The 55,582-nt window shown below is 64.1% G+C and carries 55 protein-coding genes (1 of these 55 cut by a window edge); 30 read left to right on the top strand and 25 right to left on the bottom strand.

The genetic code is table 11. From position 1 onward, the window contains the following. The 5 genes in view from ACIQTZ_RS20110 to ACIQTZ_RS20090 are tightly spaced (each overlapping or abutting the next) and all read right to left on the bottom strand, a layout consistent with a single transcriptional unit that may run on beyond the window. Window positions 1-849 carry the 5' portion of an amidohydrolase family protein gene (locus ACIQTZ_RS20110; RefSeq protein WP_402983290.1) on the bottom strand. The gene continues 12 nt to the left of window position 1, outside the view, so the window shows 849 of its 861 coding nt (coding positions 1-849); it begins with the start codon at window positions 847-849; its stop codon lies off the left edge, out of view. Then, a complete protein-coding gene (locus ACIQTZ_RS20105; protein ID WP_402983287.1) occupies window positions 842-1,795 on the bottom strand; it encodes an aldo/keto reductase in 954 nt (317 codons plus the stop codon). The genes ACIQTZ_RS20110 and ACIQTZ_RS20105 overlap by 8 nt, the downstream gene beginning before the upstream one ends. Further along, window positions 1,792-2,106, bottom strand: a complete 315-nt coding sequence (locus tag ACIQTZ_RS20100; RefSeq protein WP_402983284.1) for an L-rhamnose mutarotase — start codon at window positions 2,104-2,106, stop codon at window positions 1,792-1,794. Before ACIQTZ_RS20100 ends, ACIQTZ_RS20105 begins: the two co-directional genes overlap by 4 nt. Further along, the gene (locus ACIQTZ_RS20095) at window positions 2,099-3,385 is read right to left on the bottom strand and encodes an alpha-L-fucosidase (RefSeq protein ID WP_402983281.1); all 1,287 of its coding nucleotides are present in this window, start codon (window positions 3,383-3,385) and stop codon (window positions 2,099-2,101) included. Before ACIQTZ_RS20095 ends, ACIQTZ_RS20100 begins: the two co-directional genes overlap by 8 nt. Then, window positions 3,382-4,686 carry an enolase C-terminal domain-like protein gene (locus ACIQTZ_RS20090; RefSeq protein ID WP_402983278.1) on the bottom strand — a complete coding sequence of 435 codons (1,305 nt, stop codon included), beginning with the start codon at window positions 4,684-4,686 and terminating at the stop codon, window positions 3,382-3,384. Before ACIQTZ_RS20090 ends, ACIQTZ_RS20095 begins: the two co-directional genes overlap by 4 nt. Before the next feature lie 142 nt (window positions 4,687-4,828). Here ACIQTZ_RS20090 and ACIQTZ_RS20085 point away from each other — a divergent pair, with 142 nt between their 5' ends. The 4 genes from ACIQTZ_RS20085 (at window position 4,829) to ACIQTZ_RS20070 (ending at window position 9,267) form a co-directional block, all read left to right on the top strand. Next, the gene (locus ACIQTZ_RS20085) at window positions 4,829-5,740 is read left to right on the top strand and encodes a fumarylacetoacetate hydrolase family protein (RefSeq protein ID WP_402983276.1); all 912 of its coding nucleotides are present in this window, start codon (window positions 4,829-4,831) and stop codon (window positions 5,738-5,740) included. Between the two features lie 3 nt (window positions 5,741-5,743). Next, window positions 5,744-6,505 carry an SDR family NAD(P)-dependent oxidoreductase gene (locus tag ACIQTZ_RS20080; protein ID WP_400333595.1) on the top strand — a complete coding sequence of 254 codons (762 nt, stop codon included), beginning with the start codon at window positions 5,744-5,746 and terminating at the stop codon, window positions 6,503-6,505. 107 nt (window positions 6,506-6,612) lie between these two features. Next, the gene (locus ACIQTZ_RS20075; RefSeq protein WP_402983273.1) at window positions 6,613-7,905 is read left to right on the top strand and encodes an ATP-binding protein; all 1,293 of its coding nucleotides are present in this window, start codon (window positions 6,613-6,615) and stop codon (window positions 7,903-7,905) included. A gap of 117 nt (window positions 7,906-8,022) precedes the next feature. Further along, window positions 8,023-9,267 carry a low temperature requirement protein A gene (locus ACIQTZ_RS20070; protein WP_402983271.1) on the top strand — a complete coding sequence of 415 codons (1,245 nt, stop codon included), beginning with the start codon at window positions 8,023-8,025 and terminating at the stop codon, window positions 9,265-9,267. A gap of 4 nt (window positions 9,268-9,271) precedes the next feature. On the opposite strand, the gene ACIQTZ_RS20065 is transcribed toward ACIQTZ_RS20070, so the two are convergent. The 3 genes from ACIQTZ_RS20065 to ACIQTZ_RS20055 all read right to left on the bottom strand — a co-directional run bounded on the left by ACIQTZ_RS20065 (window position 9,272) and on the right by ACIQTZ_RS20055 (window position 11,530). After that, window positions 9,272-10,066: a hypothetical protein gene (locus ACIQTZ_RS20065; RefSeq protein WP_402983270.1), complete on the bottom strand. Its 795-nt coding sequence runs from the start codon at window positions 10,064-10,066 to the stop codon at window positions 9,272-9,274. Continuing rightward, window positions 10,063-10,629, bottom strand: coding sequence for an RNA polymerase sigma factor (locus ACIQTZ_RS20060; protein WP_402950216.1), 567 nt, complete (start codon window positions 10,627-10,629; stop codon window positions 10,063-10,065). The genes ACIQTZ_RS20065 and ACIQTZ_RS20060 overlap by 4 nt, the downstream gene beginning before the upstream one ends. Window positions 10,630-10,741: 112 nt before the next feature. Further along, window positions 10,742-11,530 (bottom strand): SDR family NAD(P)-dependent oxidoreductase, encoded by a 789-nt coding sequence (locus ACIQTZ_RS20055; protein ID WP_402983267.1) that lies wholly within the window; start codon window positions 11,528-11,530, stop codon window positions 10,742-10,744. Between the two features lie 121 nt (window positions 11,531-11,651). Here ACIQTZ_RS20055 and ACIQTZ_RS20050 point away from each other — a divergent pair, with 121 nt between their 5' ends. Continuing rightward, window positions 11,652-12,278 carry a TetR/AcrR family transcriptional regulator gene (locus ACIQTZ_RS20050; RefSeq protein ID WP_402983264.1) on the top strand — a complete coding sequence of 209 codons (627 nt, stop codon included), beginning with the start codon at window positions 11,652-11,654 and terminating at the stop codon, window positions 12,276-12,278. 18 nt (window positions 12,279-12,296) lie between these two features. Here the strand turns inward: ACIQTZ_RS20050 and ACIQTZ_RS20045 are convergent, their stop codons facing one another. Then, the gene (locus ACIQTZ_RS20045) at window positions 12,297-13,427 is read right to left on the bottom strand and encodes a serine hydrolase domain-containing protein (protein WP_402983261.1); all 1,131 of its coding nucleotides are present in this window, start codon (window positions 13,425-13,427) and stop codon (window positions 12,297-12,299) included. A 9-nt stretch (window positions 13,428-13,436) separates the two neighbouring features. Beyond that, window positions 13,437-14,339: a tRNA glutamyl-Q(34) synthetase GluQRS gene (gene gluQRS, locus ACIQTZ_RS20040; RefSeq protein WP_402983258.1), complete on the bottom strand. Its 903-nt coding sequence runs from the start codon at window positions 14,337-14,339 to the stop codon at window positions 13,437-13,439. A 346-nt stretch (window positions 14,340-14,685) separates the two neighbouring features. Between gluQRS and ACIQTZ_RS20035 the strand changes: the two genes are divergently transcribed. The 3 genes from ACIQTZ_RS20035 to ACIQTZ_RS20025 all read left to right on the top strand — a co-directional run bounded on the left by ACIQTZ_RS20035 (window position 14,686) and on the right by ACIQTZ_RS20025 (window position 17,397). Then, entirely contained in the window at window positions 14,686-15,153 is a 468-nt protein-coding gene (locus ACIQTZ_RS20035) for an Lrp/AsnC family transcriptional regulator (protein ID WP_397326320.1), read from the top strand. A gap of 97 nt (window positions 15,154-15,250) precedes the next feature. After that, window positions 15,251-16,735 carry a WXG100 family type VII secretion target gene (locus tag ACIQTZ_RS20030; protein ID WP_402983255.1) on the top strand — a complete coding sequence of 495 codons (1,485 nt, stop codon included), beginning with the start codon at window positions 15,251-15,253 and terminating at the stop codon, window positions 16,733-16,735. A gap of 149 nt (window positions 16,736-16,884) precedes the next feature. Continuing rightward, complete coding sequence (locus ACIQTZ_RS20025; RefSeq protein ID WP_402983252.1) at window positions 16,885-17,397, top strand: hypothetical protein; 513 nt, start codon at window positions 16,885-16,887, stop codon at window positions 17,395-17,397. 48 nt (window positions 17,398-17,445) lie between these two features. Here ACIQTZ_RS20025 and ACIQTZ_RS20020 read toward each other — a convergent pair whose 3' ends face one another. Continuing rightward, a complete protein-coding gene (locus tag ACIQTZ_RS20020; RefSeq protein WP_400333570.1) occupies window positions 17,446-17,901 on the bottom strand; it encodes an Lrp/AsnC family transcriptional regulator in 456 nt (151 codons plus the stop codon). Between the two features lie 105 nt (window positions 17,902-18,006). Between ACIQTZ_RS20020 and ACIQTZ_RS20015 the strand changes: the two genes are divergently transcribed. Continuing rightward, on the top strand, window positions 18,007-18,654 hold the full coding sequence (locus tag ACIQTZ_RS20015; protein ID WP_402983249.1) for a LysE family translocator: 648 nt from the start codon (window positions 18,007-18,009) through the stop codon (window positions 18,652-18,654). Here the strand turns inward: ACIQTZ_RS20015 and ACIQTZ_RS20010 are convergent. The 3 genes from ACIQTZ_RS20010 to ACIQTZ_RS20000 form a co-directional block, all read right to left on the bottom strand. Next, window positions 18,651-19,118 (bottom strand): SRPBCC family protein, encoded by a 468-nt coding sequence (locus tag ACIQTZ_RS20010; RefSeq protein ID WP_402950236.1) that lies wholly within the window; start codon window positions 19,116-19,118, stop codon window positions 18,651-18,653. The genes ACIQTZ_RS20015 and ACIQTZ_RS20010 overlap by 4 nt on opposite strands. Window position 19,119: 1 nt before the next feature. Then, on the bottom strand, window positions 19,120-19,485 hold the full coding sequence (locus tag ACIQTZ_RS20005; RefSeq protein WP_400333563.1) for an ArsR/SmtB family transcription factor: 366 nt from the start codon (window positions 19,483-19,485) through the stop codon (window positions 19,120-19,122). A 92-nt stretch (window positions 19,486-19,577) separates the two neighbouring features. Beyond that, window positions 19,578-20,549 (bottom strand): hypothetical protein, encoded by a 972-nt coding sequence (locus ACIQTZ_RS20000; protein ID WP_400333561.1) that lies wholly within the window; start codon window positions 20,547-20,549, stop codon window positions 19,578-19,580. Window positions 20,550-20,704: 155 nt separating this feature from the next. On the opposite strand from ACIQTZ_RS20000, the gene ACIQTZ_RS19995 reads away from it, so the two are divergent. Further along, window positions 20,705-21,178, top strand: coding sequence for a DUF4383 domain-containing protein (locus ACIQTZ_RS19995; protein WP_400333559.1), 474 nt, complete (start codon window positions 20,705-20,707; stop codon window positions 21,176-21,178). Between the two features lie 80 nt (window positions 21,179-21,258). Here the strand turns inward: ACIQTZ_RS19995 and ACIQTZ_RS19990 are convergent, their stop codons facing one another. From ACIQTZ_RS19990 to ACIQTZ_RS19960, 7 genes are all read right to left on the bottom strand, one after another. Next, the gene (locus ACIQTZ_RS19990) at window positions 21,259-23,319 is read right to left on the bottom strand and encodes a glycosyl hydrolase family 28 protein (RefSeq protein WP_402983246.1); all 2,061 of its coding nucleotides are present in this window, start codon (window positions 23,317-23,319) and stop codon (window positions 21,259-21,261) included. Window positions 23,320-23,523: 204 nt separating this feature from the next. Continuing rightward, window positions 23,524-24,204: a response regulator gene (locus ACIQTZ_RS19985; protein WP_402983244.1), complete on the bottom strand. Its 681-nt coding sequence runs from the start codon at window positions 24,202-24,204 to the stop codon at window positions 23,524-23,526. Continuing rightward, the gene (locus tag ACIQTZ_RS19980; RefSeq protein ID WP_402983241.1) at window positions 24,197-25,534 is read right to left on the bottom strand and encodes a sensor histidine kinase; all 1,338 of its coding nucleotides are present in this window, start codon (window positions 25,532-25,534) and stop codon (window positions 24,197-24,199) included. Before ACIQTZ_RS19980 ends, ACIQTZ_RS19985 begins: the two co-directional genes overlap by 8 nt. A gap of 123 nt (window positions 25,535-25,657) precedes the next feature. Beyond that, on the bottom strand, window positions 25,658-26,473 hold the full coding sequence (locus tag ACIQTZ_RS19975; RefSeq protein ID WP_402983238.1) for an IclR family transcriptional regulator: 816 nt from the start codon (window positions 26,471-26,473) through the stop codon (window positions 25,658-25,660). Window positions 26,474-26,560: 87 nt separating this feature from the next. Then, the gene (locus tag ACIQTZ_RS19970) at window positions 26,561-27,817 is read right to left on the bottom strand and encodes an aminopeptidase P family protein (RefSeq protein ID WP_402983235.1); all 1,257 of its coding nucleotides are present in this window, start codon (window positions 27,815-27,817) and stop codon (window positions 26,561-26,563) included. Between the two features lie 31 nt (window positions 27,818-27,848). Next, a complete protein-coding gene (locus ACIQTZ_RS19965) occupies window positions 27,849-29,195 on the bottom strand; it encodes an MFS transporter (protein ID WP_402983232.1) in 1,347 nt (448 codons plus the stop codon). 774 nt (window positions 29,196-29,969) lie between these two features. Continuing rightward, entirely contained in the window at window positions 29,970-30,641 is a 672-nt protein-coding gene (locus tag ACIQTZ_RS19960; protein ID WP_400333547.1) for a GntR family transcriptional regulator, read from the bottom strand. A 151-nt stretch (window positions 30,642-30,792) separates the two neighbouring features. On the opposite strand from ACIQTZ_RS19960, the gene glyA reads away from it, so the two are divergent. The 7 genes from glyA to purU are packed head-to-tail and all read left to right on the top strand — an operon-like array spanning window position 30,793 to window position 39,592. Further along, window positions 30,793-32,142: a serine hydroxymethyltransferase gene (gene glyA, locus ACIQTZ_RS19955; RefSeq protein WP_402983229.1), complete on the top strand. Its 1,350-nt coding sequence runs from the start codon at window positions 30,793-30,795 to the stop codon at window positions 32,140-32,142. After that, entirely contained in the window at window positions 32,139-33,359 is a 1,221-nt protein-coding gene (locus ACIQTZ_RS19950) for a sarcosine oxidase subunit beta family protein (protein WP_402983226.1), read from the top strand. Before glyA ends, ACIQTZ_RS19950 begins: the two co-directional genes overlap by 4 nt. Before the next feature lie 13 nt (window positions 33,360-33,372). After that, entirely contained in the window at window positions 33,373-33,738 is a 366-nt protein-coding gene (locus ACIQTZ_RS19945; RefSeq protein WP_402983223.1) for a sarcosine oxidase subunit delta, read from the top strand. Beyond that, window positions 33,735-36,680, top strand: coding sequence for a 2Fe-2S iron-sulfur cluster-binding protein (locus ACIQTZ_RS19940; protein WP_402983221.1), 2,946 nt, complete (start codon window positions 33,735-33,737; stop codon window positions 36,678-36,680). Before ACIQTZ_RS19945 ends, ACIQTZ_RS19940 begins: the two co-directional genes overlap by 4 nt. Then, a complete protein-coding gene (locus tag ACIQTZ_RS19935; protein ID WP_402983219.1) occupies window positions 36,673-37,311 on the top strand; it encodes a sarcosine oxidase subunit gamma in 639 nt (212 codons plus the stop codon). The genes ACIQTZ_RS19940 and ACIQTZ_RS19935 overlap by 8 nt, the downstream gene beginning before the upstream one ends. Beyond that, window positions 37,311-38,690, top strand: a complete 1,380-nt coding sequence (locus tag ACIQTZ_RS19930) for an L-serine ammonia-lyase (protein ID WP_402983216.1) — start codon at window positions 37,311-37,313, stop codon at window positions 38,688-38,690. Before ACIQTZ_RS19935 ends, ACIQTZ_RS19930 begins: the two co-directional genes overlap by 1 nt. Window positions 38,691-38,692: 2 nt before the next feature. Beyond that, window positions 38,693-39,592 carry a formyltetrahydrofolate deformylase gene (gene purU, locus ACIQTZ_RS19925; protein ID WP_400333533.1) on the top strand — a complete coding sequence of 300 codons (900 nt, stop codon included), beginning with the start codon at window positions 38,693-38,695 and terminating at the stop codon, window positions 39,590-39,592. Between the two features lie 118 nt (window positions 39,593-39,710). On the opposite strand, the gene ACIQTZ_RS19920 is transcribed toward purU, so the two are convergent. Then, the gene (locus tag ACIQTZ_RS19920; protein WP_402983213.1) at window positions 39,711-40,400 is read right to left on the bottom strand and encodes a type 1 glutamine amidotransferase domain-containing protein; all 690 of its coding nucleotides are present in this window, start codon (window positions 40,398-40,400) and stop codon (window positions 39,711-39,713) included. A 20-nt stretch (window positions 40,401-40,420) separates the two neighbouring features. Continuing rightward, window positions 40,421-40,810, bottom strand: a complete 390-nt coding sequence (locus ACIQTZ_RS19915) for a nuclear transport factor 2 family protein (protein WP_402983210.1) — start codon at window positions 40,808-40,810, stop codon at window positions 40,421-40,423. Between the two features lie 199 nt (window positions 40,811-41,009). Between ACIQTZ_RS19915 and ACIQTZ_RS19910 the strand changes: the two genes are divergently transcribed. Then, on the top strand, window positions 41,010-41,954 hold the full coding sequence (locus tag ACIQTZ_RS19910) for an AraC family transcriptional regulator N-terminal domain-containing protein (RefSeq protein ID WP_402983208.1): 945 nt from the start codon (window positions 41,010-41,012) through the stop codon (window positions 41,952-41,954). A 35-nt stretch (window positions 41,955-41,989) separates the two neighbouring features. On the opposite strand, the gene ACIQTZ_RS19905 is transcribed toward ACIQTZ_RS19910, so the two are convergent. Then, on the bottom strand, window positions 41,990-44,404 hold the full coding sequence (locus tag ACIQTZ_RS19905) for a LuxR C-terminal-related transcriptional regulator (protein ID WP_402983205.1): 2,415 nt from the start codon (window positions 44,402-44,404) through the stop codon (window positions 41,990-41,992). A 127-nt stretch (window positions 44,405-44,531) separates the two neighbouring features. On the opposite strand from ACIQTZ_RS19905, the gene ACIQTZ_RS19900 reads away from it, so the two are divergent. The 11 genes from ACIQTZ_RS19900 to ACIQTZ_RS19850 all read left to right on the top strand — a co-directional run bounded on the left by ACIQTZ_RS19900 (window position 44,532) and on the right by ACIQTZ_RS19850 (window position 52,310). Continuing rightward, window positions 44,532-44,738, top strand: a complete 207-nt coding sequence (locus tag ACIQTZ_RS19900; protein WP_402983202.1) for a hypothetical protein — start codon at window positions 44,532-44,534, stop codon at window positions 44,736-44,738. A 73-nt stretch (window positions 44,739-44,811) separates the two neighbouring features. Then, entirely contained in the window at window positions 44,812-45,831 is a 1,020-nt protein-coding gene (locus tag ACIQTZ_RS19895; RefSeq protein WP_402950282.1) for a DJ-1/PfpI family protein, read from the top strand. A 29-nt stretch (window positions 45,832-45,860) separates the two neighbouring features. Beyond that, window positions 45,861-46,328, top strand: coding sequence for a nuclear transport factor 2 family protein (locus ACIQTZ_RS19890; RefSeq protein ID WP_402983199.1), 468 nt, complete (start codon window positions 45,861-45,863; stop codon window positions 46,326-46,328). Continuing rightward, window positions 46,328-46,828 carry a nuclear transport factor 2 family protein gene (locus ACIQTZ_RS19885; protein WP_402983196.1) on the top strand — a complete coding sequence of 167 codons (501 nt, stop codon included), beginning with the start codon at window positions 46,328-46,330 and terminating at the stop codon, window positions 46,826-46,828. The genes ACIQTZ_RS19890 and ACIQTZ_RS19885 overlap by 1 nt, the downstream gene beginning before the upstream one ends. 19 nt (window positions 46,829-46,847) lie before the next feature. After that, complete coding sequence (locus ACIQTZ_RS19880) at window positions 46,848-48,365, top strand: toluene monooxygenase (RefSeq protein WP_402983193.1); 1,518 nt, start codon at window positions 46,848-46,850, stop codon at window positions 48,363-48,365. Between the two features lie 2 nt (window positions 48,366-48,367). Beyond that, window positions 48,368-48,673 (top strand): toluene-4-monooxygenase system B family protein, encoded by a 306-nt coding sequence (locus ACIQTZ_RS19875; protein ID WP_400333515.1) that lies wholly within the window; start codon window positions 48,368-48,370, stop codon window positions 48,671-48,673. Then, a complete protein-coding gene (locus ACIQTZ_RS19870) occupies window positions 48,670-48,981 on the top strand; it encodes an MmoB/DmpM family protein (protein WP_400333513.1) in 312 nt (103 codons plus the stop codon). Before ACIQTZ_RS19875 ends, ACIQTZ_RS19870 begins: the two co-directional genes overlap by 4 nt. Then, complete coding sequence (locus tag ACIQTZ_RS19865; protein ID WP_400333511.1) at window positions 48,981-49,991, top strand: hypothetical protein; 1,011 nt, start codon at window positions 48,981-48,983, stop codon at window positions 49,989-49,991. The genes ACIQTZ_RS19870 and ACIQTZ_RS19865 overlap by 1 nt, the downstream gene beginning before the upstream one ends. A 5-nt stretch (window positions 49,992-49,996) precedes the next feature. Beyond that, window positions 49,997-50,326, top strand: coding sequence for a Rieske 2Fe-2S domain-containing protein (locus ACIQTZ_RS19860; protein WP_400270240.1), 330 nt, complete (start codon window positions 49,997-49,999; stop codon window positions 50,324-50,326). Then, window positions 50,323-51,561, top strand: coding sequence for an NAD(P)/FAD-dependent oxidoreductase (locus tag ACIQTZ_RS19855; RefSeq protein WP_402983189.1), 1,239 nt, complete (start codon window positions 50,323-50,325; stop codon window positions 51,559-51,561). The genes ACIQTZ_RS19860 and ACIQTZ_RS19855 overlap by 4 nt, the downstream gene beginning before the upstream one ends. Further along, window positions 51,558-52,310: an iron-sulfur cluster assembly protein gene (locus ACIQTZ_RS19850; RefSeq protein ID WP_402983186.1), complete on the top strand. Its 753-nt coding sequence runs from the start codon at window positions 51,558-51,560 to the stop codon at window positions 52,308-52,310. Before ACIQTZ_RS19855 ends, ACIQTZ_RS19850 begins: the two co-directional genes overlap by 4 nt. On the opposite strand, the gene ACIQTZ_RS19845 is transcribed toward ACIQTZ_RS19850, so the two are convergent. After that, the gene (locus ACIQTZ_RS19845) at window positions 52,307-53,701 is read right to left on the bottom strand and encodes a GntR family transcriptional regulator (RefSeq protein WP_402983183.1); all 1,395 of its coding nucleotides are present in this window, start codon (window positions 53,699-53,701) and stop codon (window positions 52,307-52,309) included. The genes ACIQTZ_RS19850 and ACIQTZ_RS19845 overlap by 4 nt on opposite strands. 161 nt (window positions 53,702-53,862) lie before the next feature. On the opposite strand from ACIQTZ_RS19845, the gene ACIQTZ_RS19840 reads away from it, so the two are divergent. Then, complete coding sequence (locus ACIQTZ_RS19840) at window positions 53,863-55,212, top strand: flavin monoamine oxidase family protein (RefSeq protein ID WP_402983180.1); 1,350 nt, start codon at window positions 53,863-53,865, stop codon at window positions 55,210-55,212. The last annotated feature ends 370 nt before the right edge of the window (window positions 55,213-55,582 follow it).

The following is a 55,582-nucleotide window of genomic DNA, read 5'->3' as shown; positions in this document are numbered from 1 at the left end:
GGCGTCCAGACCGTAGGCGCGGATCGCCGTCCCCTCAAGGATTGCCGTTTGCTCCGCCGGGCTCAGGGTTGAGACAAGCTCCAAAAGCACCTCGAGTGTCCTGCCATACGGCGCCCCCAATGTGCTCACCGGCCAATCACTGCCGATCATCAGGCGGTCGGCGCCGAAGCACTCCAGCGCAAACCCGAAGAGCCAACGCAACGAATCCGCCGAGTACTCAACGCCGGGCAAGTGCAACCCTGACAGCTTGGCCACGGCATTTCCTGTGCTTCCCAGGGCACTGAACTCCGTCCGCCACAGCTCCATGCCGTCGGGGTCACCGAGAGGTGGTTTCCCCAAGTGATCCAGGACCACGGTCAGCCCGGGCAACTCCTGTGCCAGCCTGACGGTTGCTCCGAGATGACGGGGGAAAGCGTCGGGAACGTCAAAGGCAAGCCCTCGCCCAGCCAGCAAACCAAGGGATTCCCGCACAGGCGCCAGATCCAGGAAATCGTCACGCGGATCATCGTGCACCAGATGCCGTACTCCCCGGAACACGGGATTCGCTGCAAAACGGTCCAGTTGGTTAGCTGCCTCGCCGGGTGAATCCAGCCGGATCCAGCCCACCACGCCCAAAACCCACGGCTGCCGCCCTGCGACGGCCAACATGCTCTCTGTGTCAGCCACCGTGTCATCGGCCTGCACCAACACCGCGCCCCGCATACCTGCAGCAGCAAGGACCTCGCCGGCCTCGTCCTCACCGAAGCTCCGGAACAATGCGCCATGCTGCGGCCCGAGCCACGAGTAGGGCCGGACCCCTCCAGTGACGAAAGAGTCAAGGCTCCACAAGTGCAGATGCGCATCAATCACGCGGCACGGCCTCCAACGCTGCCCACAGCTCCTCGGGTGCGGATTCCTCCATGCGGGCGGCGTTCTCCACCACCTGCTCCGGAGCGCTGGCCCCCACTGTCACGTTGACGACGGCCGGATGCCTCAGCGGAAACTGGAGTGCCGCCGTCGGGAGTTCCACGCCGAAATCCCGGCAGACAGCCGCGAGCGCCCGGGCACGCTCCACCAAGGCGCGCGGCGCTCGATCGTAGTTGTAGTGGGCATCGTCGGGCACTTCGGGGCGGGCCAGCAGCCCGGAGTTGAAGACGCCGACGTTCACGACGCCGGTGCGGCGCTCCACACAGCGGTCGAGCAGCGGGACGCTGGGCTGCTCAAGCAGCGTGTAGCGTCCGGCGAGCATCACGAGGTCAAGGTCCGCGGCTTCGACGCATTCGAGGGCGGCTTCGGCGGAATTGAGCCCCACGCCGATCGCTTTGACCACGCCCTCGGAACGCAGTTTTTCCAACACCGAAAGGCCCTGGGAGATCCCCAACTGCAGGTCATGAACGTCGGCGTCGTGGAGGTAGGCGATGTCCACGTGGTCCAGGCCCAGCCGCTCCAGTGAATCGTCGAGGCTGCGGCGGATGCCGGACTCGGAGAAGTCCCACACACGCCTCTTGTCCGCGGGGACGTCAAAGCCCTCTGGGTCCCGGCCACCGTCCGGGGAGGGTTCCAGCACGCGGCCAACCTTGGTGGAAATGACGAACTCGTTCCGCGGCTTGTCCCGGAGGACTGCGCCCAGACGCTGTTCGGACAGACCGAGGCCATAGTGCGGGGCGGTGTCGAAGTACCGGATACCGGCGTCCCACGCTGCGAGCACGGTGGCAAGCGCTTCACCGTCAGGGATGGCACGGTAGAGGTTCCCGATCCCGGCCCCACCAAAGCCGAGTCTCCCGAGCTTGGGGATTTCAGCGGATTGAGTGTTCATGGCAATTCCCATACCTTCTGGATACCCGAATCGTCACCGGAGTAATCATCCTGGACCTCAAGAAGTTCAGCCATCCGGGCTTGCCAGGGCACATTGGCGGGGTGGTCGGCGAGCGCGCGGCGCATTGCCTGATAATCGTCCACGTCCACCACATGGAAGAGGTCCTGGCCGCTGCGCCAAATCCGCCAGTTTCGGACACCCGCGTCCTTGAGCGCCTGAACCAAGGAGGGCGGGATGTTCGCGTGGGCTTCGGCGTACTCCGCTTCGACTCCGGGCTTAAGGCGGGTGTGGAGTGCGATCGACTCACCCATCGACGGTCTCCGGTGCAAGGAAAAGCTCCAGCACGGGCACTGCCACATCGGGCCGCTGCACAGGGAGTTTGATGGTCAGGGTCCCCGCTGGCTGGCCGCCCGGGGTCATGTTCATGGCTTGCTGTTCGGGGTCCACCTCGCGGAGGAAGACCTCCGAGGCGTCGTTGAGGAGTTGGGCGTACTCCACTTTTCCGGCCAAACCCGGGAGGTGGACGTATTCGAAAGGCCACGCGAAGAGGTGCACATAGAGCCTGTCTCCGCGCTGCGTGTAGCGGGCATCCGGCGGCGCGGTCCAAGCAGAGGGACCGGCACCGTAAATGGCGCGGGAATGCAGCTTCATCCATTCGCCGATCCCTTCCAAGGATGCCAAGGCCCTTGGGTCTAGATTCCCTCTGCCTGTGGGGCCGACATTGAGCAGCAGGTTGCCACCCTTGGATACCCCGTCCACGAGCATGCGGATGAGCAGGTCAACAGACTTGTAGTCCAGGTTGTCCCTGTCGTAGCCCCAACTGCCGTTCAACGTCTGGCAAGCCTCCCAGGTGACCGGGACGCCGTCGAGCATCATCGGCGCGGCCGGCTGGTACTGCTCGGGCGTGACGAAGTCTCCCGGAATGTCCAGCCTGTCATTGACGATGATCCCGGGCTGCAGTTCCCGAACCATGGCGAGCAAGGCTTCGGAGTCCCAGTCCTTGCTGCCTTTGCCGCCCCAAAAGTCAGGATGGCCGGCGTAGGAGAAGTCGAAGAACAGGTAGTCGATGGTGCCGTAGTTGCTGAGGAGCTCACGCACCTGGCCGTGCAGGTACTCGCGGTAGCGGGCCATGTCGCGTCCGCTGTTGAGATGTTCCACGTCGGCAGCGTTGCGTTGGGGGTGCACGCCGTCGATGGTGAAATCCGGATGGTGCCAGTCGATGAGCGAATGGTAGAAGCCCACTTTGAGCCCCTCGGCCCGGAGCGCCTCGACGTAAAGCTGGATGAGGTCCCTGCCTGCGGGCGTGTTCGTGGCTTTGTAGTCCGTCAGCGCGGAGTCCCAGAGGCAGAAGCCGTCGTGGTGTTTGGTGGTCAGGACGACATACTTCATCCCGGCGTTGCGTGCGGCCTGGGCCCACTCGCGTGGATCGTAGAGGTCAGGATCAAAGCGCCGGAAATACTGTTCGTAGGCTTCGACGCCGATCTCTTCCCGGTTCATGACCCACTCGTGCCGGGCCGGGAGCGCGTACAGCCCCCAGTGCACGAACATGCCAAACCGGGCTTCTTCGAACCATGGTGCGTGCTTGATCAATGCTTGTCCTTCCAGACCGGGCCGTCGGGGAAGCTGTATTGGGCCAGTGTTTCACGGAGCATCTCATTCCCGGCGCCGGGCTTGGCGGGCGGCCAGTAGGCTCCGGCGTGGACGTCGACGGGGTCTACGAAGTGTTCGTGCAGGTGGTCCACGAACTCGATCATCCGGTCTTCCTTGGTCCCGGAAACCGCCACGTAGTCGAACATGGACAGGTGCTGCACGGCCTCGCACAAGCCCACTCCGCCGGCATGTGGACACACCCGCACGCCGAACTTAGCCGCGAGCAGCAGGATGGCGATGTTCTCATTGACTCCGGCCACTCGCGCGGCGTCGATCTGCAACACTTCCAGGGCCTGGGCCTGCAGCAACTGCTTGAACACCACCCGGTTCTGGACGTGCTCCCCTGTGGCCACGGGAATCGGAGCCACGCCGCGGGCAATGGCCGCGGCGCCCAGGATGTCGTCCGGGCTGGTGGGTTCCTCGATCCACGCGATGTCGTAAGGCGCCAAGTGTGCCATCCAGTCGATGGCGTCCTGCACATCCCATCGCTGGTTGGCGTCCACAGCAATCCGGATGTCCGGACCCACGGCGGCCCTGGCAGCCCGGACACGCCGGACGTCGTCCTCCAGTGACGCCCCGACTTTGAGCTTGATCTGCTTGAATCCGTCGGCCACGGCTTCCTTGGCCAGCAGGATCAGTTTCTCGTCACTGTAACCCAGCCAGCCCGGCGTCGTGGTGTACGCGGGGTAGCCCTCAGCGAGCAGTCGCGAGCGGCGTGCGTCCCGTCCCGGCTCGGCGGCCCGGAGGATGTCGAGGGCCTCTTCCGGGGTCAAAGCGTCCGTCAGATAACGGAAGTCCACCAGGGCAACGAGCTCCTCCGGGCTCATGTCCGAAAGCATCTCCCACAGTGGCAACCCGGCACGTTTGGCCTTCAAGTCCCACAGGGCATTGACCACCGCACCGATCGCCATGTGAATCACGCCCTTCTCCGGGCCAAGCCAGCGGAGCTGGGAGTCGTGGGCCAAGAGTTTCCAGGTGGCGCCCATGTCAGCAAGGAGTTCCTCGACGTTGCGGCCCAGGACGTGATCCCTCAGCGCGTCGATCGCAGCCTGTTCAACCTCATTGCCGCGACCGATCGTGAACACGAAACCGTGGCCCTCGTGCCCGTCTGCCGCGTCAGTGTGAAGAATCAGGTAAGCGGCCGAGTAGTCAGGGTCCGGGTTCATGGCGTCCGAGCCGTCGAGTTCCAGCGAGGTGGGGAAGCGGATATCAAAGGTATCCAGTGCGGTGACGATGCTCATGCGGCTCCTGGCTGCGCGTTAGAGGAATTGTCACGAGCCTAAACATCCGATGTCTTAGTTGTCAACGGGTCACATTTCCGTATTATGGACGAGAACAGCACACTAGAGCTCGGATGTTAGTCCCGAACGCACGGAGGAAGCCATGACCTTGAAATTCGCCAGGCTGGGTACGGCCGGAAACGAACAACCGGCCGTCATCGCCCAGGACGCCCGCGGCACGGAGAAGTACTTCAGCCTCTTGTCACTGACCAACGACATCGACGGCGGCTTCCTCGCCGCCGATGGCATCGAACGGGCCCGCAAAGCGCTGGAATCCGGGGAACTGGAAGAAATCTCCGCCGAAGGCCTGCGCATCGGAGCGCCGGTTTCGCGTCCGGGATCCGTCATCGCCATCGGCCTCAACTACACCGCCCACGCTGCCGAATCAGGCGCCACCCCGCCTGAGGTTCCAGTGGTGTTCCTCAAGCCGAGCAACACCATCAGTGGCCCGTTCGATCCGGCGCCCATCCCGCCGTCGTCCGAAAAGTACGACTGGGAAGTTGAACTGGCCATCGTGATCGGCAAGGAAGCGTCATACCTTTCGTCCATATCCGAGGCCGGCGAATGCATTGCCGGGTACGCCGTGGCCAACGACCTCTCCGAACGCGACTACCAGATTCCTGGCGCTGCCGGGCAGTGGACCAAGGGCAAGTCCCTCCCTGGCTCCACCCCGCTGGGCCCCTGGCTGGTACCGGCCGCCGACGTCGAACCCGGCAACCTGCGTCTGCGGACCCTGGTCAACGGTGAAATCCGCCAGGACTCCAACACCTCGGACATGATCTTCGATGCCGCCACGATCGTCCACCACCTCAGCCAGTACATGGTGCTGGAACCGGGCGATGTGATCATCACAGGAACCCCCGAGGGCGTCGCATTGTCCGGACGATTCCCGTTCATCAAGCCCGGCGACGTGATCGAACTGGAAATCGATGGCCTGGGACGCCAGCGGCAGGAGTACTACCGAGCCGTGGCAGGTGCGGCACAGCCCGTTTCCTTCGTGAGCTCCAACGCCTAGGCCGTGGCAACCACTGTGGGCAACGACTTTGAAGGCCTCGCGGCACTCGTGACCGGAGGCGCTTCGGGCATCGGGGCGGCCATCGCGGACCGCCTCGCCGCCGGGGGCGCCCAGGTGGCCGTCCTGGACCTGAACCCGGAAGCCAGCCCGCACTTCGGCGTGGAATGCAACGTGGCCGACGACGCCTCGGTGCGTTCCGCCGTCGAACGTGTAGCCCAGCAGTTCGGTCGGCTGGACGTCGTGATCAACAACGCCGGGATTGGCGCCCAAGGCGACATCGCCACGAACGACGACGACGAGTGGCTCCGGGTGCTCAACATCAACGTCGTCGGCATCGCGCGTGTCAGCCGGGCCGCCCTGCCGTACTTGCGCGAGTCGCCGGCCGCCACGATCGTGAATACCTGCTCGATCGCGGCGACGGCGGGGCTCCCGCAGCGTGCGCTGTACTCGGCGTCGAAGGGTGCGGTCCTTTCCCTCACGCTCGCCATGGCGGCCGACCACGTGCGTGAAGGGATCCGCGTCAACTGCGTGAACCCGGGCACGGTAGACACGCCGTGGGTTGGACGGTTGCTGGATGCCGCTGCGGATCCTGCTGCCGAACGTGCAGCACTGAACGCACGCCAACCTCACGGGCGGATGGTGGATCCCGCCGAGGTGGCCGGGGCCGTGGCCTACCTCGCGAGTCCGCTTTCAGGTTCGACGTCGGGAACTTCGCTGGCGGTCGACGGCGGCATGCAGGGTTTGCGGCTGCGTCCGGTCCAGTAGTGTCCGCGTAACGCAACGGTCCCGCAACCTCCTGTTGGCGCGGTTCGCCTATGCTCAACTCCAAGGCATCAACGGCGATCCACTTTGACCATTCAGGAGACATGGCCATGACCAACTGGCGTATCAGGGACTTCCACTCATCCGATCTGGACGGCATCCTGCATCTGTGGGAGTCGTTGAAGGCCGATGGCGTGGAGCCGGTGTACGCGTTGTCCGAGGTCCTTGCGTCGTGCGAGAAAGACCACGCAGTCGTGGCGGTGCAGGGCGACCAAGTGGTGGGCGCCGCCGTCGGACGTGCCGCGCACGACCAGGGCTGGGTGGTTTTCCTCGCGACGCTGACCGAGTTCCGCGGCCGTGGGATCGGCACTTCGCTGCTGTCCGCCGTCGAAAACCGCATGGCCCCGCACGGGCTGAACAAGCTCTCCGCGCTCATGCCGGAAACCGAAACCCGGGTGGAGGCCTTCCTTGGCCGCGGCTTCGTGGTGAAGAAGAACCTGCGCTACTTCGAACGGACCATCCCCGTTCAACGGCAGGAATTGGAACCGCTCAGTTTGCTCGGCGGTCGGATCCTGGCCCGCGACCTGTGGGAGAACGTCGCGGGCATGAAGCGGGAGAAGGAACTCCTGGAACGCAGGCTGGTGCTGCCCTTGGCCGAGGCCGATCTCGCCGATGAATTCGGCGTAGTCCCGCCGCGGGCCGTGGTCCTGTTCGGCCCTCCCGGCACGGGCAAGACCACGTTCGCCAAGGCCATCGCGTCCCGGCTGGAGTGGCCGTTCGTGGAAGTCTTCCCCTCGCGTTTGGCGTCCGACCCCAAGGGCCTCGCCGGAGCACTCCGGGAGACGTTCCTGGAAATCGCCGAGCTGGAACACGCGGTGGTGTTCATCGACGAGGTGGAAGAGATCGCCTCCCAACGTGCCGGCGACCCACCCTCTCCCCTGCAGGGCGTCACCAACGAACTGCTCAAGATCATCCCGGCCTTCCGCGAACAACCCGGCCGTTTGCTGGTCTGCGCCACCAACTTCATCCGTGCCCTGGACACGGCGTTCCTCCGCCACGGCCGCTTCGATTACGTCATCCCCATCGGCCTGCCGGACATCCACGCCCGCGAAGCCATGTGGCAGCGCTTCATCCCGGCAACGGTGGTGGATTCTGTGGACGTCTCCCTCCTGGTGGACCGGACCGAAGGCTTCTCGCCCGCTGACATCGAGTTCGCCGCCCGCAGCGCCTCCCAGCGCGCCCTCGAAAAAGCCGTGTACGACGACGGTGCTGCCGCCACCAACGGCCGAAAGGGACCGGTCACGCAGGACTACCTCGACGCGATCGCGGACACCCGCACCACCGTCAGCGACGAGGTCTACCAGGAGTTCCTCGAAGACATCGACGTCCTGGGCCGGGTGTAGGCAGGAGCTCCGGCGGGTTCGCGGGAAGCCTGCTTGTTCCTCCGGAAGTTTCCGGGGGTTTCGACGCATTTCCGCGACCCCGGCGCCAGCCACTTCTCCGGCGGTAACCTTTGAGCTATGTCCACGAATCCCCTTCGCCATGCCCTGGCACGTATGGGCGGACGCGATCCGCATGAAAAGCACCGCACCGCCACGCCCCTGGAGCTGTTCTTCGACCTGACCTTCGTCATCGCCTTCAGCGTGGCGGCGGGCCAGTTGGCGCACAACGTGGCCGATGCCCACTTCGGCGCCGGCCTGCTCGGATTTTGCTATGCCATGTTCGCGGTGATCTGGGCATGGGTGAACTTCACCTGGTTCGCGAGTGCCTACGACACCGATGACTGGGTGTTCCGCGTAGTCACCATGGTCCAGATGATCGGCGTACTGATCCTCGCGATGGGCATCGAGCCGATGTTCCATTCGCTGCTGGAGGGCGACCACGTGAACAACGTGGCCATCCTCATCGGCTACATCGTGATGCGCTTGGCCCTGGTGTTTCAGTGGTTGCGGGCAGCCAAACAGGACCCGGAACGCCGCGAGACGTGCCTCCGCTACGCCAAGTACCTGGCCCTGGTGCAGCTTGGCTGGGTGGCCGCGTTGGTCATCGAGACAGACGTCCTCACAACCTTCCTCCTTGCCGCACCGCTGTTCATCCTGGAAATGTCCGTCCCCGGGCTCGCAGAGCGGAAGATGCGTACCCCCTGGCACGCCCACCACATTGCCGAGCGCTACGGCTTGTTGGCGATCATTGCCTTGGGTGAATGCCTGATTGGTGCCATTGAGACCCTCCGAGCGATCGTTGCCTTGCACGGTTGGTCCCTGGAGGCAGCCGTGGTGGGGATCGGTGGAACGGGGCTGGCCTTCGGGATGTGGTGGATCTACTTCATCCTTCCCTCCGGCAAGTCACTCCACCTTCAGCGCCACCGCTCGTTCCTCTTCGGCTACGGCCACATGATCGTCTTCGCATCCATCGCCGCAACCGGCGCAGGGCTCCACGTTGCGGCCTACTTCATCGACCACGAAGCCCATATCAGCGCGGCGGCCGCCGTAGCCTGGATCGCAGTTCCCGTGGCAATCTTCAAGGTCTCGCTGACCACTCTCTATACCGCCATGCTGGGCGTGGACAAGCACGTACTGTGGAGCACTGCCATGGTGGTAGCCGTCCTTGCCGGAAGCATCGCACTGGCCGCAGCCGGAGCCTCGGTACCCGTGTGCATGCTGGTCATGGTCGCAGCCCTTGGCATCTCCATCACCCTCGACGAACGCTTGGGCCACAAGGGCCGCGCAGCAGCACTCCGACGCCTGGAGGCGGCAGCGGGCTGACCGCTCATTCCTCGAAGGAAAGCGTCCGCACCCCGGTAGTGCCGTCGTCGTACGTCACCATAACGTCCATGCCCGCAGACGAGGCGTCCCGGAGTTCCTCCCCGGGCAACCACAACGCGAAGCGCCCCAGAGACACGGTGGCAGCCACCTCACCTTGGGTTTTGCTCTGGTAGGTCATTGCAACGACGGCGGAACCCGCCTCGCCTGCCGCAAGGGAAATATCTCCTGCGCCCATGGTTCCCGTGCCCAATGCCATGGAGCGCAGGTCCCGGGGCCCGAGAGGAGCGGTGTTTGCCGGACCGCCAATGGAGCCCATCCGAGACTTGCCAAAGAGTTGGAAGGAATCGTCGGTGATGCAGAGGGCTGAGAATCCGCCCTGACCCGCAAGAACAACGGTTGTCCAGGCTCCCCGGCGTTCGGAAATGGCTACCTTGGCCGTCGCGAGGTCATCCCTGTACATCCCTCCGCCGACGTCTCTATTGGACGCCCTGCACTCCTCGGCCACGTCATGACGTTCCTTGGCACTCATGCCGGAGGGCACGGCCGTCCAGGTCGCGAACGCTTGGTCCCCTCCCGTCAGGCCCGGAAGAACCAGCAGACCGGCCGTCACCGCAGCCACGGCTCCGCCCAGCACGGCCGGGCGCCGGTACGTCCTTTTCTTCGGACTGGAGTGGGCTTTCGAGGGATCCGTTGAAAGGATGCGCACCAGATCCGACCGGGACCGGTGAGCATCGATTCGACTTGCCTTCGCGGGGTCCAGGGATTGCAGCAAAGTGTCGGTGTCTTGGCGCGGGCTCATGGCGTTTTTGTCCTCATCAGCTCGGAAGTGAATTCCGCGGGAACCGCGGGCGGGTGGTCCATCAACAATCGAAGTGCCCGGCGTGCCCGGCCCAGCCTCAGCCGAAAGGCCACAGGGGATATACCCAGGACCACTCCGGCCTGTGTTGCATTGAGTTCTTCGAAGACGGCAAGACCCAGGGCTTCCTGGTGCACGGCCGACAACACATTCCATGCCCGGCCCAAGTCAACCCTGTCCACAATCACGTCCATGCTTTCGCCCGGAGATTGCACGGCAGCCGCCACTGCCAAGCGGACTCCAAGGGCTTGGCGGCGCTGGTCTCCGCGCAGCGTATTGAGCAGGATGTTGCGGGCCACTCCAAAAGTCCATGCCCTCGCGTCACCATGCCCAGCGGGTACGTCCTGAAACCTCCGCCACACTGCCAGGAACGTCTCGGCAACAACGTCGTCAGCGTGGTCCGGGTGGGCTCTGCGCTGGACAAACTTGTGCAGGTCCTCATACAGGGACTCATAGAGCAGGCGAAAGCTGCTCTCTTGGTCCGACGACTTCGACGTGTGGCTCATACCTTGTACATGTCCTCCATGCGTTCAAGTGTGTCGCATGGGTTTCGAATTGTGTGGCCAGCTCTACGTGCCTCGAGGCCGTTGCGGAGCGCAAAGCGGCCCCGCAACGCTGTCAGTCCTGCACAGCGCGGGCGGCGATGGCAACCGTGAGCGCGCGCGGCAAACGCTGGGCGAATCCAGCGGCCACGCGGTTGGCCCAGCCGGACACCACACTGGCCGGAGTCGCTTTGCCACCAAGTGCCTTGAGCGCGGTCTCAACCACTTGTTCGGACGTCTGCATGACGCCAACAGCTGCGGACTCACTGCCCAGGACCTCAAAGAACTCCGTCCGGGTGGCTCCGGGGCACAGCGCCAGAACACGCAGGTCCGCGTCCTTGGTCTCGTGGGCTACGGCCTCCGTGAAACTCAGGACAAACGCCTTGGTGGCGCCGTAGACGGCCATGCCCGGAATCGGTTGGAAAGCCGCCGTGCTGGCAACATTCACCAGGGCCCCCTTGCCGGACGCCAGCAGTCCGGGGAGGAAGGCGCGCGTGATGTCCACCAAGGCGGACACGTTGAGGGCGATCTCCGAGGCGATGACGTCAGCGTCCTCTTCCACGAACGGCCCCCGCGTTCCAAAGCCTGCATTGTTGACCAGCGTGTCCACTGCGATCCCGCGGCCGGAAAGTTCGTCCTTCAAGACGCGGCCCGCGCCGGGTCGGCCCAGGTCCAGGGGAAGGACGGTGATGGTCACGCCGTGCTTGGCGCGAAGGTCCCGGGCCAGATCCTCCAAGCGGTCGGCCCGGCGCGCCACGAGAACCAGGTTGGCGCCGCGGGCAGCGAACCGGGAGGCAAACTCGGCTCCGAGGCCAGAGCTCGCGCCGGTGATCAGTGCGGTGGTACCGGAGTAAGTCATGGTCATGGCAGATTCCATCCTTGTGTATTTGGGTGAGACCACTTGGTCGATCAGAAGTAGTCAATGCCAACATCGTAGGCACTGCCTACATTGTTGTCAATGACTACCTAACGGCTAAACTGATGACATGACGGACCAGCCTTACCACCACGGCAAACTACGCGAAGCACTCCTGGAACGCGCCATGGAGACCTTGGAGACCTCCGGTGTTGAGGGGCTCTCACTCCGGCAGTTGGCCCGTGACCTGAATGTCAGCCATGCCGCCCCCGCCAAACACTTCCGGGACAAGCAGGCTTTGATCGATGCCCTGGCAATGGCAGGATTCGGCATCATGAACGGCCACATCCTTGAGGCGTCCCAGTCCGGCCGGGGCCTGCAGGGCCGTTTTGTCAGCGTCGCGAAAGCCTATGTCGATTTCGCACTGACCCGCCCCGCCCTGTTGTCCGTCATGTACTCAACCAAGCACCAATCCGACTCCACCGATGAACTCCGCAGCATCGGCGAGCAGGGGATGCTGGTGGCCCTGGCACTCATTCAGGAGGGCCAGGATTCCGGAGCACTGGCAGAAGGCGACCCCGGAACCCTCGCCATGGTCTGCTTCTCCGGCCTCCACGGCACAGCCATGCTGGCAGCAGGCAAACATCTGGAGGGCACCAGTACCGAGGCAATCGTCAAAGCTGTGACGGATACGCTCTGGGCAGGGATGGCCGCCGGAGTGCCCGCAGCCCAGGCTGCCGGACAGACCGTGGGCTAGACACCGCGTCGCGGGGGACTAGAGCGCTTCGATGGCCTGCCGCACGGCTGAGCTGAGCTGGAGGTTCCGGCAACCGGCTCCCCCGGGCTCGGCTTGCTGCGGAACGTAACCGAAGCCCAACTCGTAAGCCGGGTCCGCGTAGCCCAGGGAGGCACTCGCGCCATCGTGCCCGAAGGCCCGGTAGCTGCCAAACGGCATCCGGCTGTGCGACTTCATGAAAGCCGTGGCAAAGCAGCCGGTTTCGCCGAACACACGATCGATGCCAAAGACCTGTTCGGCTGAGACAACGCGGATGGTCTCTTCCGTCAACAAAGGCGCGACGGCGGCCGGCCCGCCTTCCGCTGAAGTGCCGGCCAACCCGGTCAAGGCGAGCGCATAGATCCGCGCCATCCCGTCGGCACTGCAAACTCCTGCCGCCGAACACAAGCCTGCGGCCCGGACCTCCGGAATATTGGGCAGATCCAGGATGTCGCCCTCAGCCGCGTTGACGGTCAGCCCAAAATGGCTGGCCGGGTCCACCCATGGCCACGAGGGATCGGCAGCCCACCGGAACGGCGCAAACCTGCTCTCTTCGTCGGCCGGCAAACCGAGGTAGAAATGTGCGCCAGCCACGGACCTGATCCGTTGCTCGAATACCTGCTGGAGCGTCGAGCCCGTGATGCGGCGGCACAGCTCCTCCATGAAGATGCCAATGGTCAGCGCGTGGTAGCCGAAGGCGGCCCCCGGTTTCCAAAGCGGGGGAAGCTTCGCGAGCTTGGCGGCGGCCAACTCCGAGTTATTCACTTCCTCGAGGGTCAGCCCACCGTCAACGCCCAACAGTCCCGCTTGGTGTGACAGCAACTGGGCCACGGAAATGGACGCTTTGCCTTCGACTCCGAACTCAGGCCAGTACTTGACCACCTCCGCATCGAGATCCAGGACACCGTCTTGAACCAGCAAGGCGATGACCAGACCGGCCATCCCTTTCGAGCAGGAGAAGACGCCCGTCACCGAATCGGCGCGGATATGCGGACCACCGCTCAGGTCCAGGACTTTGACGCCGCGATGGTAGGCCGCAACTTGCGCAGAGTACTCAGGGTCTTGTTCAAGAAAGCTCTCGAAGAGTGCTGCGACGGATTCGAAACCTGGGGCGATCACCGATGAATGCATCCAGCCAGCCTAGCCGGATGCTGTCCCCGCCTTGGGAGTTATCCACACCCAGGGATCCCGCGGGAGCCCTTCGGGATGGAAGGCCGCCAGGGCGGTTTCCAGGCTCCCTGCGGGCAATCCCAGCGACCGGAGAATGATGTCCCGCACGGTGCCAGCGGCAATTCCGACGGCGGCAAGGTCGCCCAGCGTCACGGCGCCATCGCGCTTTGCCAGCCGCGCGCCGTCGTGATTAACCACCAGCGGAACGTGCGCATATTCCGGGACCGGCAAGCCCAACAGCGCCGCCAGGTACGCTTGCCGGGGGGTTGAGGGCAGGAGGTCGTCGCCGCGCACCACCTGGTCGATGCCCTGGGCAGCATCGTCCACCACTACGGCAAGGTTGTACGCGGTGACGCCGTCGTTCCTGCGCAGCACAAAGTCGTCCACCACGCCTGTATAGCTCCCCTGCAACTGGTCCTCCACAGCCCACTCACTGACGTCGGCGCGTAACCGGATGGATGCCGGCCGGGACACCCGGCGGATCTCCCGTTCCGCCTCGGACAAACGCCGGCACGTCCCTGGGTAGGCGCCCTGCGGTGCGTGCGGAGCGGATGGCGCCTCCTGGATCTCGCGACGCGTACAGAAACACTCGTAGGTGCGGCCTTCCGCGGTGAGGCTATCGATCGCTGCCGCATAAAGCCGGGTCCGCTCCGTCTGGCGAACGACGGCGGCATCCCACGTCACGCCCACAGCGTGCAGATCGCGGAGCTGCTCCGCCTCCGCGCCGGACCGTGCGCGGTCCAGGTCCTCGACGCGAAGCAGGAAGTTCCTCCCGGTGGACCTGGCGAAGAGCCAGGCGAGGATGGCTGTCCGCAGGTTGCCTACGTGGAGTTCGCCCGACGGGCTGGGGGCAAATCGTCCTGCGGAAGTCATGGCCCAAGCCTATGCGGCCGTCCACGTGACGAGGGAACACAAGAGCCCCTCAGCTACCGCAACGATCCGGTGGCTCAGGGGCTCTTACTGTGCTGCCCGCGGGGCGGGCGAGTGCGGAATGACAATGCGTGAACAAGAGTCAATCAGCGGCTGCTTCCTTGCGGGAAGTCGTGGCGGACGCTCGGGAGGTGTTCCAAGAGCCCGGTGCCTGCAGGTTCCGGCGGTAGCCTTGTCCTGCTTCGTTGCCACTATTTCAGCAGCGGGCATACAGTTGGTGCAACAGACTTGATCTCAATTGATCGATCTGACCAGTCTGGATACAAATCATCGGCAGGAAGTAGTCACATTGCAGGAACTGGACGCCACCGACCGTCGGATCATCGCTGCACTGGACGAGGATCCGCGGGTTCCCATCATGGTCCTGGCGCAGAAGCTCCACCTCGCGAGGGGAACTGTCCAGTCCCGATTGGAACGCATGGCCGCATCCGGTGCCCTGCGGGCCAACAGCAGCCGCGTCCTGCCTACGGCTCTTGGCCGCGGCGTGGCTGCTGCCGTCAGTGCCGAACTGGACCAAAGCCACCTCAACGAGGCCATCGCCGCACTGAGGGAAATCCCGGAAGTCCTTGAGTGCCATGCGCCCGCCGGCGACACGGACCTCATCATCCGCGTGGTGGCCAAAAGCCCGGATGATCTCTACCGCGTCTCGGAGGAGATCAGGCTGTGCCCGGGAATCGTCAGGACATCCACCAGCATGTTCCTCCGCGAGGTCATCCCCTACCGGACTACGGGGTTGTTGAGGGAAAGTGCGGATTAGTCCGCTTCTGTTGTGCACATAGGGCAGGAGTCCCCATGGGCGGGCCTGCCGGGCACACCTAGGATGGTTTCATTCGATCACACCACTTGGGGGAAGCATGGCGGGCAATTTCTACGGCGCGGACGTCGCTCAGCTGCGGCAACTGGCCCAGGACCTTGCCCGCAGCGCAGACCGTTTGACGCAGTTGGGCCAACAGCTCAGCGGTTCCATCTCCTCCAGTCCTTGGCGTGGAGCCGACGCTGACAGATTCCGTCACGACTGGACCGGCTCGCATCTTAGAGCCCTGCAGCAGGCGGCATCCGGAATCGAATCCGCCTCCCAGAGCCTGCGCAAGAATGCGCAGGAACAGGAGACAGCGAGCGGCTCGTCTGGCGCTGGACCCGGCGGTTCGGGCGGCGGGAGCGGCCCCGCGGGCGGAACGGCCCAGGACCTCACGGACCTTCTCAGCGGCATGACCCCGGACGAACGCGCGGCTTACCTGCGCAGCGACGCATTCAAGCAATGGGCCCTTGAGCATCCCGAGGAGGCCAAGGCTGCCATGGACACAGCGGCCGACTCCGGGCTGATCGAGAAGAAGTCGCCGGAGTACGCGCAGTTCCTCAGCGACTACTGGAACCAGCAGGCCATGCGGGAAATGGGCATCGATCCGTCCACGTGGGATACCAGCAAGGGCACCGAGTACAACTGGGAAACCATCAAGAAGGTCTACGACTTCTACGGCCAGGCCTTCCTGTCCAACCCGGACCTGCAGTGGGCCGGGATGGCCAACATGATCGGGCCTTCCTTCGCGGGCGGTTTCCGCGACATGGCCATGCTGCGTGATCTTGCGCGGCAGATCGCCGACAATCCGGCCTCGGACGTCCCCATCCCTGTGCTCGACCAGATCGAACAACTGGCCAACATGACTGACGACGAGATCAAGTTCTACGAGACCTCCATGCTGGACATGAACAAGGAGATCTTCCTCGACCAGGCACGGCAGCACCAGGCCTACATGAACGGTGGGATCGACGAGATCAACAGGCTGCGGGACTCCGGCGCCATTGATCCGGGCACCGCCGAGGCCTGGGCCCAGATCGATTCCGGTGATCCTGCGCAAATCAAGGAAGGCAACACGGCACTGCTCTACCGCGAGCAAAACGAAATCATCGCGGACGACTACACCAACATGCGGAACCATCCAGGCGGCGAAGCCGTCACCTACATGGTTACCTTGGCCGGCGAACCCTCCATTCCCGGCGCCAAGAGCTACCCCGAAGTCTTCCCTTACAAGTTCAGCGTGGAGAGCCCCGGACCGGAGAACATCCCGTTCACCAACTGGGACAACCCAACGCAGTTCCGGACGGACTTCACCACGGGATTCCCGGACGGGAACATCGCCGATGCTGATGCGCGCTGGAACCTCATCAAACAGGACACCCTGCCCGCGTACCAGAATCTCCTGGCCAACGATCCCCAGGGCGCCAGGGACATAGTCGGTTCCGACTTCAATGACCGGGTTGAGCAGTACCGGCCCACCAACAACATTCCCGGAATCATGAACCGGTTCCTCGACGGGTTCGACGCCGAGGTGCACCAATGAGCCATACCCAGCGCAGTGCAGGCGCGTGGGGTCGGAGAGTTGCCGCCGTTCTCGCCATTGGCCTGGCCGCCCTTAGTGCGAGCGGATGCCGAATAACCCCTACCCCCGCGGCCACGTCGTCCTCATCCACACCATCCCAAGGGAGCACAGTGATCACCTCGGAATTCTCCACGCTGGATGCATCAGGCGTCGAACAGATCAAAGCCGAAGGGCGGGCACGCCTGGACATGAGCAGCGGCTCACTCCAGAAGTCTGCCGTCAGGGTGGATGACACCAGCTACGGCCCGGAGATCAATACGCAGGGTTCCGGAAAGATCCAGCTCAGCATTGTTGGACCCAGCGGAGAAGTCACCGGCCAAACGGACCGGATCCGGTTCAAGACCACTGACGCCAGCCCGGACTTCAGTGAGGTGACGTACTTCCTCACCGCCGACTCCCTCGAGGACCTCTTCGCCCAGATCAGGGAGGGCGTGGAGAAGTACGGCATCGACTCCGCTGACGCCGAACGCTGGATCACTTCCGCAGGCCAGGACGCGTCCGGGACAAGTGACTACTCACTGACGTCGGGCACCAGCACTGGCCTCAGCGTGAATTACGACATCCGGTTCGACGGCTCCAAGGACACCCAGGTCATCATTGTGCACGTGAGCCCCAGCGCCTGATCCCCTGAAGCCCCCTTTATCAAAGACGTCCGCTATAACAACAGGACTCTAGACCGGTGGGCCGATGTTCGTCTTCAGGTTCTTCATCACCAGCGTGGAGGTCAGTCGCTCGACGGCCGGCAGCGCCGCGAGTTCGTCGTCGTAGAAGCGTTGATACGCCGGCAGGTCGGCCGCTATGACTTTGAGCAGATAATCCGGCGAGCCAAAGAGGCGTTGAGCCTCTACGATGTTGCTGCTCGCCGCCACCCTGGCCTCGAAGGCTGCCATGGTTGCCCGGTCCGCGCGCTGCAGGGTCACGAACACAATTGCTTCGAAACCGAGCCCCACGGCTGCCGGATCGATGTCCGCGCGGTACCCGCGGATCACCCCGGACTGCTCGAGATCCCGGAGCCGACGATGACACGGAGCCACCGTGAGACCCACCTTTGAGGCCAGCGCCGTGGCAGTGATGCGACCGTCCTCCTTGAGGTGCCGCAAAATACTTCTGTCGATTCCGTCGATCACGCAAGAATCTTACCGACAAACCCTGGTCCAGAGCGAAATTAGCGAACACTTTTCGGCGCATTTTCCCTAGAGTTTTCCTACCCGCACACCCCGGAAGGAAAACCCGTGAATCCGCAGCTCTTCGTCGCCTTCCTGCTGGTATCGGCCAGCCTGGCCTGCACCCCCGGCGTCGACTGGGCCTACTCGATTTCAGCCGGCCTCCGCCAGCGCAGTTTCGTTCCCGCGGTGGCCGGACTGTGCAGCGGCTACGTGGTCCACACCCTGCTGATGGCCGCCGGCCTCGCTGCCCTCCTCGCCGGCGTTCCGGGCCTCCTTGGCTGGCTCACGATCGCCGGAGCCGCCTATCTGCTGTGGCTCGGCGTCGGAACCATCCGCTCCTGGCGAGGTGCGAGCTTCAGCGCGGAAGCCGGCGTCGTACCTTCCCGAACGCAACTCCGCACTTTCCTGACGGGCATGGGAACCAGCGGCATCAACCCCAAAGGGCTCCTGTTCTTCGTGGCACTGGTTCCCCAATTCGTCAGCCCGGATGCGGCGCTGCCCGTGCCCGTGCAGTCGGGCGTGTTGGGCCTGACCTTTGTAGCCTTGGCAGGCCTCGTGTACACGGTGGTTGCCCTGGCCTCGCGGCGGCTGCTGGCGTCCCGTCCGGGTGCTGCACGCGTAGTCACGTTGACCAGCGGCATCATCATGGTGGGTCTGGGAACCGTGCTGCTTTCAGAGCAGCTTGTACCGCTCCTTGGCCAGGGGCATCGTTAGGAAGCGAGCATCTCGTCCAAGCGCTCGTATCCTTCCACCACACCGTAGTTCATGCCGGTGGCGAGGGCCATGTCCCGGGCTTCAACCGAGGGGTAGACCTCGTGGACCACAATCCTGGTCCGGCCATCGGTTTCCTCGAAGGTAGTAGTGCTGATGCCCACCTGGTCCGGGGCGCCGTCGAACTCGAAGGTCATGATGATCAACGATTCGGGGTCCACTTTGTGGAAGACGCCACGGAAGCCGAACATGGCGTTGGCATCGCCGCTTTCATAATGCCAACTGCCACCAGTGGTCGCGTCGTATTCGGTGACCTTGATGGACGTGGTCCGGGGGCCCAGCCATTTGGCCAGGAGGTCCGGATCCACGTGAGCCTTGAAGACGGCACTGACCGGAGCGTCGAATTCGCGAACGGTGTCAACGAACGGAACGCCGTCGTCGGCGGTGATGGTTGTTGGATTGCTCATGTCAGTTCTTCTTTCCATTACCTGCGGTCCCTGCGGGGCCAGTATTTTTGGCGGGGTCGGCCAGGAGTTCGTCGAGCAACCGGAACCGTTGCTCGGCAATCAGCCTGTATCGGTCTATCCAGGCCGTCAGCCGTTCGAGGGCTGCTGCGTCCAAATGGACGGGCCTGCGTTGGGCGTCACGGGAGCGGGTCACCAGTCCGGCGTGCTCCAGGACCTGGATATGTTTGGAAACTGCCTGCTTGCTGATTTCGAAAGGCTCAGCCAGTTCGTTCACGGTGGCATCGCCGCGGGAAAGCCGTGCGACGATGTCCCGTCGGACGGGATCAGCCAACGCCATGAACGCTTTGTCCAGAGCATCGTGATCCATGAGGGGTTCTGCCTTTCGTAATCAACCAAATGCTTTATCAACCATTTGGTTGATTACAAGATTACGCCTCGTCACCGCGAACCACAATGGGCCTATTCGCCGCCAAGCTGCCTGAAATCGTTCTCCCACAACCGGCGCATCTCCGCGTCCTTCCGGATCACCTCAAGCGTCTCCAACTCCGCGGGCGGTGCGGGACGCCGCGAGCGCGGAGTCAGGGACATCCGCCCTTGGTCCAGGGCCAGAAGCGCCCGGTCCGTCAGGGCATCCTGGCGCAGGGAAAGGCTGGTCTTCTTCCGCCTCAGGACCTCTTTCAACGCCGCCTGCGCCGAATCGAAGTCCCCGCGAGCCCTCTGGGCCCGCGCCCGGATCAGCAGCAGCGCGGCGGACAGATCGTCCGTATTAAGAAGGCCGTTGGTCCAAACCACCACGTCGCGGTGCCGTTCGAGGGCCAGCGCAGCTGTGCACCGCGCCAACGCGGAAGGCAACGACGGCGGCAAACCCACCACGGCTTCCAGGGCGGCCTCCATCATGCCCATTTCCCGCAGCGAGTGGGACAGCGCCAGGAACACGGATTCTTCGCTGAACAGCACTGGAACCTCAACGCGCTCGGCGACCTCAACCCGGGTGACCACCTGCCCAAGGTACTGGGCCGAGAACTGGCTGGCGTCGTCGTCGATCCTTGTCGCCAAGCCGCGCTGCAGCAATTCCGAGGCCCGCAGGTGGCCGCCGTGCTTGTACACGAGCAAGCCCGCCATGACGTAGCAAAGCCCGGCCCAGCCAGGAAACTCGCGGGCCAGGGCAAGGAGCCTCTCCGGTTCCGTGGACGTGAAGACGGCGTCATGCAGGACTTTGGCCTGCCTGCTGGAGAGGAATTTCAAACGCGGAACATCGCCGGCAACCGAAAGCCGCGCGGCACCGCGACCACCCAGGACGCCGGAAACCGCACCACCCAAACCGTCCGTGAGCCCTTTGACCGGCGTACGGATCCGCCCCTCCCGGAACGGGGTCAGGTCACGGGAATCATGAAAGATCGAGGCGAATCCACCGCTGGGACCGTGAGTCATGAACCCATGCTATCGGGCGCTGAACTGGCCGTATCCCCTGCTATCAGGGGCATTTCAGGAGTATTATGGCGGCGTCGGCAAGGTTTTCCGACACCCCTTGCCGCGGGCCGGTTCTCCATGAGAAGAGCCGGATAACAGCGTGAAAGGGAGGACTTATGACCACCGCTTCGCACCCAGCACACCACCATGCGATGGGTTTAACGCTTCACAACACAGCCATGGGAGTTGGCATTGTGTTCCTGCTGGTCGGTGTCCTGGGCTTCATTCCAGGAATCACCACCAATTACGGCGCCATGACCTTCGCAGGACATGATTCCGGCGCCATGCTGCTTGGAGTTTTCCAAGTGTCCATACTCCACAACATTGTCCATTTGCTGTTTGGCGCGGCCGGTTTGGCCATGGCAAGGACGGGCCGCATGGCCCGCCTGTTCCTCCTGGGCGGCGGAGCCGTGTACTTGGTCCTCTGGATCTACGGCCTGGTCATCAACCAGGAAACGGGCGCCAACTTTGTTCCGTTCAACACCGCCGACAACTGGCTCCACTTCATTCTTGGCGTGGCCATGATCGGCTTGGGCGTTTGGCTGGGCAGGGACGCAATGGACGAGACGGCGGCGCGCAGGGCACCTTAGCCATCCGCGCACGTTTCAGATTAACCACGACGGCGGCCGCTCCCCTTGCGGGGGCGGCCGCCGCTTCTCTTCTCCGGGTCTTACTGTCCGGCGGGCACAGGAGTGACGTTCGTGAACACATTGCCCGTGGAGTAGCCATCGAACCGCCACGGATTCGCGCCACCGCGGACGCTTTGGAACGTGACGCCGTCAAAGATGGAATCAGTCAGGCCTTTGATGTTGGTGGGATTCACGTTCCGGAAAACGACGTCCTGGAACGTGAATGCTCCCAAGGTCGCCGTCCCTTGTCCCAGGGACGGGCCGGCCTGGATATCGATCACCGGTTTGCTGTCCGAAACCGCCATTCCACACGTGGGCGAGTTGTTTCCGTCCACAGAAACATTCTTGACGGTGACGTTCTTAAAGGTCGCCGAATCGGCGGCAACATACCCGGACGGCGACTGGTTGTAGCTGAGCGACATAATGAAGGCACTGCTGCCCATGCAAGCCATGGCCGTGTCCCGGAACAGGAAGTCCCTGCCGCCACCAGCCATGTCGGAGGTGCTCTTCATGCGGAGGCCGCCGGTTTCCACTTTGTACATGACGTTGTCTTCCGCTAGCACCCGCTGGACCCACGCCGCCGTGTTGGAACCTACCGCGACGCCGCCGTGGCCCATGCGCATGTAGTTGTTGAAGATCCAGACGTCCTCGCTCGGCCGCCCTTGGGCTCCGTACTTGCCCTGGCCCGCCGCAAAGTTCACTTGGTCATCACCGGTGTCGAAGAAATTGTTCAGCACCATCCCATTGCTGGTGCCGCCGAACTCCAGGCCATCGCCGTTATTGGTGTTGTAGGTGGTGTGCCGCATGGCATTGACGGTGGTGTTTTTGCTGTCCAGGATCATCACGCCGTGGAAAGCCGGGTTGTCTGCAGTGATTCCCTCGAGGTACAGATTTTCCACGCCCATGAAGGTCATCAGGCTTGAGCGGTACTGCCCATAGAACACCGAATCATCCGGCGATTCAGGCGGGTTGATCGCGCCCGTGAGGAACTCGGGATGTTCCTTGGCGTTGCGGAACTGCGCGGCGGCCAACACGCCGTCGTCCAGGACCTTACCGGCGGAACTGGCCACGTACTGCGGAAGGGTGTTGCCCGCTTCGTCGGTAATGGAGCCCTCGGCCGTCCGCTTCCACCCATTGCCGTCCACCACGCCTTGGCCCGTGATGCGGACATTCTTGGCAACGCTTCCCGGCTCGCGGCTTTCGGCTGACCGGCCGTTGTCCCCCGGCAGCACGTTAATGAGCGACGGCGGCCTCCGGTAGTTCCGATACTCGGCCTCGCTGGGGAGCGGGTCGGGAACCGGATACAGGTAGTAGCCCTTGTCCAACGGGTAGTCTGCGGGATCGTCGGAGCCGAGCAGCCGGGCACCGTCTTCGAGCTCGAGCGTCATGTCCGAGTGCAGGAAGATGGCGCCGGTCTTGAACGTGCCGGCAGGGACCACCACCGTGCAGCCGGGGGTCCTGCAGGTATCGATTGCCTTTTGGATCGCTCTGGTATTCAAGGTTTGTCCATCGCCCACCGCTTTGTACGCGGGATGAGTAATGACCACCCTGTGGCGAGCAGGGGTGGTTGTCACGGTGATGGGGCCGCTCGCTGCAGACTCAGTCCCGTCAGCCCTGATGGCAGTGACGCTGAACTGGTAGGCGGTCTTTGGAGCCAGACCCGTCACCGTGAAGTTGTGGGCGACCGTGCGGACATGGAACCCATCCTTGTCTGCGGCGCGGAAGGCATCGACGTACTCCTGGGCAGGCGAATGGCTGCGGGCGTTCTGCTCCGCAGTCCCCAAGGGCTGCCCATTCATGTAAATGCGGTAGTCCACCACATCTACATAACTGCCCGGTTTGTTCCAGACGAGGAGGGTCTTGTCCTCCTCCGTGGCCTGCGCCGGAACACAAAGATTCTGTGGGGAAGTACCTGCACCCTGCGTGAGTTGGACGCTGCTGCTGGAGCACGCCGGGCTGTCAGCCGCACCGGGCCTATTGCCCGGCGCGGCGGTCCCCGGCGAGGCTGTGGCCGGTGCCGCCAGAGTAGCCAGCCCCAACGCCGCAGCCAAGGCGACCGCTCCCACGCCAGGGCTGAGCTGTTTCTTACGGAATGTCTGCATGGATGATCCTTCCCGGGCACAACGATGTGACCCAGTCCTGGAGCGCACGGGCACTCCGGCAATGGATAAACAGGGCAAGAAAACGTTTTCTCAGAACACCCTAGGAAGGAAGAAGGGTCAGGTCAAGCCTGCGTTCCGCCCGGGGTGACAATCAATCACTATGGTCGGCCCGGGATAATCCTCTTTTGTTGTCCCGGCGACGGGTCAGCCGAGTAGACGATGCTCATACGCGAAAGCAACCAATTGCAGGCGCGTCCGCACACCAAGCTTGGTGAGGACGCTCCGAAGATGTGTTTTCACCGTCGCTTCCGAGACAAACAGGCTCTCAGCCATCTCCCCGTTGGCCAAGCCCTTGGCAGCAAGCAGGAAGACATCCCTTTCCCTGGCAGACAGAGGCTCCAAAACTGAGAGGTCAGGTCCCGCCGTCGGCACCGTGCGGGCCGCATGCTGGAAGAGATCGTGGACGGAGCCGGGCGCGATGACGGAGTATCCGGAGTGGACCGTGCGGATGGCTGCCAGCAAGAACTCCGGTTCGGCACTCTTCAGCAGGTACCCGCTGGCCCCGGCCTGGACGGACTCCACTACGGCATGGTCGCGGTTGAAAGTTGTCAAAGCGATGATTTTCGGTTGATCCAGGCCCCGCTCGCGTGCTGAATCCACGATCATCCGCGTGGCGGTCACCCCGTCCATCTCAGGCATGCGCAGGTCCATGAGCACCACATCGGGAGGATGCTCGGCCGCGAGTTCCACAGCCTGCCCTCCATGATCAGCTTCCCAGGCCAGCGTCATGTCCGATTGGCTCTCCACCACCATGCGGATCCCCGCACGGAACAACGGTTGATCATCCACCAAGGCCACGCGAACGGACGAGGATGGATCAACCACGGTCGCCCGCTTCCAACACTCCCACGGCTACCTCGGAGGCTTCATCCTCGCTCTCTACAAAAACCTCGTCCACCAGCGCCGTACCATTTCGGGCACCATAAGGGATGAATGCCGTTACCCTGAATTGCTCGCCGTCCGGCCCCGCCGTCAACCAGCCGCCGGCAAGGTGGGCCCGCTCGCGCATCCCTGCAATCCCACGGCCAACCCGCTCCGCATTGTCTCCGGTGCCCGCTCCCCCCAATGGAGAGGACACCGGAAGCGCTGAGGCCGCATGCAACGTCAGCCCTGGCCCGCTCCAGTCCAGATGGAGACGAACCAGTGACCCGCGGCCACCATGTTTGAGGGCATTAGTGAGGCACTCCTGCACAATCCTGAACACCGCCAGTTGTTGGCCCGCACCAAGGTCCACAGGGGCTCCCGATTCGGTGCGTTGGATATCCAAGCTGCCCTGCCGCATCCTTTCGATGAGGGACGGAACGTCGGTCAGCCGTGGCTGTGGCGCAACCATGCCGTCATCCCGCACTCCTTCAATGACGCGCTGCGCATCCACCAAGGCATGCCGAGCCGAACCGGCAATATTTTCCAAAGCATCAAGGACCGCCTTGGGCTGGTTTTGACTCAGGTAGCGTGCGCCGTCCGCCTGGGCTGCGATCACCGCCAGGGAGTGCGCCAGGACATCGTGCAGGTCCCGGGCGATCCTGGTGCGTTCCTGCTCTACGACCAGTTCGATCTCCGTTTCCTTGAGGCTCGCCTGCGTCATGGCCTGGGCTTTGGACAGGTTGCGTCTGTCTTCATACAGCGCCACCAAAATCCCAAGGGTTCCACAAGCGGCTGCGATGACCAGCAGCATGCTGAACAACTGGCCGCCGTAGTTCTTGAGGGCGAAGGCATCGCCGAAATACAACGGCATGAACCAGCCGACTCCGTAGCCGTAGCGCCAGGAGATCATCATGAATGTCATGACCGCCACGAAGAGGACGTTGGCTGCGGCCGCCCAGATCCTTTGCCGCTTGCTTCCTGTCCACATTGTGAAGGCCAACGCAAAGGATGATCCGAGATAGATCGCCCAGTGATTGGGAGCCATAGGGGGCATGAGATAAACGAGTTGCCCGAGCAGCAAAGCCGCGGAGAACGACAGGGACACCAGGGGCTTCCAACCCGCCAAGGCGATTGCCGCCGTCGTCATCAGCAGAGGTGCCGTTCCCGCCCAGTATGGCAGGCCGGGCCACGGACCCATGCGGCCCGCTTCGGCAACACACCACAGCACAAAGAAGATGGCGGCCGCCGCGGGGGCGCCCCAATGCCGGACAACTCTTAGTGTTCGTTCCATGCCAGCCAGACTATCCACGGCTTGGAGCGGCCTCTGACCAAATTCCCGGCCTACCGAAGGATCTCCACCTGCGAGCCAGCAGATTCATCCTTCAAGCTGGGCTCGGCGACGCTCCACGTCGATTCAGACCGGCGGGCGTCCACCCAAGCGCGTGGTGACCTTGGCGGCTGCTTCGAGGCATGCGTCGCCGAGGCTGTTGAGGGTGTCCTGCGAAACGCGGAATTTGGGGGCGGGAACGAGCACAGCCGCAACAATGTGGCCTCGATGGTCGTAAACGGGCGAGGCAACACCTACCTCTTCGATGGAGGTCTCCCCGAAGTTGACGGCCCAACCCCGCGCGCCGGCTTCCTCCAGCCGCTGCAGATAGGCGTCGATGGAAGCTTCGTCCAACCCTGGCAAGGTAATCGAACCGCTGCGGAGCAGGCCCCGGACCCGCTCCGCATCCTCCGCAGCGAGGAAGACTTGGACGGACGAGCTCAGTGCCTCGCTGTACCGGGCCCCCAGCGGAGCAAGGTGCTTGACCTGATGGCGGCTGGGGATCTGCTCCACGCACATGGATTCGACGCCGTTCCACACCATGAGGGCGCTGGTCTCACCGGTACGTTCGGTCAGCTCGCGCAAAACGGGGTATGCGACGCGCCGCTCCTCGAGTTCCGCCAGGAGCGGGCCCGCCATCGCGATCATCCCCAGCCCCAAGCGGAACCGGCGCGAATCGACGTCGCGCTCCACTAAACCTTCTTGCTCCAAAGTGGCCAGTATCCGCGAAACGGTGCTCTTGTGGAGGCCAATCCTGCCTGCGATTTCGGTGACGCCCAGCAATGGTTCCTCGGCACTGAAGCTCTTCAGCACAGCTACGGCGTTGACGATGACGGAGGCACCTTTGCCTTCGCCATTGTTGTTGCTGCTGTCAGGAGTCGCGCTGGATTCCGTGGGAGTCATGGATTCACTATATTTCGCTGCGGGTGGTCCGCCGGTCCCGGCGCAGGGCCGGTGGACACTGTGCACCATGTCCACCGGCCCGTCACGCTAGGCTCCGATGATGTTGTACTCGGGGCCGAACGGGAACTTGGTGATGTTCTCCGCGCCGTCCTCGCCCACAACCAGGATGTCGTGCTCGCGGTAGCCACCGGCACCCGGCTGCCCGTCCAGCACCGTGATCATTGGCTCCATGGACACCACCATGCCCGGTTCGAGCACGGTATCGATGTCCTCGCGGAGCTCCAGCCCCGCTTCGCGGCCGTAGTAGTGGCTGAGCACGCCGAACGAGTGGCCGTAGCCGAAGGTCCGGTTCGCGAGGAGGCCGTGGCTGACGTAGATCTCGTTCAGCTCAGCGGCGATGTCCTTGCACACAGCGCCGGGCTTGATGAGTTCCAGACCGCGCTTGTGGACCTCCACGTTGATGTTCCACAGTTCCAGCGAGCGGGCATCGGGTTCGCCGTAGAAGAGCGTCCGCTCAAGGGCCGTGTAATAGCCGCTGGTCATGGGGAAGCAGTTCAGCGACAGGATGTCGTGTTCCTGGATCTTCCGGGTGGTTGCCCAGTTGTGGGCGCCGTCGGTGTTGATGCCGGACTGGAACCACACCCAGGTGTCACGGATTTCGGAGTCCGGGAACGTCCGGGCGATCTCGTGGACCATGGCTTCGGTACCGATCAGGGCAACCTCGTACTCGGTGATGCCGGCCGTGATGGCATTGCGGATGGCTTCGCCGCCGAGGTCGCCAATGCGGGCACCGTGCTTGATGACCGCGATTTCCTCGGCCGACTTGATCATGCGCTGGCGCATCGCGGCCTGGGCAACATCCACCAGAGCGGCGTCCGCGAAGGCCGCCTGGATCTTGTTGCGGTTGTCGAGCGGCAAGGAGTCGTCCTCGACGCCGATGCGGCGCGGCTTGATGCCGCGGGTGCGAAGGACTTCCTGGATGGCGTGGATGTAGTTATCCCGGCGCCAGTCCGTGTACACCAGGTTCTCGCCGTAGCTGCGGCGCCAAGGCATCCCGGCGTCGATATTTGCCGTGATGGTGACCGTGTCATCCTTGGTGACCACCATGCCGTAGGAACGGCCGAAGTAGGTGAAGAGGAAGTCGGAGTAGTACTTGATGGAGTGGTAGCTGGTGAGGACTACGGCGTCGAGGTCCTTCTCCGCCATGATGCTGCGGAGGCCGGCAAGGCGACGCTCGAACTCGGCGTCGGAGAACGTCAGCGAAACCTTGTCGCCGTTATTGAGGACCTTGAGGCGCTCCAGTTTGGCGACGTCGTTGACAGCCTGGTCTTGGGTGATGGTCATGGGTGTTCCTTTCGATAGGTGTGGTTATTTGTCAGTCCTGCTGCAGGGGCTTCTTGGAAGTCTCCGCGGCAAAGAGGACTGCGATCAGGGAAACAATGGAGGCGGCTACGAGGTACCAGCCGGGAGCCAACTGGTTGTGCGTCAAGCCGATCAGGAGGGTCGCCATGAACGGGGCGGTGCCGCCGAACAGGGCGTTGGAGAGGTTGAAGCTCACGGCGAATCCCGTGTAGCGGACCTTGGTGGGAAACAGTTCGGCGAGGAAGCTGGGCAGGGTGCCGTCGTTGAGGGTCAGCATGCCGCCCAACAGGATCTGCACCAGCACGATCACCAGGAAGTTCCGCGTATCCAGCAGCATGAACGCCGGCACGGTCAGCAGCACGAAGAGGATGGACGCCGTGAGGAGCATCCGCTTCCGGCCGAATTTGTCCGATGCGATACCGGTCAGGAAGATAAACCCGATGTAGCTCGCCAAGGCAATGGTCGTGGCCAGGAACGACTCCGTGGCACCGAACCCCAGTTCCTCCGACAGATACGTGGGCATGTAGCTGAGGATCACGTAGAAACCGACGGCGTTCAGCAGCACGGCGCCCGTGGCGATGATCAGTTGCCTCTTGTAGAGCCGGAACATCGCGAACGCAGGCGCCTTCACGGCGTGGTCCTGCTCGGCGAGCTCGCGGAACGCCGGGGTGTCCTCAAGCTTGGTCCGGATGTACCTGCCGATCAGGCCCATAGGAGCCGCAAGCAGGAACGGCAAGCGCCAGCCCCACTCATTAAGCTGCTCGGGCGTCATGGCTGAACTCAGCAGGGCGGCCAGCAGGGAACCCAGCAACAGTCCCGCTGCGGTACTTGCAGGCACGACGGCGGCATAGAGTCCGCGCCGATGGGCCGGCGCATACTCCACCAGGAAGGCGGACGCCCCGGCGTACTCCCCTGCCGCAGAGAAGCCTTGGACCACCCTGACCAGCAGGAGCAGGATGGGGGCCATCACGCCGATGGTGGCGTACCCGGGTATGAGGGCGATGCAGAACGTGGCTATGGACATCAACAGGATCGAGAGGCTCAGTGCCTGCTTGCGGCCAAGCCTGTCTCCGATGTGGCCCCAGATGAAACCGCCGAGCGGCCTGACGAAGAAGCTCACGGCGAAGACACCGAACGTTGCCAGGAGTGCGGTCTGCCGGTCGGATTCCGGGAAGAAGACTGTGGAGATGATGCCGGCAAGGTAGCCGTAAACGGCGTAGTCGAACCATTCGACGAAGTTGCCGATGAAGCTCGCAGTGACAACTCGTCGTCGAGTGTCTTTGCTGACTGTGTGGTTGTTTGTGGTCTTGGCGCCGAGAGCGGTCGTTTGCTCGGCTGCCACAGAGGATTCATTGCTCATGTGTCCACCAAAATCATTTGGGTTGCATTCAACGCAACGCTGTTGCACCAGATTATGTGTGAGCGACGCCACGGTCAAGGGCTAAATTTTCGAAAGAGTACATTGGATTCTGACCGTAAAGGGCGAGGCGCGGTATTCAAGACCGCAAACCGAGGGACATCGGACTTGTTGCATTCAATCCAACTCAGTTGCCACTGACGCTCTCTCACCAAACACCCCCATCCAGCCAAACGCTCTCTCACCAAACACCCCCAACCGCCCAAACGCTCTCCCACCAAACACCCCCAACCGCCCAAACGCTCTCTCAACGGCAAGAACGCTCGACGTCGGCACCCAGGCGGGTGTCGACGTCGTACGCCAGGGGCCAACCACCCGAGGATGGGAGAGCGGGATCGCCATAAGGGGCGGTCGGCGAGAGAGGGACCGCCATTACGGGCGGTTTGGTGAGAGAGCGCCTGCCGGAAGCGGGCGGTTTGGTGAGGGAAGGCTGGTAGGCGGGGGCATCCGGCAACTCGCGCCTAAGGGAGGAAGACCGAGCGCGCAGAGGATGGCGCCTCCGCCAGGGACGGGAAAGAGCGACCCCTAGAACAGGCGGTTCGGTGAGAGAGCGCCCGCCATAAGGGGCGGTTTGGTGAGAGAGCGTCCGCCATAAGGGGCGGTTCGGTGGGAGAGGGACCGCCACTATGGGCGGCTCAGTGAGAGAGGGACCGCCAAAAAGGGCGGTTCCGTGAGAGAGCGTCCGCCAAAACGGGCGGTTCAGTGAGAGAGGGTCGGTTAGAGGACCTTGCGGATGGTCTCTTCGAAGCTCACCACGTGATGCAGGGCCAGGTTGGCGGCGCGCTCTTCGTCACCGTCCGCGATGGCCGTGAGGAGATCCGCATGCTCGGAGATGTGGCCGGAGACCGAGGGCATCTTCTCCAGCATGTGGCACCAGATGCGGGTGGCGAGGTTGTCGTACCGGATCAGGACGTCCTCAAGGTGTGCGTTGGCCGAGGCTTTGTAGATGAGCCGGTGGACCTGGATGTCGTAACGCATGAGTTCCTGCGAGGAGGCATCCTGGCCTTCGAGATCCCGGATGGCCGCAGCAACGTCGCGGAGCTCTGCACGCATTGCCGGACTGGCCATGCGGGCGGCCTTGCGGGAAGCGAGGGGCTCCAGGAGCTCACGGATTTCGGAGACTTCGGCGAGCTGGGTGATGTCCACGCCGGTGGCGAAGGTTCCGCGACGGGGGTAGGACACCACCAGGTGGTCGCTTTCCAGTCGTTTGATGGCTTCACGGACGGGCGTGCGGCCGATACCGAGTTCGGTGGCGATCTGTCCGTCGTTGATGGGGTCGCCCGGTTTGATGTCCAGCATGATGAGCCTGTCGCGCAGCAGCAGGTAGGCGTTCTCCGCCAGGGATGTACCCTGCGGAGCTGTTTCCAAAGCTTCCAGTGCTGTAGTCATTGCCTTCTCCCCGGATGGTCGCCATCGGCCTGCTGGATAAGTTGCCGCAGACCTGTTGACGACTATGTGATGTCCAACATACTATGGCAATAGTTCTAATATATCAGTTGGCTAATAGTCAGCAATCACACGTACTTCAAAGGAGAACACCATGGTTGAACCGCTGATCCGCCCGCTCGCCCAGGCGGACCCGGAGGTTGATCAGGCGATCGCCCAGGAACTCATCCGCCAGCAGTCCACGCTGGAAATGATCGCTTCGGAGAACTTCGCCCCCACGGCCGTCATGGAGGCCCAGGGCTCGGTGCTCACCAACAAGTACGCCGAGGGCTACCCGGGCAAGCGCTACTACGGCGGCTGCGAACACGTTGATGTGATCGAACAGCTCGCCATCGACCGCTTGAAGTCGCTCTTCGGCGCAGAATACGCCAACGTGCAGCCCCACTCCGGAGCACAGGCCAACGCCGCGGCAATGCACGCGCTGATCACGCCCGGCGACACCATCATGGGCCTCAACCTGGCCCACGGCGGCCACCTGACCCACGGCATGCGGATCAACTTCTCCGGCAAGCTCTACAACGTGGTCCCGTACAGCGTCCGCGAGGACACCCACACCATCGACATGGCTGAGGTGGAGCGCCTGGCACTGGAGAACAAGCCGCAACTGATCGTGGCCGGCTGGTCCGCGTACTCCCGCCAACTGGACTTCGCCGAGTTCCGTCGCATCGCCGATTCCGTTGGCGCATACCTCATGGTGGACATGGCACACTTCGCCGGCCTGGTCGCTGCAGGTCTGCACCCGAGCCCGGTCCCGCACGCCCACATCGTCACCAGCACCACGCACAAGACCCTCGGCGGCCCCCGTGGCGGCGTGATCCTGACCAACGATGCCGACATCGCCAAGAAGGTGAACTCCGCAGTCTTCCCGGGCCAGCAGGGCGGACCGCTGGAGCACGTGATTGCTGCCAAGGCTGTTGCGTTCAAGTTCGCCGCAGAGCCGGAGTTCAAGGAACGCCAGTCCCGCGTCCTGGAAGGCTCCAAGATCCTCGCCGAGCGCCTCCTTAAGGAAGACGTGGCAGCGGCCGGAATCTCCGTGGTCAGCGGTGGCACCGACGTTCACTTGGTCCTGGTTGACCTGCGGAACTCCGAACTCAACGGCCAGCAGGGCGAGGACGCACTGCACCACATCGGCATCACGGTCAACCGCAACGCCGTCCCCTTCGACCCCCGCCCGCCGATGGTCTCCTCCGGCCTCCGCGTCGGCACCCCTGCCCTCGCCGCCCGCGGCTTCGGCGCCGGTGAATTCACGGAGGTCGCAGACATCATTGCGACGGCGTTGATCGCCTCGGCGAGCACCGGCACCTTGGACGAGGCGACCGCCGTCGAACTCCGCAGCCGCGTCACGGCGCTGGCGGACAAGTTCCCCCTGTACCCGCACCTTTCCACCAACGGCACCGGTGCCGAATCCGTACTCGAAGCAGAAATGATTGGAGCAGCCCAGTGAGTGTCGACCACCTCCCCGAACACCCTGACTTCCTCTGGCGCAACCCGGACCCCAAAAAGTCGTACGACGCAGTGATCGTCGGCGGCGGCGGGCACGGCCTGGCCACGGCCTACTACCTGGCCAAGAACCACGGCATGACCAACATCGCCATCCTGGAAAAGGGCTGGCTGGCCGGTGGCAACATGGCCCGCAACACCACCATCATCCGGTCCAACTACCTCTGGGACGAGAGCGCTGCCATCTACGAGCACGCCCTCAAGCTGTGGGAGATCCTTCCGGAAGAACTCGAGTACGACTTCCTCTTCAGCCAGCGCGGCGTGATGAACCTCGCGCACACCCTGGGCGATGTCCGTGAGAGCATGCGCCGCGTAGGCGCCAACCGGCTCAACGGTGTGGACGCTGAATGGCTGGAGCCGGACCAGGTCAAGGAACTCTGCCCCATCCTGAACACGAGCGACAACATCCGGTACCCGGTCATGGGCGCCACGTACCAGCCGCGCGCAGGCATCGCCAAGCACGACCACGTTGCCTGGGCCTTCGCCCGCAAGTGCGACGAGCTGGGCGTGGACATCATCCAGAACTGTGAAGTCACCGGCTTCATCAAGGACGGAAACCGGGTGACGGGTGTCCAGACCACGCGCGGCACCATCAACACCGAAAAGGTGGGTCTTTGCGCCGCCGGCCACAGCTCCGTGCTGGCCGAGATGGCCGGTTTCCGCCTGCCGATCCAGTCCCACCCGCTGCAGGCCTTGGTGTCCGAACTCCACGAGCCCGTCCACCCCACGGTGGTCATGTCCAACCACGTCCACGTGTACGTTTCACAGGCGCACAAGGGCGAACTGGTGATGGGCGCCGGCGTCGACTCGTACAACGGCTACGGCCAGCGCGGTTCCTTCCACGTGATCGAAGAGCAGATGGCAGCTGCCGTTGAACTCTTCCCGATCTTCGCCCGGGCCCACGTCCTCCGTACCTGGGGCGGCATCGTGGACACCACGCTGGACGCCTCCCCGATTGTGGGCGTCACTCCGGTGGAGAACATGTTCGTCAACTGTGGTTGGGGAACGGGCGGCTTCAAGGGCACCCCGGCAGCGGGCCTGACCTTCGCCCACACCATCGCCACGGGCGCACCGCACCAGCTCAACAAGCCCTTCGCACTGGAACGCTTCGAAACCGGTGCCCTGATCGACGAACACGGCGCCGCAGCCGTGGCCCACTAAGGAAGGCACGGACATGCTTCTTATCTCATGCCCCAACTGCGGGCCGCGCGACGAAACCGAATTCCACTACGGCGGACAGGCTCACGTCCCCTACCCGGAAAACCCGAACGACCTCACGGACCGGGAATGGGCTGAATACCTGTTCTACCGCGAGAACACCAAGGGCACCTACGCCGAACGCTGGGTCCACAGCACCGGGTGCCGCCAGTGGTTCAACATGCTCCGCGACACCGTGAGCTATGACATCCACTCCATCTACGCGATGGGTTCGCCTCGCCCGGAGCTCGCGGCAGACAATGCCGCAGGCCAAGCGGGCGCACCCGGCCTCGCCCCCGGAGCCCCCACCACATCCACCTCCCCGGAAGGAGCCCAGAAGTGACAAGCCAGAACGCCCGCCTCGCCACAGGCGGCCGCATCGACCGCAGCATCACCTGGCGGTTTACCGTGGATGGCCAGGAATTCGTTGGCCACCCCGGCGACACCATCGCTTCGGCCCTCCTGGCCAACGGCCACGTCAACGCCGGCAACTCCCTGTACGAGGACCGCCCCCGCGGGATCGTCGCCGCAGGGGTCGAGGAGCCGAACGCACTGGTCAAGATCGCTCCGCGTTTCCCCGGCCACGTCGCCGAATCCATGCTCCCGGCCACGGCAGTCTCCCTGGTGGACGGGCAGAGCATCGAGCTCCTCTCCGGCCTGGGCAAGCTTGACCCGGCCGAGGACAAGGCCGAGTACGACAAGAAGTACGTCCACACCGATGTCCTGGTGGTCGGCGGCGGTGTTGCAGGCCTCGCAGCCGCCCGGGAAGCCGTTCGCACCGGTGCCCGCGTCATCCTGATCGACGACCAGCCCGAACTCGGCGGTTCGCTGCTTTCGGGTTCCACCGCTGCGGGCCTCGCCGAGAGCATCGAAGGCAAGCCCGCCCTGGAGTGGGTCGCCGATGTTGAAGCAGAGCTGGTCTCCGCCGAGGAATGCACGGTGCTGCACCGCACCACGGCCTTCGGCTCCTACGACTCGAACTACTTCATCGCAGCCCAGAACCGCACGGACCACCTCAGTGTTCCTGCCGCCCCCGGTGTTTCCCGCACCCGTATTTGGCACATCCGTGCTGCACAGGTGGTCCTGGCTCCCGGCGCCCACGAGCGTCCGCTGGTCTTCGAGAACAACGACCGCCCGGGCATCATGCTCGCCTCGGCCGTGCGCACCTACCTCAACCGCTACGCCGTCGCAGCCGGCCAGCGCGTTGTCATCGGCACCACCAACGACTCCGCTTACCTGCTCGCCGCGGACCTGCAGGCAGCAGGCGTGCCGGTTGCCGCCGTCGTCGACGCCCGTCCGCAGATCAGCGAAAAGGCCGCAGCCGCCGTCGAATCCGGCCTCCGGGTCCTGATCGGCAGCGCAGTTGCCGATACCAGCGCTGATGAGGCCGGTCGCCTGAACGGCGTGACCGTCCGCAGCATCAACGACGACGGCGAACTCACCTCGGGCGTCGAGCAGATCGCCGCCGATGTCCTCGCCGTCTCCGGTGGCTGGAGCCCCGTGGTGCACCTCCACAGCCAGCGCCAGGGCAAGCTGCGTTGGGACGACGAACTGGCCGGTTTCATCCCGTCCAGCGTGGTCCGCAACCAGCAGGTTGTTGGCGCAGGCCGCGGCAGCTACGAACTGCAGGACTGCCTGGCAGAGGGCATCTCCGCCGGTGCGGCCGCTTCGATCGCCGCCGGCTTCGAATCCGCCGTCACTCCGTCCGAGGTCAAGGCCCCCGTGGCCAGCGCCCCGACGCGCCAGCTGTGGCTGGTTCCCGCCCAGGAAGGCGAGCCCGGTGAGTGGCACAACCACTTCGTCGACTTCCAGCGCGACCAGTCCGTAGCGGACGTCCTCCGCTCCACCGGCGCCGGCATGCGCTCGGTAGAGCACGTCAAGCGGTACACCTCCATCAGCACCGCCAACGACCAGGGCAAGACCTCCGGCGTCAACGCGATCGGCGTCATCGCCGCAGCCCTCAAGTACGGCGGCGCGGACGCAGTTCCGGGCATCGGCGAGATCGGCACCACGGCCTACCGTGCACCGTTCACCCCGGTGGCCTTCGCAGCCTTGGCCGGACGCCAGCGCGGCGAGCTCTTCGACCCCGCCCGCGTTACCTCGATCCACCCGTGGCACGTTGCCCAGGGTGCCCTGTTCGAAGACGTCGGACAGTGGAAGCGCCCGTGGTACTACCCGCAGGACGGCGAGGACATGGACACCGCGGTGCTCCGCGAGTGCGCCGCAGTCCGCGACTCTGTGGGCTTCATGGACGCCACCACCCTTGGCAAGATCGAAATCCGCGGCAAGGACTCGGGTGAATTCCTGAACCGCGTCTACACCAACGCGTTCAAGAAGCTCGCCCCCGGTTCTGCCCGTTACGGCGTCATGTGCACATTGGACGGCATGATCTTCGACGACGGCGTGACCCTGCGCCTGGACGAGGACACCTACTTCATGACCACCACCACCGGCGGCGCAGCCAAGGTGCTGGATTGGCTCGAAGAGTGGCACCAGACAGAATGGCCGGAACTCGATGTCGTCTTCACCTCGGTCACCGAGCAGTGGAGCACCATCGCCGTCGTCGGTCCCAAGTCCCGCGCAGTGATCGCCAAAGTGGCCCCGCAGCTCGCCGAGAACGGTGGCCTGGAAGCTGAGAACTTCCCGTTCATGACGTTCCGCGAGACCACGCTGGCCTCCGGCGTGCAGGCCCGCGTCTGCCGGATCTCGTTCTCCGGTGAACTGGCCTACGAAATCAACGTCCCCGCCTGGTACGGACTCAACACCTGGGAAGCCGTTGCCGCCGCGGGCGCCGAGTTCAACATCACCCCGTACGGCACGGAAACCATGCACGTCCTCCGCGCCGAAAAGGGCTACCCGATCGTTGGCCAGGACACCGACGGCACGGTCACCCCGCAGGACGCCGGCATGGAATGGATCGTCTCCAAGGCCAAGGACTTCATCGGCAAGCGCTCCTACCTCCGCGAGGATTCCAAGCGCGAGGACCGCAAGCACCTGGTGAGCGTCCTTCCCGTGGACCACTCGCTGAAGCTGCCCGAGGGCACCCAGCTGGTGGAGGCTGGCATCGCGGTCAACCCCGCGAACGGCCCGGTTCCCATGGAAGGCTTCGTGACCTCCAGCTACCACAGCGCCGCTTTGGGCCGTTCCTTCGGCCTGGCACTGATCCACAACGGCCGCAACCGCATCGGCGAGACCCTCCAGGCTTCCCTGGGCGACCAGCTGGTGGACGTGGTTGTTGGCGAAACCGTACTTTTCGATGCTGAAGGGACCCGCAAAGATGGCTGAGACAGCAACTCCTGCAGAAACCGTTGCCCGCGTTCGTGAGGCCCGCCGCAGCCCGGCACAGCACCTCGCCGACGCCTTCGTCTCCGGTTCCGTGGCCGGCTCGGTCACGCTCCACGAAATCCCCTACCAGGCACAGGTGGGCATCCGGGTGGACAGGACGTCCGACGCCGGTATCCGGGTTGCGTCCGTAACCGGCGGCTTGCCTGCCACGTCCGGTGAGGTGGTCACCTCCGGTGCCATCAGCACCGTGTGGCTCGGCCCCACCGAATTCCTGGTCATTGCCCCCGAAGAGTCCCACGACTCGCTCGGTGGATCCCTGGTAGGCGACCTGACGTCCGCCCTGGGCACGGACTCCGGCCAGGTGGTGGACCTGTCCGCCAACCGCACCACGTTCGAGCTCTCCGGCAGCCGCGCCCGCGCAGTCCTGGAAAAGAGCTGCGCACTGGACCTGCACCCGCGGGTCCTCAAGGCAGGCACCGCCCTGTCCACGGAAATCGGGCACATCCCGGTGGTCCTGTGGAAGACCGGTGAGGACACCTTCCGGATCTTCCCGCGTGCCTCCTTCGCCGACTTCCTGGGACGCTGGCTCCTCGATTCAATGCGGGAGTACGCGTCGCCTGAGGTCCCGTAATGGCACTTAGCGTGCTTGATCTGTTTTCCGTTGGCATCGGGCCGTCGTCTTCACACACGGTTGGCCCGATGCGGGCGGCAAAGCAGTTCACGGACGGACTTGTTTCGTCCGGCCAACTCCCGGCAACGGTACGCGTCCAGGCCGAGCTCTTCGGCTCCCTGGGCGCCACCGGCCGGGGCCACGGCTCGGACAAGGCGGTGGTCCTGGGACTGCAGGGCCACTCCCCCGAGACCGTGGATACGCGTACCGCGGACGACCAGGTGGCCGCGGCTGCCTTGGACGCCGAGCTGCGCCTCGACGGCAGCCACCGGGTGGACTTCAACTGGGAAGAGGACGTGGTCCTCCACCGCCGCAAGTCCTTGCCCGCCCACCCCAACGGCATGACCTTCCGGGCGCTGGACCACAGCGGCGCGGTGCTGCGGGAGCGGAGCTACTACTCCATTGGCGGCGGCTTCGTGGTGGACGGTGACGCCTCCGGCACGGACAAGGTGGTACCGGACACCACGGCGCTGCCCTACCCGTTCAGCTCGGGAGATGAGCTGGTTGCCCTCTGTCAACGCGAAGGCAAGTCCATCTCGGACATCATGCTGGCCAACGAACTGGTCTGGCGGTCCGAGGAGGAACTGCGCGAACGTCTCCTGGACATCTGGGCCGTCATGCGTGAGTGCGTGGACAACGGCTGCTCGGCCGAGGGAATCCTGCCCGGAGGCTTGAAGGTCAAGCGACGGGCGCCGTCGTTGTTCAAGAAACTGGCCGGGGCTGACGCTTCCAGCGGCAGCGATCCCTTGCTGGCCATGGAATGGGTAAACCTGTTCGCCTTGGCCGTAAACGAAGAAAACGCGGCCGGTGGCCGGATTGTCACCGCACCAACCAACGGTGCGGCGGGAATCGTGCCGGCCGTGCTGCACTACTACACCAAGTTTGTTCCGGGAGCGAACGACGACGGTGTGGTGCGGTTCCTGCTGGCGGCGGCCGCCGTCGGAATCCTGTTCAAGATCAATGCCTCGATTTCCGGCGCCGAAGTCGGTTGCCAGGGCGAGGTGGGCTCTGCCTGTTCCATGGCCGCGGCAGGACTGTGCGAGGTCCTCGGCGGAACGCCTGGGCAAGTGGAAAACGCAGCCGAAGTAGGCATCGAGCACAACCTCGGCCTGACCTGCGATCCCGTGGGCGGGCTGGTGCAGATCCCGTGCATCGAACGGAACGCGATCGCCAGCGTCAAGGCGATCAACGCCGCCCGCCTTGCCCTGCACGGCGACGGCAGCCACAAGGTTTCCCTGGACAAGGCCATCAAGACCATGCGGGAAACCGGAGCCGACATGAAATCCAAATACAAAGAGACCTCCCGTGGAGGACTCGCCGTCAACGTAGTGGAGTGCTGACCATGACTGCCATCCAATCCGAAACCGCCGTTGCTTCCGGCGCGGGGACAACCGTGGAACACGTGCTCACGCTGGACTGCCCCGAAGGCCCCGGCATTGTGCACGCGGTCTCCGGGTTCCTGCTGGAGCACGGCTGCGACATCATCGACAACAAGCAGTTCGGCGACCGCGCGGAAGGACACTTCTTCATGCGCGTACATTTCGCGTCCGACGGCGACGACTCCACCGTGGATGCGCTGCGGGCGTCTTTCGCCCCCGTGGGCGAGAAATACTCCATGAACTGGCAACTGCAGCGCCAGGGCTACAAGCGCAAAGTGCTGATCATGGTGTCCAAGTTTGGCCACTGCCTCAACGACCTGCTGTTCCGGGCGCGTATCGGCGAGCTCCCCATCGACGTGGTGGGTGTTGTGTCCAACCACCTCGACCACAAGGGCCTCGCGGAGTGGCACGGCATCCCGTTCTTCCATGTGCCTGTCACCGCCGCCACCAAACCTGCCGCCGAGGCACGCCTGCTGGAGATCATCGACGAACTCGACGTGGAGCTCGTGGTGCTCGCCCGCTACATGCAGGTACTCAGCGACGACCTTGCCCGGAAGCTGGACGGCCGGGCCATCAACATCCACCACTCGTTCCTTCCGAGCTTCAAGGGCGCCAAGCCGTACCACCAGGCTTATGCACGAGGCGTCAAGACCGTGGGCGCTACCGCGCACTACGTCAACGGCGAGCTCGATGAAGGACCGATCATCTCGCAGCAGGTAGTGGAGGTGGACCACACGTTCGGACCGGACGATCTCGTAGCCGCCGGTCGGGACACGGAATGCAAGGCACTGAGCAACGCCGTTCGTTGGCACTGCGAAGGGCGGATCATCCTGAATGGGAACAGGACGATCGTGTTGAAGTAAGGCCTTGCTTCCGCCTGCGTGCGGGGACTCGTCCGTCGGTGAACGGACGACCACGCGGGTCCGCTGCCAAAACGCCGTTCCGCAACGGCGTACTGGGCAGCGGACCCGCGTTTTGGCGTTAAGGCAGCCGCACACTCAGTTCCTGGAGCAGCGCCTCTGCTGCTGCGCGGGACGACTCCGGATTCTGCCCTGTGATGAGCAGGCCGTCCTGGACCACATGGGAACCCCAGTCCGGCCCGCGTTCAAACAAGCCGCCCTTGGCCGTGAGCTCGTCCTCGAGGAGGAACGGCACCACCTCCGTGAGTCCAATGGCTTCCTCCTCCGAGTTGGTGAATCCGGTAACTTTCCTGCCTTCAACCAACGGCCGGCCGTCGGCGTCCTTCACGTGCCGCAGGACTCCCGGCGCGTGGCAAACGAGAGCTACTGGCTTGTTGGCATGGGCAAAGCTTTCGATCAGGGCGATGGAGTCCGGGTCCTCGGACAGGTCCCACACCACTCCGTGCCCGCCGGGATAGAAGACCGTGTCAAAGTCCTCCTGCGACACCTCGGAGAGCTTCACAGTCCGCCCTAGCTGGGCCAAGGCATCCCGGTCGGCAAGGAAACGCCGCGTGCTGTCCGTTTCATAATCCGGCCCGGCGCTGGCGGGATCAAACGGCGGGCGCCCTCCTCCCGGCGAGGCCAGCGTGATCGCGGCACCTGCCTCCTTGAAGGCGTAGTACGGCGCCGCCAATTCCTCGAGCCAAAAACCGGTCTCGCGTCCGGTATCCCCCAATTGCCCGTGCGACGTCAGGACGATCAAAATCTTCATGGTGTTCCTCTCGGTTGGGTTCACGCTGACTTCAGGTACGCATCCTTGCGGGCCACTTTGGTCCCGCGGAATTCCCAGTGGTCCACGCCGCGCACGCTGTGCTGTTGCCCGTCAGCGGTGGTGCCTGTCAGGAGCCATTCCGAGACACCGAAGTCCCCGCTGACAGCGTGCCGGTCGGTCGCATAATGGGCGTCCGGCATGGCTGCGAACCGGGCCGCGAAAGCCTCACGGAGCGCCTTCTTTCCGATCAGTCTGCGTCCCCAGGGCGCGGGGCCTTGAGCCAGGTCAAAGGAGCAATCGTCGGTGAAGAACTCCATGATGGCGTCCAGGTCATGGTCGTTGAAGGCTTCAAGGATCGCCTCGAGGGTTTCAACGGAGGCAGCCACATCTGCGGCGGTGTTGATGGTCATCAGAATTCTTCTCTCTGCCGAAAAGCCGTGGTGTAGCTCAACGCTAAGGAAAGCCGGCCGCGTAAAGCTTGCAGATTCCTCCCGTGCTGTTGCGGATTCCGCAGGATGGCGCCGAACCGTATCCTTGACACCTCAATCCATCCAGCGCGTATGCTGGCCTCCACTCCCCCGCCCCCAACGACGTAGAGCCGGAGCCCCCTTGAGCCCAGCCCAGAACCCCCTCGAATTCCGCATCACGTCCGGCGACCTGATCGCCGAGCTCATTTCCCGTGCCCCCAGGACCGGAGCCAATGAAGGCGGGTTTCCGGGCTTGATGATCTACCGCTTCGAGGAGCCGGCCGCGCCGGTCTGGGAAGAAGTCAGCGAGCTCCACCTGTGCGTGATCGCCCAGGGCCGCAAGCGCATCACCATGGACGGCACGGACCACTTCTACGATCCGTTCACGTACTTGGCGGTCCCCAACGATGTCCCCTTCCAGACGGTGATCCTTGAGGCAAGTCCGGAGAAGCCGTTCCTTTCCTTCGGCCTGCAGATCGATCCTGGCCTGGTCCGCGAGGTTTCAGCGGACATCCTCGAGGAACGGCGGGTGGCAGCCTTTGCCGAACCGGCGAGCCAGGAGAATCCGGCGTTCTTCTCTGCCCTGGACAGGGACATGATGGACGCGATCCTCCGCTTCCTCCGCTCCCTGAAATCGCCCACAGACCGCCGCGTACTGGCTCCGACGTACCTGAAGGAGATCGTGTACCGGGCACTCCAGGCCGGGCAGTATTCGCGCCTCGTGGAACGTGCTGCGAGCGAAAGCGCCAGGAATCCGGTCAGCGCGGTCATCGCCTACGCCAAGGAACACCTGGCCGAACCCCTGACAGTGGGCGAACTCGCCGGGCAGGCCCACATGAGCCCTTCGGCTTTCTCCCACCTGTTCCGGGACGTCACGGGCAAGTCGCCCTACCAGTTCGTCAAGGAACTCCGGCTGAACCGGGCGCGCGAACTGCTGGTGGAAAACACGTCCACCATCACGCAGATTTCCCGGGCCGTCGGCTACGGCAGCGCGTCCCATTTCATCAACGAATTCCGCGACCGCTACGGGGCCTCTCCGCGGGCTTTCGGCGCAGCACAGGCCGGGTTGCTCAAACAGGCCCTGTGACGTGGAAAGCCCAGTGACGTGGAAAGCCCAGCGGCTTAGACGGCCTGGCTCGCATACCAGGCCGCCACCTGGGTCCGCGATGTGAAGCCCAGTTTGGCCAGGATATTTTCCAGGTGCCCGTCCACCGTCCGCGGCGAGACCACCAGCTCCGCGGCGATGTCCTTGTTGCTGCGGCCTTCGGCCACGAGTCCCGCGATCTGGAACTCCCGCTTGGTCAGGGCCGGCCCCGCGGGTGTCCGGTAGGCAGCGCCCGACGGCGGCCTCCCGCCGTCGGGCTTCACGTCCCGGACGGCGCGTGGCTGCTTGGGTTGCGCCGGGGCTGTCACGGCGCGCACAAGCTCCAGCGCAATGTCGATGGCTTTGGCTTCCGTGGGCTCGCCGGTTTCCACGCCGATGGCTTCGAAACGGTCCGCGCCCAGTTCGCGTTTCAGGAGGACCGCCGTCGCGTCCTTGTCGCCTTCCAGATGCGGGCCGAACGCGGCAACCGACGTGCCGAACCCCTTCCACACAGCCCTCGCTGCGTGGTGGGCGGTGGCGGCCTCCTTGTAGTGCTTGAGCGTCGCGAGGGTCCACGCGACGTCGTCCATGGTGAGTGCCGTGCAGATCCCGTCCAGGAAGTCCCGTTCGATCTCCAGGGCCCGGACGTGCGCTTGCAAGGCGGAGTCGAGGTCGCCGAGGTGCCGCAAGCACAGTCCCGAGACCCAGTGCGCATACGCCTTGGCCCACAGCTCACCCAGTTCCCGGCTCTCCACGATGGCCGCCCGGCAGGCTTCAAGCCCGGCTCGAGCTTCCTCGGGTCCGGCAAAGGCCTGCGCCCAGGCCAGGTGGAACGTGGCGATGAGGGCGGACATGGTGTCCCCGGCAGCACGCTGTGCCGCGATGGCGTCCTTGAACATCCGGATGGCGGGTCCGAGGTCTCCGCTGAAGAGGTGGAGGAGCCCGTCCCAGTGATCGGCCTGCCCGTTGAGCAGTGCGTCGTTGCGGAGGCCCGCCACGTGCCGGCACTCCGCCAAATAGCCAGCTGCAGCGCTCTTCTCGCCTTGGACCAGGGAGATCCAGGCACCGGCCCAGAGCGCTTCGCCGCGCTCGGCAGTGGGCTCCGTGGTCAGCGCGAGCATCCGGTCCAGCCACCGGCGCCCGTCGCTCAGGTTGCCGCCGGCATGCCAGTGGTAGCGGAGCAGCGCCGCGAGCCGGGTGCCCGCCAGTTCCTCGCCGGGGGTGGACGCGGACCAGTCAAGGGCGGAGAGCAGGTTGGCGTGGTCCCGCCGGGCCGCTGCGAGCCTTTCGGCCTGGTCCGGCCCGCACCACGTGGCCACCATCCGCGCTGCCCGGTCCAGGTAATGGTCCCGTTGCCGGCGGCGGAGCTCCTGGGTCTCGCCCAAGGCGTCCAGCAGTTCGGCCCCGTACTCGCGGAATGTGAAGAGCTGGCGGTAGCGCTGCCGGTTTCCGCCTTGGCTGGCCGAGCCACCCGAGCGCTCTGACAGCACCAGGGACTTGGCCACCAGGTGGTCCAGCAGGTCCAGGACTTCGCCACTGCTGATGTCCCCGAAGCCGCACACTTCCTCTGCCGCTTCGAGGTCGAAACCGCCGGGAAAAACGGTGAGCCGGGCCCATAGGGTCCGCTCGGCCGGGGTGCACAGCTCGTAGCTCCAGTCCACCAGCGCCCGCAGTGTTTGCTGGCGGGGAATGGCCACCCGGCTGCCGCCGGTGAGGAGGTCGAAGCGCTTGTCCAGGCGCTCCACGAGCTGCGCAACCGACAGCGAGCGCAGCCTGGAGGCGGCCAGTTCGATGGCCAGCGGGATCCCGTCCAGCCGTTGGCAGAGTTGGCCCACGGCCCGGCGGTTGTCCTCGGCGATCTCGAAGTTGGGGTCCACGCTGCGGGCCCTGTCCGCGAGCAGCCGGACGGAGTCGAACGCTTCCAGGGAACCTTCGCCCAGGGTTGCTTCGTCCGGGGCGGCGAGGGGCGGGACGGTGTAGACCTGCTCGCCGAAAATGGCGAGCGGCTCACGGCTGGTGGCGAGAATCCGCAGTCCCGGTGCCAGGTCCAGGAGTTGGGATGCCACCGCCGCCACGGCATCCAGCAGGTGCTCGCAGTTGTCCAGGACCAGCAGGAGTTGCCGGTCCCGCAGGAAGTCTGCGAGCCGGTCCAGCGGCGCACGGTTGGACTGGTCAGCGAGGCGCAGCGCCGTGGCAACCTGCGATCCGATGAGCGATCCGTCTTCCAACGCCGCCAGCTCAACGAACCACACGCCGTCGTGGAATCCCTTCCGCGAGCGCGAGGCGAGCTCCATGGAAAGCCGTGTTTTACCCACCCCGCCGGGCCCCACCAGCGTGAGGAGACGGGAGCGTGACATGAGGTCGCGACCGTCGGCGAGTTCCCGCCGTCGACCGATGAAACTCGTGAGGTCCTGGCCACCGGGGAGGTGCCCGACCAGTGCAGTGGTGCTCATAACCCTCCTGTGATGATCCACACAATACAGGTAGTGAAGGGGGTGGTTTCACCCATACGCAACGTCCGCAAAGAGAGCAGGCTGAACTCACGCAAACGGACCGGGGGAGGCAAGGAAGGTGACAACGGTGAAGCAACGAAGCGCATCGGGGTTCCACACGCAGCAGACGGAAACCGCGGATGCCCTGCGGTCCAGCGGCCTGCAGTCCGGCGTCCTGCAGTTCGGGCACCCCGTAGCCCGTTGGGACCGCTGGAGCGACTGCCAGGTCTGGCCCGACTGCCTGGAAGCGGACGACGGCGGGTCCCCGGCCGAGCGCCCCAGGGCAGTTGCGTGAAGCCTCCCGAGGAATACAGGAATCCGCAACATCGCAGCAGGAATCTACATCCCTTAACAACCAGGAGTTACTCATGACCCGTATCGCCTTCGTTGTCTCCAGCGCACAGGAGATCGACCTCCGCGACAGCCCCGGGCACCCCACCGGCTACTGGGCCGAGGAAGCGCTCAAGTCCTACGAGCGTTTCGTCTCGGCAGGTGCCGACGTTGTGGTGATCACTCCCGATGGCCGTCCGCCGGTGGCGGACCCCTACGGACTGGAGCCCATCTTCCACTACCCGGATAAGGACAGGGACTACTTCGCCTCGGTGTACAGGACCTTCCACCACGATCCCGATGACATCCGGATCACCCTGCAGCACACCACGGAGCTGGAACTCGTGGCTTCGCGCAGGATCGCTGCCCTGCTGGTGGGGGCTGGATCAACCGATCAGGAAGCCCACCAGCTGGTCAGCCTGGCGGCGAAGACCGCGTGGCAGGAGAACCGGAAGCTCGTGGACGTCATGGTTGCCGAGGGACTGACCGGCGGCCTGTCTGAGGTGGCGCTGCGGGCAGCAGTGACGGAACTGGACGAAGCCAGCTCCGCCGTCGCCAAGGAACGCAAGGCCCGACTCGATGCCATCCCCGGTTTCAACAACCCCGTGGCCCTGTCCTCGCTGAGCGAAGAGGAGCTCGCCGGCTTCGACGCCGTCTTTGCCCCCGGCGGCCACGGCCCCATGGTGGACCTCCACGACAATCCGGACGTGGGGCGGCTGCTGGCCATCCTCCACGAAAAGGAAGCGCCCATTGCCTCCCTTTGCCACGGTCCGGCGCTCTTGCTGTCCGCACCGGAGCGCCACGACGGCCAATGGCTCTTCGAGGGCTACCGCTTCACGTCGTATACCGACGACGAGGAGCAGCAGAACCACATCGGCATGCTAGGCATGCCGTGGCTCCTGGCCGACGCCCTCCAGAACGCCGGCGGGATCTTCGACGACGCACCCTACGCCTGGGCATCCCACGTGGTGGTGGACCGCAATCTCATCACCGGTCAGAACCCCAACTCCACCGAAGCAACAGCCGACGCCGTGGTGAAAGCCCTGGCACTGGCATGAGCCAGTCACCAACCCTGAAGGAGTCAACCATGTCCGTTAGTCCCCGGCAGACCGTCGACGCATTCCTGAACGGCTTCCGCCTCAAGGATGTCGACGCAGCACTCTCCACGGTTTCCGACGATGCCAAGGTGACGGTCTATCCGCTGCTGGTGGTGGACGGAACCAAGAGCGTAGTCCGTAGCCTCCTGGAAGACATCGTGGCGGCCTTCCCTGATGTGCTGGTCACCGTCAAGAACGTGATCGAACTCGAACGGGGCCGGGTGATCGTGGCCGAGTTCAAGATCGAAGGAACGCAGGCCGGCGATTTCCTCGGCGCGATCAACCAGGAGAAGCACCTGGACCTGGACACGGCGTGGCGGTTCACGCTTTCCGGCGAGGAGAACACCAGCCGGATCACCGGAATCGACGCCTACTGGTGCCAGAACCAGCTCTACCGCCGGCTCGCAGTGAAACGGCAGGACCAAGTCACGATCGTCAAGCAGAAGGTGAATGCGTAATGACACTCTTGGAAACCCCCGCAGGAACAACCGCAACGGCAGCCCCCACGACGGCGGGTGCGGCAGTCGCCGTCGTGACCGAATTCTTTGACGCCTACCGCCGGCGCGACGTCGTCGCCATGACCGATCTGTGCACCGACAACGCCGACTTCTCCTACATCCCGTTCGAAGTCTGGGCCAAGCAGCGCGTTGTCCGCGGAGACGGCAAGGTGCGCACCATCGGCCGCGTGATCTGGAGCGGACTGATCAACGCATTCCCCAACCTGGGCAACGAGATCTACCACATCGACGGCAATGACAACGGGGACGTCGTGGTCTCCTGCGACATCAACGGCACACAGCAATCCGCCTGGGGGTTCATCACCTCCCAAGGCCAGTACTTCGCCGAACCGCACCTTTTCATCATGCACGTCAACAGCCACGGCCTGATCGACAGCATCCGGGCCTATTGGGACAACGCAGGTGTCAACCGACAACTCGGCCACCTCGAAGTCGACTAAGAGAGGAAGAGAACACACCATGGCTCTGCTTAAACGAGAAGAATGGCAGGACTTCGTCCGCAACACCGACTGGACCCTGTCCTATGTGGATGACGAGGCCGTCTACCCGGACTGGCTGACCGGAACCGGCAAGGTCCCGCGGGATGCCTGGCTGAAGTGGGAAGAGGGCTACAAGGTCAGCTACCCCGAATACGTCTACACGCAGCGCGAGAAGGAAGCCGCAACGTACGCGGTGAAAGCGGCCCTGCAACGCACGTCCACGTTCGACCACCTGGACGAAGGCTGGAAGTCATCGACGAAGATGCACTTCGGCGGCGTGGCACAGGTGGAGTACACGGCAATGCTCGCCGAACTCAAGATGGCCCGTTTCGGCCTCAACGCGGCCTGGCGGAACATGGCGGTCTACGGACAGCTGGACGAGTTGCGGCACAACGCGCTGACCACCTTCTTCGGCCACGAACTGGTGGCCAAGGATCCGCAGTTCGACTGGACCCAGAAGACGTACAGCACCAACGACTGGGTCCCGGTGGCCCTGCGTACGCTGTTCGACGGGTTCATGACAACCTCCAACGCAGTGGACTGCGCGCTCATGCTGCCGTTGACGTTCGAGACCGGCTTCACCAACCTGCAGTTCGTGGCCTTGTCCGCAGACGCCCTGCAGGCCGGCGACATCAACTTCGCCAGCATGATCTCCTCCATCCAGACGGACGAAGCCCGGCACTCCCAGCAGGGCGTTGCCACGCTGGAGATCCTGATCGAGCACGATCCCCAGCGCGCCCAGTGGGTCATCGACAAGGGCTTCTGGGCCAACGCCCGCGCCTTTGCCGCCCTCACCGGCCCGGCCATGGACTACTACACCCCGCTGGAACACCGGAAGCAGTCCTACCGGGAGTTCATGGAGGAGTGGATCGTTGACCAGTTCGTCCGCACCATCGAGGACTACGGGCTGAAGAAGCCCTGGTTCTGGGACGAGTTCATGCGCGGCCTGGACACCTGGCACCACAGCCTGCACATGGGCCTGTGGTGGTGGCGGCCCACTCTCTGGTGGAAGCCGACCGCCGGCGTCTCCAAGGACGAACGCGACTGGCTGCGCGAGAAGTACCCCAACTGGGAGGCCGTCTACGGCGACAAGTGGGACACGATCATCGACAACGTCAACGCCAACAACGTCGCCGCCACGCTTCCCGAAACCCTCCCGTGGCTGTGCTCCACATGCCACCTGCCCATGTGCAACCCGACCCAGTCCCGCGATGGATCGTGGCGCATCCGCGAACACTCACTGGACTACAACGGCAAGAAGATCCACTTCTGCAGCATCGCCTGCCGCCAGATCTGGTGGAAGGACCGCGACAACGTCAACCACCAGACGCTGGTGGACCGCTTCCTGGCCGGCCAGATCCAGCCGATGACCGTGGAAGGCATCCTGGGTTACATGGGCCTGACCCCGGACGTCATGGGCGACGACCCGGACTACGCAGCCTGGACCAAGGACTACGTGGGCCGCGAAGCCAGCGGCCTCATCCGGGTAGGTGGCTAGCCATGACCGAGCAGAAGATCGAACTCGGCGTCGAAGACCGGGCACCGGAGCTTGTCCCGCTCAACGCCATCTTCTCCACGGACTTCGTGTCCATCCTGGTCCCCGTGACCACGGCCAACACCATGGACGAGGTAGCGGCCGCCGTCGCGCACCATTCCGAAGGACGCCGGGTGCGGGCACTCCCCTACCCCAAGGTGGTGGTCCACAAAGGCCGCACGCTGCCCGGCTACATGACTGTGGCAGAAGCCGGCATCACCGCCCTCGATTTCGTTGCGGTGGAGTACGACACATCAGGAGCTGCATCATGAAGAACCCCGTAGGCCCGGTCTTCAGGATCGGCGACGAAGTGGACAAGATCATCTCCGCCTTGGAAGACGACAACCCGGACACCGAGATCGAGGTCATTGACCGCGGCGCGTACGTGCGGGTCCAGGCCGAAGACAAGCTGGTGCTCACCGAACCGACGCTCCAGGACCACCTCGGCCCGGACTACCGCATCCGGTCCCTGGAGATCGTGATGTCTTCCTTCTCCGGCCGCGTCTCCACGGAGAGCGACTCCATCATCTGGCAAACAGCCGAGTCCGCGAAGGCCGGCGCCACGAAGGGAAGTAACTGATGAACGCCCCCGCACCACGGCAGCGCAAGCTCCGCACGTTCAGCGCCTTCGGCGATGTCCGCCGGCTGCCCAGCGAATACGAAATCGTCACGCACGCGCAGAACTGGAACACCCGCGCCGGCAAGGCCAGCGTGTTCGAGCAGAACCCGTCGTCGCCGGGCAACCTCTGGTTCCTCACCTACCGCGAGAACTCGCCGTTCCAGGCCGATAACTGGGAGGACTTCCGCGACCCGGACCAGATCGCCTACCGGTCGTACGTGAACCTGCAGGCCAGCGAACAGACAAAGCTCGACGGCGTCCTGGAACAGTACGCCGCTGCCGACGAGTCTCTGAGCCAGACCCAGGTGGAGATCCTCGGAACGCTGTTCACCCCGTCCCGTTTCCTGGTCCATGGGTTCCAGCAGGCCGAGGCCTACGTTGGCTTCATCGGCCCCAGCTCCTACGTGACCTCCGCAGCCGGTTATGCCAATGCCGACTTCCTGCGCCGCGTCACCACCATCGCCTACCGGACCAGGGCTTTGCAGATCGCCCACCCTGAATCCGGCATCGGAGACCGCGAACGGGAGATCTGGGAGCAGCACCCTGCCTGGCAACCGGCGCGCGAAGCGATCGAACGGGCCTTGATCGCCTACGACTGGGGTGAGGCTTTCACCTCGCTGAACCTCGTCCTCGGACCCACCCTGGACGACCTGCTGATCCGCCAGTTCGGCGAGGTCAGCCGGGCCAACGGCGACGAACAATCCTGGTTGCTGTCCAACCATCTTGCGGAGGACAGCAACCGGCGCAACCGCTGGAGCGGGGCGCTGGCCAAGTATGCGCTGGCGCAGCGCCCATCCAACGAGGCTCCGCTGCACAAGTGGATCAACCGTTGGTCGGAGCTCGCGGACGCCGCAGTTGAGGGGCTTGCCCCGCTGCTCGGCATTTCGGCGGCGGAAGCCGTTGCAGGCGCACGGACATCCCGCGCGCAGTACCACCAGGACATCTTCGAAATGGCAGAGAAAGTGAGCTGATCGAAATGAGCGAAACAATCCCACAGACGTGGCACGAAGTCTCCAACATCGACGACCTCTGGGAAGGCGAGATGACCGCCGTCGAGGTTGAAGGCAAATCAGTCCTCCTGGTCAACAACGACGGCGAGGTGCTGGCGTTCAAGAACCGTTGCCCCCACCAGGAGTGGCCGTTGGACGACGGCGACCTCGACGGCAGGAAACTTACCTGCGCCCAGCACCTGTGGGAGTTCGATGTCTGCACCGCCAAGGGCATCAACCCGTCCACGCATCACCTGACCCAGTACCCGTGCCAGGTGAACGATGAGGACGGCACCATCTCGGTGAGCATCCCGTGAGCAGGGTGGTCCTGGTTGGCGGCGGGGTGGCAACCACCGCCACCGCCGCCGGCCTCCGCAATGCGGGTTTCGACGGCGACATCGTCCTGGTGGCTGATGAGGAACACCTCCCGTACGAGCGTCCGCCGCTGTCCAAGGAGTATTTGGCCGGCACGTTCGACCGCACGGATTTCCAGGTGAACCACGAGGGCTGGTACGCGGACAACGATGTGGACCTGCTGCTCGGCACCCGGGCCGTGGGCCTGGACGTGGCCGAGCGCCGGGTGTTCCTCTCCGACGGCGGCTCGCTCGCCTACGACTCGTTGGTGCTCGGAACCGGCGCACGGGCGAAGACCCTGCCCGGGTTCGGTGGCCAGCGGGTCCACGTCCTGCGTACTATCGCCGATGCCGAGCGCCTGGGCGCCCAGATCAAACCGGGCCGCCACCTGGCCGTCCTGGGTGCCGGGTTCGTGGGCTGCGAGCTGGCGGCTGTTGCCGCCGGCCGCGGTGCCCGCGTCACGGTGTTCAGCCCTGGCCCTCTTCCGCTCCGGTCCCTTGGACCGGAGATCGGACAGGCCATGCTGGACATCCACCGTGAACAAGGCGTGGAGATGCGCATGGAGGAGACGGTCACTTCCATGACGGAGACCATCTTCGGCCTGGAGCTCCACACCAGCAGCGGCGCGGTCATCGAATGCGATGAACTGCTGGTAGGCGTCGGTTCCGTGCCGAATGCGGAGATTGCGGCCGAGGCCGGGATAAAGGTCGACGGCGGCATCCTCACCGATGAGCATGGCCGCACCAGCGCACCAAACGTGTACGCGATCGGCGACGTTGCCGCCCGCTATCATCCCCGGTACGAGCGGCGGATCCGCGTGGAACACCACGACACTGCCATGAGGCACGGCGCCAACCTGGCCCGGAACCTCCTGGGGGAATCGGAACCGTTCACCGAGGAGCACTACTTCTGGTCGCACCAGTATGACCACAACCTGCAGTCGCTGGGCTATGCCGACGGCGGTTCGCGGGTGGTCCGTGGTTCGGTTGCCGACCGCTCATTCTCGATTTTTTCCGTTGTGGAAGGGCAGATCAGGGCCATGGTTGCCTTGAACCGGCCACAAGACCTGCTGCAGGCACGCAAGCTCATGGCCGTGCCGCACCAAGTCACCGGGGAACAACTCTCCGACGAGGAGTTCTCCTTGAAAAGCCTGCTGCCCCAGAGAACACGGCAGCCGCAAAGGGAGGTGCGAGCATGACCCTGCTGGCAGAAACCACAGACATCATGGTCCGGGAGCCCCAGCTCAGGATCGCAGAATCGGAAGCTTCCGCGGCGCTTGCCCGGGTGATGGGAAAGCCTGCGGAAGAGGCACGGGCCAAACTCCGCTTCGGGCCTGGAACCACCAGTGAGCAACTGGCCCGCGTCCTGGACAAGGCCCTGGCCCACGCCCAGCAGGCGGGGCTGGCACCGCAAACGCTGGTGCTTTACGCGGGAACCGCCGTGGCAGCAGAGGATATTGTCCGTATCCGCCGCAAGGCACATGGCGTGGCCGACTGGATCTCCAGCCCCACCAGCGAAGTAACCATTGTGCTGCGACCTGCCGGTTTGGCCTCCGTGACGGCACTGCCGTTCCCGGTCACCCGCTCGGCTGTCCGGCCCGAACCGGTGCAGGTGGAACGCGAACCCGTGGTGGAGACTCCGGAAGAGGCCACGGTCCTGGAAGCGTTGTACGAGGTGATCGACCCGGACCTCGGCGTCAATGTGGTGGATCTGGGATTCATCCGCCGAATCCGCATGGAGAACCCCGGCCACGCGGCCATCACCATGACGCTCACCTCGGCTGCCTGCCCCTTGTCCCACGTGATGGAGCGCAACATCGGAGCAGCATTGGCCACCCGGGAAACCACGTTTGAGGTGCACTGGGAATGGGTGCCCAGCTGGCGACCTTCGGACATTACTCCGGACGGCCGCGAACAGCTCCGGGCCATCGGCTTTTCTGCTTTCTAAGGTGCGTTGTGGGGCCAGCTAGCGGCGGTTTCGGGAGTTTGTTGCTCCGCTGACCGCTGCTGGTCCATGGCCTTGATGTGCTGGGCGAGGTAGCTCAATCCGTCCTCCATCTTGGCCTGCCAACTCATGGTGGCTGCACGGAGATCCGCCGCATCGATCGCTTCGAAGATTGCCGTATTTTGCTCAAGGATCTTCTTGGGCGAGAAGGTGTATCTGGCGCCGAGGACAGCGAAGTGCATGAAGGCCTGCTTGGTGAGTGTCTCCATGATGGCCGGTATCCGGTTGAGGCCGGAGGACTCGAACAGGGCGATCTGGAAGTCCATGTCCAGGTGATGGGCCCTCGCCACATCATTGCGGCGGACGCTGTCTTCCAGTTCTTCGAGGTGTTTCAGCACACGCACACGGGCCTCCGGACTCCAACGGCTGGCCGCCCGGACCACGATTGCCCCCAGGGCCCGGCGGGCCATGTAGGTTTCCGTGACGTCATCCAGTGTGGGTATCCGGACCACCACGGAGTCGGACCTCGCTGCGGTCACCAAACCGTCCTCGGTGAGTGCCCTGATGGCAGAACGGACATCCCTCACGGGCGCACCCAGCAGACGGCTCAGTTTGCCCAACGATATTTCGCTCTCTCCGGAGAACGTTCCGTCCACCAGCCCTTGGCGGATGGCAGCAAGGACATCCTCAGCCAGTACAGTCCACGGCTCCGCAGCGTCCATCAACCGGGCTTCGGCACTGGTTGTATGTTTCCGGTCCACGGTCCACGAAAACGGCGTCCGCCCTCCGTGGTACCAACGCCGGATACGCCACTCGAGGTCGGCCAGATGTTCTCCAGTGGGCACTTCGGGCAACATGTCCAGGGCTGCCACCAGCTTTTGCCACAGCCATGCATCCGGAAGGCGCACCGCAGGTTCAAGGCCGGGCGGAACTGCAAAGTCCCCGCTGACCAGGACGATTGCTTCATCGAGGCGGTGTCCGTTGGAGGCCAGCAAGTCCCACAACTCCCGGTCCGGGTTTCCGGCCCCGGAAGCGCTCGGGGCACTCCGGAGCAGGTCCGCGGCGAGAATCCCGCGCACCCGCCTCTTGCTGATGATGGACAGCCCGGCAGCGAACCGAACACGGGCGGCTCGGACAGGGTTCAGGACAAGGCAAGATCCAGCTGTTCCAACGGCGAAGCCAACCAACACCATGTGCCGCTCGCCCAGCAAGGCGCGGACTGCCTCAACTGATCGGTCCGGCTCGGTGAGCTCCCGCCAGGTTCGGGCTACGAACGATTGGCTGACACCCACGGTCTCCGCTATCTGACGGCTGGAGCCTTTGGTCGATTGCATCCAGAGCGGCGCCGTCAGGACAGCCCGTTTCAGTTCACTCCGGTCACTTGCCCTCACCATGCGGCAAGTCTAGGCAGGCAAGCGGGCTGACTCAAAGACTCAATACTGCGCCGCTTCCGCTGTGAGGTATTCCCTTCGCAAAGGGCGCCGCCAATCATGGAGACCGAAGCTCCGGCGAGTCCAGTTCCGGGCGCACACCCACCCCTTCCCAAGGAGAGAAAATGTACGATGTCGCCGTCATCGGTGGAGGCCCGGCAGGCCTGGCTGCCGCCTACAACCTGGAGCGCGCGGGCCAGAAGGTAGTGCTGCTTGAGGAAACGGGCCGTCTGGGAGGACGGGCTAAAACCGTGGACATCCAAGGCGAACCCGTCAACATGGGCGCGATGTTCGTCTACGCGGGAACCGCCTCACATGAGCTGGCCCTGGAACTCGGCGTCCCACTGACGCCGTTTGAACCCACCACCTTTGGCCTGCATGTCAACGGAGAGACCGTCGTCTCCGACGACAACGATGACCTGGTCAATCGGCTTCCCCTTTCCGAAGAATCCCGGGAGGCGTTGCGGACCTTCATCCAGCGGGCGAGCTCGGAATACTTCGCCAATACCGTGGATGGCCAACTCCGGCCGGCGACGTCGGGCTTCGGGGACGAATCAGCCCAATCACGGATCGACGGATTACCCAAGGATGTCCAGGAACTACTGACGGCAGCCATCAGGGGCGGGTCTGTTGCTCCGCCGTCGGAACTCAGCGCCACCTACGCACTCCGGTACTTCGCGAGCTATTTGGTGCAGGAAAAGAAGAACCGCATGGTGTCCTTGGGCGGCATGGAGGCGATTCCGGCTGCCCTGGCGAGGTCATTGGAGCACACGGACGTGTTCCTCAACCACCGGGTGGAGTCCGTCACGGAAAATGTCGACGGGACCTGGAGCCTGGGTACCGCAGCAACGGGCCCCGGAGGCGCATCATCCAGCAACGATTCGCCCGCCCGGCTCCTTGCGAAGCACGTGATCATATCCGTCCCTGCCCCGAGGATTGCCGCCATGGTGCAGTTGCCTGAGTGGAAGACGGATGCTCTGAAGGCGGTGCAGACTCCGGGTTCCACCGAACTCGGAGTAGTAGTGGACATCAGTTCGCCCGAGCTTGCCCACATCGACGACTGGGCCTTCATTGCCGCCGCCGGACGCGTCTTCGATGTGGCCATCAACCCCCGGCCCGGCCGCAAGGACGGTACGGCCCAATTCGTCTGCTACGGAAACACGGCGGGTTACCTCAAGGACGCCAATGAACCCGACTCCAGCGTGCTCGACGAGTGGCTTGAAGAGTTCCTGGCTGTTGTACCGGAGCTGCGCGGACACGTGGTCGGGGCCGAAATCCAATCGTGGGAGCACTGCTTCTCCCTGTTGACCCCAACGCGTGCTGCCGCCCTTCCGGCCCTCCAGGAACCGGTGAACGGCACTCTGCATTTCGCGGGCGACTACTCCTCCGAAACGGCCGGAACGCATGGAGCGTACGCGGAGGCCAAGCGGGTCAGCCAGCACATTCTGAGCGGCGTATCAGCACAGGTTTCCTGAGTCCGAAAATCTCCCTCGGAACCCTATTGCATTAATCATTCAATAATGTATTCTTTAGATGTGATCAGGACCACAGGCATTTGAGGTCCACTTCACACCGACCCCGAACCGCCACCAAGCACCAGCGGGAAGCCGGATCGGTACAGGCCGTGCTTGGCCTCTGCAGAAGACGTCCACATCAGCGGGACGCTCGGAAGCTCATACGAGTCATCTAATCGAAGGAACCAAAAATGGGCTTAAGTTTTGGCACGAAAGCTCCCCCTACGGCTCTCACTGGCGAGGTCGAGGTGGCCGGGCTGGGTAAGAAGTACGGGGTCATCCAGGTCTTGAAGGACGTGAACCTGTCCATGGCCGAGGGTGAGGTGGTGTC

Source organism: Paenarthrobacter sp. NPDC090520, assembly GCF_044769205.1.
Taxonomy (GTDB): domain Bacteria; phylum Actinomycetota; class Actinomycetes; order Actinomycetales; family Micrococcaceae; genus Arthrobacter.
The sequence above is the reverse complement of the archived record's forward strand: the minus strand, read 5'-3'. Positions and strand labels throughout refer to the sequence as shown.

Excerpts from the sequence above, each read along its gene's own strand:
- ACIQTZ_RS20030 (WP_402983255.1), top strand. The coding sequence starts at position 15,251 with ATGGCGGGCAATTTCTACGGCGCGGACGTCGCTCAGCTGCGGCAACTG.
- ACIQTZ_RS20050 (WP_402983264.1), top strand. The coding sequence starts at position 11,652 with ATGACGGACCAGCCTTACCACCACGGCAAACTACGCGAAGCACTCCTG.
- ACIQTZ_RS19850 (WP_402983186.1), top strand. The coding sequence starts at position 51,558 with ATGACCCTGCTGGCAGAAACCACAGACATCATGGTCCGGGAGCCCCAG.
- ACIQTZ_RS20010 (WP_402950236.1), bottom strand. The coding sequence starts at position 19,118 with ATGAGCAATCCAACAACCATCACCGCCGACGACGGCGTTCCGTTCGTT.
- ACIQTZ_RS19860 (WP_400270240.1), top strand. The coding sequence starts at position 49,997 with ATGAGCGAAACAATCCCACAGACGTGGCACGAAGTCTCCAACATCGAC.
- gluQRS (WP_402983258.1), bottom strand. The coding sequence starts at position 14,339 with ATGACTTCCGCAGGACGATTTGCCCCCAGCCCGTCGGGCGAACTCCAC.
- ACIQTZ_RS19995 (WP_400333559.1), top strand. The coding sequence starts at position 20,705 with ATGACCACCGCTTCGCACCCAGCACACCACCATGCGATGGGTTTAACG.
- ACIQTZ_RS19905 (WP_402983205.1), bottom strand. The coding sequence starts at position 44,404 with ATGAGCACCACTGCACTGGTCGGGCACCTCCCCGGTGGCCAGGACCTC.
- ACIQTZ_RS20085 (WP_402983276.1), top strand. The coding sequence starts at position 4,829 with ATGACCTTGAAATTCGCCAGGCTGGGTACGGCCGGAAACGAACAACCG.
- ACIQTZ_RS19970 (WP_402983235.1), bottom strand. The coding sequence starts at position 27,817 with ATGACCATCACCCAAGACCAGGCTGTCAACGACGTCGCCAAACTGGAG.
- ACIQTZ_RS19935 (WP_402983219.1), top strand. The coding sequence starts at position 36,673 with ATGGCTGAGACAGCAACTCCTGCAGAAACCGTTGCCCGCGTTCGTGAG.
- ACIQTZ_RS20045 (WP_402983261.1), bottom strand. The coding sequence starts at position 13,427 with ATGCATTCATCGGTGATCGCCCCAGGTTTCGAATCCGTCGCAGCACTC.
- ACIQTZ_RS20000 (WP_400333561.1), bottom strand. The coding sequence starts at position 20,549 with ATGACTCACGGTCCCAGCGGTGGATTCGCCTCGATCTTTCATGATTCC.
- ACIQTZ_RS20105 (WP_402983287.1), bottom strand. The coding sequence starts at position 1,795 with ATGAACACTCAATCCGCTGAAATCCCCAAGCTCGGGAGACTCGGCTTT.
- purU (WP_400333533.1), top strand. The coding sequence starts at position 38,693 with ATGACTGCCATCCAATCCGAAACCGCCGTTGCTTCCGGCGCGGGGACA.
- ACIQTZ_RS19840 (WP_402983180.1), top strand. The coding sequence starts at position 53,863 with ATGTACGATGTCGCCGTCATCGGTGGAGGCCCGGCAGGCCTGGCTGCC.
- ACIQTZ_RS19885 (WP_402983196.1), top strand. The coding sequence starts at position 46,328 with ATGACACTCTTGGAAACCCCCGCAGGAACAACCGCAACGGCAGCCCCC.
- ACIQTZ_RS19945 (WP_402983223.1), top strand. The coding sequence starts at position 33,373 with ATGCTTCTTATCTCATGCCCCAACTGCGGGCCGCGCGACGAAACCGAA.
- ACIQTZ_RS19865 (WP_400333511.1), top strand. The coding sequence starts at position 48,981 with ATGAACGCCCCCGCACCACGGCAGCGCAAGCTCCGCACGTTCAGCGCC.
- glyA (WP_402983229.1), top strand. The coding sequence starts at position 30,793 with ATGGTTGAACCGCTGATCCGCCCGCTCGCCCAGGCGGACCCGGAGGTT.
- ACIQTZ_RS20100 (WP_402983284.1), bottom strand. The coding sequence starts at position 2,106 with ATGGGTGAGTCGATCGCACTCCACACCCGCCTTAAGCCCGGAGTCGAA.
- ACIQTZ_RS19890 (WP_402983199.1), top strand. The coding sequence starts at position 45,861 with ATGTCCGTTAGTCCCCGGCAGACCGTCGACGCATTCCTGAACGGCTTC.
- ACIQTZ_RS20065 (WP_402983270.1), bottom strand. The coding sequence starts at position 10,066 with ATGAGCCCGCGCCAAGACACCGACACTTTGCTGCAATCCCTGGACCCC.
- ACIQTZ_RS19930 (WP_402983216.1), top strand. The coding sequence starts at position 37,311 with ATGGCACTTAGCGTGCTTGATCTGTTTTCCGTTGGCATCGGGCCGTCG.
- ACIQTZ_RS19870 (WP_400333513.1), top strand. The coding sequence starts at position 48,670 with ATGAAGAACCCCGTAGGCCCGGTCTTCAGGATCGGCGACGAAGTGGAC.
- ACIQTZ_RS19915 (WP_402983210.1), bottom strand. The coding sequence starts at position 40,810 with ATGACCATCAACACCGCCGCAGATGTGGCTGCCTCCGTTGAAACCCTC.
- ACIQTZ_RS20090 (WP_402983278.1), bottom strand. The coding sequence starts at position 4,686 with ATGAGCATCGTCACCGCACTGGATACCTTTGATATCCGCTTCCCCACC.
- ACIQTZ_RS19960 (WP_400333547.1), bottom strand. The coding sequence starts at position 30,641 with ATGACTACAGCACTGGAAGCTTTGGAAACAGCTCCGCAGGGTACATCC.
- ACIQTZ_RS19920 (WP_402983213.1), bottom strand. The coding sequence starts at position 40,400 with ATGAAGATTTTGATCGTCCTGACGTCGCACGGGCAATTGGGGGATACC.
- ACIQTZ_RS20060 (WP_402950216.1), bottom strand. The coding sequence starts at position 10,629 with ATGAGCCACACGTCGAAGTCGTCGGACCAAGAGAGCAGCTTTCGCCTG.
- ACIQTZ_RS19895 (WP_402950282.1), top strand. The coding sequence starts at position 44,812 with ATGACCCGTATCGCCTTCGTTGTCTCCAGCGCACAGGAGATCGACCTC.
- ACIQTZ_RS19845 (WP_402983183.1), bottom strand. The coding sequence starts at position 53,701 with ATGGTGAGGGCAAGTGACCGGAGTGAACTGAAACGGGCTGTCCTGACG.
- ACIQTZ_RS19990 (WP_402983246.1), bottom strand. The coding sequence starts at position 23,319 with ATGCAGACATTCCGTAAGAAACAGCTCAGCCCTGGCGTGGGAGCGGTC.
- ACIQTZ_RS19975 (WP_402983238.1), bottom strand. The coding sequence starts at position 26,473 with ATGACTCCCACGGAATCCAGCGCGACTCCTGACAGCAGCAACAACAAT.
- ACIQTZ_RS20070 (WP_402983271.1), top strand. The coding sequence starts at position 8,023 with ATGTCCACGAATCCCCTTCGCCATGCCCTGGCACGTATGGGCGGACGC.
- ACIQTZ_RS19965 (WP_402983232.1), bottom strand. The coding sequence starts at position 29,195 with ATGAGCAATGAATCCTCTGTGGCAGCCGAGCAAACGACCGCTCTCGGC.
- ACIQTZ_RS19980 (WP_402983241.1), bottom strand. The coding sequence starts at position 25,534 with ATGGAACGAACACTAAGAGTTGTCCGGCATTGGGGCGCCCCCGCGGCG.
- ACIQTZ_RS20055 (WP_402983267.1), bottom strand. The coding sequence starts at position 11,530 with ATGACCATGACTTACTCCGGTACCACCGCACTGATCACCGGCGCGAGC.
- ACIQTZ_RS20075 (WP_402983273.1), top strand. The coding sequence starts at position 6,613 with ATGACCAACTGGCGTATCAGGGACTTCCACTCATCCGATCTGGACGGC.
- ACIQTZ_RS20005 (WP_400333563.1), bottom strand. The coding sequence starts at position 19,485 with ATGGATCACGATGCTCTGGACAAAGCGTTCATGGCGTTGGCTGATCCC.
- ACIQTZ_RS19880 (WP_402983193.1), top strand. The coding sequence starts at position 46,848 with ATGGCTCTGCTTAAACGAGAAGAATGGCAGGACTTCGTCCGCAACACC.
- ACIQTZ_RS19875 (WP_400333515.1), top strand. The coding sequence starts at position 48,368 with ATGACCGAGCAGAAGATCGAACTCGGCGTCGAAGACCGGGCACCGGAG.